Origin of the sequence: Actinacidiphila bryophytorum (genome assembly GCF_016916835.1) — a bacterium.
Lineage (GTDB): Bacteria > Actinomycetota > Actinomycetes > Streptomycetales > Streptomycetaceae > Actinacidiphila > Actinacidiphila bryophytorum.
This window is the reverse complement of sequence record NZ_JAFFIX010000002.1, coordinates 342286-399956: the sequence shown is the minus strand read 5'-3', so window position 1 is coordinate 399956 and position 57671 is coordinate 342286. Positions and strand designations below refer to the sequence as shown.

The 57671-nt window shown below is 69.0% G+C and carries 49 protein-coding genes and 1 pseudogene (2 of these 50 only partly in view); 28 read left to right on the top strand and 22 right to left on the bottom strand.

The window, feature by feature from the left end:
• The 3 genes from JT723_RS04945 to JT723_RS04935 form a co-directional block, all read right to left on the bottom strand.
• On the bottom strand, window positions 1-618 hold the 5' portion of the coding sequence (locus JT723_RS04945; protein WP_205043120.1) for a maltokinase N-terminal cap-like domain-containing protein. It extends 39 nt beyond the left edge of the window; the window shows 618 of its 657 coding nt (coding positions 1-618); it begins with the start codon at window positions 616-618; the stop codon falls past the left edge of the window.
• A gap of 390 nt (window positions 619-1008) precedes the next feature.
• Window positions 1009-1407, bottom strand: a complete 399-nt coding sequence (locus JT723_RS04940) for a PIN domain-containing protein (protein WP_205043119.1) — start codon at window positions 1405-1407, stop codon at window positions 1009-1011.
• Window positions 1404-1691 (bottom strand): hypothetical protein, encoded by a 288-nt coding sequence (locus JT723_RS04935; protein WP_205043118.1) that lies wholly within the window; start codon window positions 1689-1691, stop codon window positions 1404-1406. The genes JT723_RS04940 and JT723_RS04935 overlap by 4 nt, the downstream gene beginning before the upstream one ends.
• Window positions 1692-1902: 211 nt before the next feature.
• Here JT723_RS04935 and JT723_RS04930 point away from each other — a divergent pair, with 211 nt between their 5' ends.
• The 3 genes from JT723_RS04930 to JT723_RS04920 all read left to right on the top strand — a co-directional run bounded on the left by JT723_RS04930 (window position 1903) and on the right by JT723_RS04920 (window position 4226).
• Window positions 1903-2988, top strand: coding sequence for a beta family protein (locus JT723_RS04930; RefSeq protein ID WP_205043117.1), 1086 nt, complete (start codon window positions 1903-1905; stop codon window positions 2986-2988).
• Between the two features lie 87 nt (window positions 2989-3075).
• Window positions 3076-3630 carry a hypothetical protein gene (locus tag JT723_RS04925; RefSeq protein WP_205043116.1) on the top strand — a complete coding sequence of 185 codons (555 nt, stop codon included), beginning with the start codon at window positions 3076-3078 and terminating at the stop codon, window positions 3628-3630.
• Window positions 3631-3689: 59 nt separating this feature from the next.
• The gene (locus JT723_RS04920) at window positions 3690-4226 is read left to right on the top strand and encodes a hypothetical protein (protein WP_205043115.1); all 537 of its coding nucleotides are present in this window, start codon (window positions 3690-3692) and stop codon (window positions 4224-4226) included.
• On the opposite strand, the gene JT723_RS04915 is transcribed toward JT723_RS04920, so the two are convergent.
• Window positions 4183-4974, bottom strand: a complete 792-nt coding sequence (locus JT723_RS04915) for an IS5 family transposase (protein WP_240165049.1) — start codon at window positions 4972-4974, stop codon at window positions 4183-4185. The genes JT723_RS04920 and JT723_RS04915 overlap by 44 nt on opposite strands.
• Window positions 4975-5141: 167 nt before the next feature.
• Here JT723_RS04915 and JT723_RS04910 point away from each other — a divergent pair, with 167 nt between their 5' ends.
• From JT723_RS04910 to JT723_RS04900, 3 genes are read left to right on the top strand one after another with little or no spacing between them, the layout of a single operon-like run.
• Window positions 5142-6515, top strand: a complete 1374-nt coding sequence (locus JT723_RS04910; RefSeq protein WP_265749586.1) for an AAA domain-containing protein — start codon at window positions 5142-5144, stop codon at window positions 6513-6515.
• The gene (locus JT723_RS04905; RefSeq protein ID WP_205043112.1) at window positions 6512-7012 is read left to right on the top strand and encodes an AAA domain-containing protein; all 501 of its coding nucleotides are present in this window, start codon (window positions 6512-6514) and stop codon (window positions 7010-7012) included. Before JT723_RS04910 ends, JT723_RS04905 begins: the two co-directional genes overlap by 4 nt.
• Before the next feature lie 21 nt (window positions 7013-7033).
• Complete coding sequence (locus tag JT723_RS04900; RefSeq protein ID WP_205043111.1) at window positions 7034-7591, top strand: DUF5710 domain-containing protein; 558 nt, start codon at window positions 7034-7036, stop codon at window positions 7589-7591.
• Window positions 7592-7644: 53 nt separating this feature from the next.
• Here JT723_RS04900 and JT723_RS04895 read toward each other — a convergent pair whose 3' ends face one another.
• From JT723_RS04895 to JT723_RS04885, 3 genes are all read right to left on the bottom strand, one after another.
• Window positions 7645-8394 carry a hypothetical protein gene (locus JT723_RS04895; protein ID WP_205043110.1) on the bottom strand — a complete coding sequence of 250 codons (750 nt, stop codon included), beginning with the start codon at window positions 8392-8394 and terminating at the stop codon, window positions 7645-7647.
• A 189-nt stretch (window positions 8395-8583) separates the two neighbouring features.
• On the bottom strand, window positions 8584-10353 hold the full coding sequence (locus JT723_RS04890) for a hypothetical protein (RefSeq protein ID WP_205043109.1): 1770 nt from the start codon (window positions 10351-10353) through the stop codon (window positions 8584-8586).
• Window positions 10354-10572: 219 nt separating this feature from the next.
• On the bottom strand, window positions 10573-11055 hold the full coding sequence (locus tag JT723_RS04885) for a hypothetical protein (protein ID WP_251513072.1): 483 nt from the start codon (window positions 11053-11055) through the stop codon (window positions 10573-10575).
• A 192-nt stretch (window positions 11056-11247) separates the two neighbouring features.
• On the opposite strand from JT723_RS04885, the gene JT723_RS04880 reads away from it, so the two are divergent.
• Entirely contained in the window at window positions 11248-14523 is a 3276-nt protein-coding gene (locus JT723_RS04880; RefSeq protein WP_251513070.1) for a type ISP restriction/modification enzyme, read from the top strand.
• A gap of 13 nt (window positions 14524-14536) precedes the next feature.
• Here JT723_RS04880 and JT723_RS34865 read toward each other — a convergent pair whose 3' ends face one another.
• Window positions 14537-14764, bottom strand: a complete 228-nt coding sequence (locus JT723_RS34865; RefSeq protein WP_240165048.1) for a hypothetical protein — start codon at window positions 14762-14764, stop codon at window positions 14537-14539.
• A 446-nt stretch (window positions 14765-15210) separates the two neighbouring features.
• Here JT723_RS34865 and JT723_RS04870 point away from each other — a divergent pair, with 446 nt between their 5' ends.
• Entirely contained in the window at window positions 15211-20835 is a 5625-nt protein-coding gene (locus tag JT723_RS04870; RefSeq protein WP_205043106.1) for a PDDEXK-like endonuclease domain-containing protein, read from the top strand.
• A 159-nt stretch (window positions 20836-20994) separates the two neighbouring features.
• On the opposite strand, the gene JT723_RS04865 is transcribed toward JT723_RS04870, so the two are convergent.
• On the bottom strand, window positions 20995-23703 hold the full coding sequence (locus tag JT723_RS04865) for a phospholipase D-like domain-containing protein (RefSeq protein WP_205043105.1): 2709 nt from the start codon (window positions 23701-23703) through the stop codon (window positions 20995-20997).
• Window positions 23696-25099, bottom strand: coding sequence for a hypothetical protein (locus tag JT723_RS04860; RefSeq protein WP_205043104.1), 1404 nt, complete (start codon window positions 25097-25099; stop codon window positions 23696-23698). Before JT723_RS04860 ends, JT723_RS04865 begins: the two co-directional genes overlap by 8 nt.
• A 485-nt stretch (window positions 25100-25584) precedes the next feature.
• Here JT723_RS04860 and JT723_RS04855 point away from each other — a divergent pair, with 485 nt between their 5' ends.
• The 8 genes from JT723_RS04855 (at window position 25585) to JT723_RS04820 (ending at window position 38211) form a co-directional block, all read left to right on the top strand.
• The gene (locus JT723_RS04855) at window positions 25585-27684 is read left to right on the top strand and encodes a hypothetical protein (protein WP_205043103.1); all 2100 of its coding nucleotides are present in this window, start codon (window positions 25585-25587) and stop codon (window positions 27682-27684) included.
• 41 nt (window positions 27685-27725) lie between these two features.
• On the top strand, window positions 27726-29357 hold the full coding sequence (locus JT723_RS04850) for a class I SAM-dependent DNA methyltransferase (protein WP_205043102.1): 1632 nt from the start codon (window positions 27726-27728) through the stop codon (window positions 29355-29357).
• Between the two features lie 14 nt (window positions 29358-29371).
• Window positions 29372-30544 (top strand): restriction endonuclease subunit S, encoded by a 1173-nt coding sequence (locus JT723_RS04845; RefSeq protein ID WP_240165120.1) that lies wholly within the window; start codon window positions 29372-29374, stop codon window positions 30542-30544.
• Window positions 30541-33858: a type I restriction endonuclease subunit R gene (locus JT723_RS04840; protein ID WP_205043100.1), complete on the top strand. Its 3318-nt coding sequence runs from the start codon at window positions 30541-30543 to the stop codon at window positions 33856-33858. Before JT723_RS04845 ends, JT723_RS04840 begins: the two co-directional genes overlap by 4 nt.
• 123 nt (window positions 33859-33981) lie before the next feature.
• A complete protein-coding gene (locus JT723_RS04835; RefSeq protein WP_240165047.1) occupies window positions 33982-36420 on the top strand; it encodes an AAA family ATPase in 2439 nt (812 codons plus the stop codon).
• Window positions 36417-36773, top strand: a complete 357-nt coding sequence (locus tag JT723_RS04830) for a hypothetical protein (RefSeq protein ID WP_205043098.1) — start codon at window positions 36417-36419, stop codon at window positions 36771-36773. The genes JT723_RS04835 and JT723_RS04830 overlap by 4 nt, the downstream gene beginning before the upstream one ends.
• A 132-nt stretch (window positions 36774-36905) precedes the next feature.
• Window positions 36906-37487, top strand: a complete 582-nt coding sequence (locus JT723_RS04825) for a hypothetical protein (protein ID WP_205043097.1) — start codon at window positions 36906-36908, stop codon at window positions 37485-37487.
• A gap of 211 nt (window positions 37488-37698) precedes the next feature.
• Complete coding sequence (locus JT723_RS04820; protein ID WP_205043096.1) at window positions 37699-38211, top strand: hypothetical protein; 513 nt, start codon at window positions 37699-37701, stop codon at window positions 38209-38211.
• A 93-nt stretch (window positions 38212-38304) separates the two neighbouring features.
• Here the strand turns inward: JT723_RS04820 and JT723_RS04815 are convergent, their stop codons facing one another.
• The gene (locus JT723_RS04815) at window positions 38305-38619 is read right to left on the bottom strand and encodes an NUDIX domain-containing protein (protein ID WP_240165046.1); all 315 of its coding nucleotides are present in this window, start codon (window positions 38617-38619) and stop codon (window positions 38305-38307) included.
• A gap of 104 nt (window positions 38620-38723) precedes the next feature.
• Here JT723_RS04815 and JT723_RS04810 point away from each other — a divergent pair, with 104 nt between their 5' ends.
• Both JT723_RS04810 and JT723_RS04805 read left to right on the top strand, forming a co-directional pair.
• Entirely contained in the window at window positions 38724-39398 is a 675-nt protein-coding gene (locus JT723_RS04810) for an HAD family hydrolase (protein WP_205043095.1), read from the top strand.
• Complete coding sequence (locus JT723_RS04805; RefSeq protein WP_205043094.1) at window positions 39395-40246, top strand: NAD(P)-dependent oxidoreductase; 852 nt, start codon at window positions 39395-39397, stop codon at window positions 40244-40246. The genes JT723_RS04810 and JT723_RS04805 overlap by 4 nt, the downstream gene beginning before the upstream one ends.
• Window positions 40247-40269: 23 nt before the next feature.
• Here JT723_RS04805 and JT723_RS04800 read toward each other — a convergent pair whose 3' ends face one another.
• Window positions 40270-40830 carry a DEAD/DEAH box helicase family protein gene (locus JT723_RS04800; RefSeq protein ID WP_205043093.1) on the bottom strand — a complete coding sequence of 187 codons (561 nt, stop codon included), beginning with the start codon at window positions 40828-40830 and terminating at the stop codon, window positions 40270-40272.
• A gap of 28 nt (window positions 40831-40858) precedes the next feature.
• A complete protein-coding gene (locus JT723_RS04795; protein WP_205043092.1) occupies window positions 40859-41326 on the bottom strand; it encodes an NUDIX domain-containing protein in 468 nt (155 codons plus the stop codon).
• 110 nt (window positions 41327-41436) lie between these two features.
• Between JT723_RS04795 and JT723_RS04790 the strand changes: the two are divergent.
• Together JT723_RS04790 and JT723_RS04785 are read left to right on the top strand one after the other, a co-directional pair.
• Window positions 41437-42096, top strand: a pseudogene (locus JT723_RS04790) (HAD family hydrolase).
• 103 nt (window positions 42097-42199) lie between these two features.
• Window positions 42200-43060 (top strand): phosphotransferase, encoded by an 861-nt coding sequence (locus JT723_RS04785; protein ID WP_205043091.1) that lies wholly within the window; start codon window positions 42200-42202, stop codon window positions 43058-43060.
• 23 nt (window positions 43061-43083) lie between these two features.
• On the opposite strand, the gene JT723_RS04780 is transcribed toward JT723_RS04785, so the two are convergent.
• Genes JT723_RS04780 through JT723_RS04745 form a run of 8 tightly spaced genes read right to left on the bottom strand, consistent with a single transcriptional unit; the run spans window position 43084 to window position 50238 of the window.
• Window positions 43084-43647 (bottom strand): histidine phosphatase family protein, encoded by a 564-nt coding sequence (locus JT723_RS04780; protein WP_205043090.1) that lies wholly within the window; start codon window positions 43645-43647, stop codon window positions 43084-43086.
• Window positions 43640-44401 carry an SDR family NAD(P)-dependent oxidoreductase gene (locus JT723_RS04775; protein ID WP_205043089.1) on the bottom strand — a complete coding sequence of 254 codons (762 nt, stop codon included), beginning with the start codon at window positions 44399-44401 and terminating at the stop codon, window positions 43640-43642. The genes JT723_RS04780 and JT723_RS04775 overlap by 8 nt, the downstream gene beginning before the upstream one ends.
• Complete coding sequence (locus JT723_RS04770; RefSeq protein WP_205043088.1) at window positions 44386-45522, bottom strand: hypothetical protein; 1137 nt, start codon at window positions 45520-45522, stop codon at window positions 44386-44388. The genes JT723_RS04775 and JT723_RS04770 overlap by 16 nt, the downstream gene beginning before the upstream one ends.
• Window positions 45519-46679 carry a glycosyltransferase family 9 protein gene (locus JT723_RS36065; protein WP_205043087.1) on the bottom strand — a complete coding sequence of 387 codons (1161 nt, stop codon included), beginning with the start codon at window positions 46677-46679 and terminating at the stop codon, window positions 45519-45521. Before JT723_RS36065 ends, JT723_RS04770 begins: the two co-directional genes overlap by 4 nt.
• The gene (locus tag JT723_RS04760) at window positions 46676-47251 is read right to left on the bottom strand and encodes a phosphoribosyltransferase (RefSeq protein WP_205043086.1); all 576 of its coding nucleotides are present in this window, start codon (window positions 47249-47251) and stop codon (window positions 46676-46678) included. The genes JT723_RS36065 and JT723_RS04760 overlap by 4 nt, the downstream gene beginning before the upstream one ends.
• Before the next feature lie 45 nt (window positions 47252-47296).
• Window positions 47297-49105, bottom strand: a complete 1809-nt coding sequence (locus JT723_RS04755) for a DUF4254 domain-containing protein (RefSeq protein WP_205043085.1) — start codon at window positions 49103-49105, stop codon at window positions 47297-47299.
• A 17-nt stretch (window positions 49106-49122) separates the two neighbouring features.
• Window positions 49123-49764: a hypothetical protein gene (locus JT723_RS04750; protein WP_205043084.1), complete on the bottom strand. Its 642-nt coding sequence runs from the start codon at window positions 49762-49764 to the stop codon at window positions 49123-49125.
• A 6-nt stretch (window positions 49765-49770) separates the two neighbouring features.
• Window positions 49771-50238 carry an NUDIX hydrolase gene (locus tag JT723_RS04745; RefSeq protein ID WP_205043083.1) on the bottom strand — a complete coding sequence of 156 codons (468 nt, stop codon included), beginning with the start codon at window positions 50236-50238 and terminating at the stop codon, window positions 49771-49773.
• A 177-nt stretch (window positions 50239-50415) separates the two neighbouring features.
• On the opposite strand from JT723_RS04745, the gene JT723_RS04740 reads away from it, so the two are divergent.
• The 6 genes from JT723_RS04740 to JT723_RS04715 all read left to right on the top strand — a co-directional run bounded on the left by JT723_RS04740 (window position 50416) and on the right by JT723_RS04715 (window position 55536).
• Window positions 50416-51555 (top strand): helix-turn-helix domain-containing protein, encoded by a 1140-nt coding sequence (locus JT723_RS04740; protein WP_240165045.1) that lies wholly within the window; start codon window positions 50416-50418, stop codon window positions 51553-51555.
• An 18-nt stretch (window positions 51556-51573) separates the two neighbouring features.
• A complete protein-coding gene (locus JT723_RS04735; protein WP_240165044.1) occupies window positions 51574-52164 on the top strand; it encodes a cysteine hydrolase family protein in 591 nt (196 codons plus the stop codon).
• A gap of 4 nt (window positions 52165-52168) precedes the next feature.
• Complete coding sequence (locus JT723_RS04730) at window positions 52169-52822, top strand: FAD-dependent oxidoreductase (RefSeq protein WP_307863872.1); 654 nt, start codon at window positions 52169-52171, stop codon at window positions 52820-52822.
• Between the two features lie 443 nt (window positions 52823-53265).
• Entirely contained in the window at window positions 53266-53853 is a 588-nt protein-coding gene (locus tag JT723_RS04725) for a class IV adenylate cyclase (RefSeq protein WP_205043082.1), read from the top strand.
• Window positions 53854-53919: 66 nt separating this feature from the next.
• A complete protein-coding gene (locus JT723_RS04720) occupies window positions 53920-54873 on the top strand; it encodes an FAD-dependent oxidoreductase (protein WP_205043081.1) in 954 nt (317 codons plus the stop codon).
• 108 nt (window positions 54874-54981) lie between these two features.
• Window positions 54982-55536 (top strand): flavoprotein, encoded by a 555-nt coding sequence (locus JT723_RS04715; RefSeq protein WP_205043080.1) that lies wholly within the window; start codon window positions 54982-54984, stop codon window positions 55534-55536.
• Between the two features lie 174 nt (window positions 55537-55710).
• Here the strand turns inward: JT723_RS04715 and JT723_RS04710 are convergent, their stop codons facing one another.
• Window positions 55711-56415 carry a nucleotidyltransferase domain-containing protein gene (locus JT723_RS04710; protein ID WP_205043079.1) on the bottom strand — a complete coding sequence of 235 codons (705 nt, stop codon included), beginning with the start codon at window positions 56413-56415 and terminating at the stop codon, window positions 55711-55713.
• A gap of 232 nt (window positions 56416-56647) precedes the next feature.
• On the opposite strand from JT723_RS04710, the gene JT723_RS04705 reads away from it, so the two are divergent.
• Both JT723_RS04705 and JT723_RS04700 read left to right on the top strand, forming a co-directional pair.
• On the top strand, window positions 56648-57142 hold the full coding sequence (locus JT723_RS04705) for a hypothetical protein (RefSeq protein WP_205043078.1): 495 nt from the start codon (window positions 56648-56650) through the stop codon (window positions 57140-57142).
• 100 nt (window positions 57143-57242) lie between these two features.
• A protein-coding gene (locus tag JT723_RS04700; RefSeq protein WP_205043077.1) for a hypothetical protein crosses the window boundary here: on the top strand, window positions 57243-57671 show its 5' portion. Its footprint extends 78 nt past the window's final position; only the first 429 of its 507 coding nucleotides appear in the window; its start codon is at window positions 57243-57245; its stop codon lies beyond the right edge, outside the window.

Here is a 57671-nt window from a genome sequence, read left to right as displayed (position 1 = left end):
TGTGCCGTCCGGTCCCTGCCAACCGGTCGCTACGTGGCCGAGGGCTCCCTGGCGCGGGAGCGGCGGATGCTCGGCGACGGATTCGAGGACCCGGTGGATGTGCAGGACCGTACCGCCGGGGGTGGGGAGGTGGGTCCCGTCCTGGTCGTCGGTGGGACGGGGCGTGAAGCCGTCCAGGTCGAACGGGGAGCCGGTGTGGGAGCGGGTCACTTCGTGGTCGCGGGCGTCGGTGATGCTCTGCGCCATGGCCGGCGCGATGCCCCCGATCAGCCCGAGCAACTCGGCGACGAGCACGGGGTCGTGGCAGCCGTCGTACGCCCACCGCTTGCCCAGCACGCCGTGCTGCATCGTCCCGACGAGAGCGTCTTCCGCGCCCTCCAACGGCGCCCCACGGTAGGTGAGCGGTACCAGGTAGACCCCCGGCTCGGGGCTGCCCGTGTCGGTGACGACCATGAACTCGATGCCCACCTCCCCGGCCGGGTCGTCCAGCCGGAAACCCCCCGACTTCTCCAGTACGGGCGTGCCCCGTCCACCCTGGTACCAGGGGCGGGTGGGCAGCCACCCGGCGAGCAGCTCGACCTTGCTGGGCGTGACGGTGGTGTGGTGGATCAGGGCCATGCCGCTGGTCACCCTTCTGTGGCGGGGATCCTCTCAGCCTTCCATACCGGTGCTTCCGGCAACTTCCGCCGAGCCGATTCCGGTCCCGGCGTCCCAGGCCGCCCCTGGAACGGGTCAGGGCCTTAACCCTCGTGAGGATCAAGGCCCTGACCCGCTGCTTTGGAGCCGGGGCGGCGGGATGTGAACCTACGACCTCTTCGTCCCGAAGGCAGTTGAGGCCCTGGTCTGACCTGCGGGATTCGGGAAACCGCAGGTCAGGGGGTTGGCGGGGGTTGGTCTGAGCGGGTCCGGGGAGGCGGCTCTTCCATGATCGTCTCCCAATTTTCTCCCAGGGAATCCGCACCCTGACCAGCTCGGTCGCGCCGCCCGCGCGCGTGGGGAGGCGGGGCGTCAGAGCTTCACCACCGCCACGCGGTCTCCGCAGAGTTTGCGCATGTCGTCCTCGTCGGAGGTGAAGATCGTGACGCGTCCCGGCTGACGAAGGGCCACGGCCGCCAGGGCGGCGTCGATGGCGTACTTGTGGCCGTGGAGGCCTGCGTCCTGGAGGAGGTCGATGGCGGCATCGGCGACCTGCTCGGTCACGGGCTCCACGCGCAGCCGCGACGGGGCCCAGCGCCAGGCCGGCCGGTGGAGCTTGGCGTGGTAGGCCTCGACGAGGGTCATCGACGTCGTTACCACGGGGATGTCCGCCCGGTCGGCGTCCTTGATCCGCGCACCCATCCGCCGGTCCCCGCGCACCCACTGGGACAGGCCCTCACTGTCGAGCAGGTAGACCTGCCCGTCGCTCACGCGGCAGCCCCGGGCGAATCGGCAGCCTGCCGGGCACGCGCCCCCCGCTCGGCGTGAGCCCGCTCGATCTCCCTGCGCTCGGCCTCCGCCTCGGCGAGCTCCTCCGCGCTGATGTCCCCGTACTCGCCCTCCCACCAGCCGACGGCCTCGTGCAGCCGCTCCCGCTCACGCTGCCGCTCCACGGCCTGCGTGACATACCGGCTGAAGCCCCCGGGGCCGACCTCGGAACGGATCTCCTCGGCCAGCTCCTCGGGCAGCGTCACGGTGTACTTCTTCGTTGCCATACCATCGACCATACCGCCCGCCTGGCGGGTCCACCACCACGAGGGCTCGCGCCCAGGAAGAGGAAAATCCTTTCGGTTCCCGAGGAATGCGGCGTAAGCACCTCGTGGCCTGAAAGGCCCTCTATCGCCTACCGGCGTCTGCCGGTCACCCTTGTGTCGAGGGTGGTCCGTTCACACGGCGACGCAGCGGGTCGACGGGGGAACTGTGGTGGTGGATCCGGTCTACGTACCTTTCCTACCCGCGAGGCGGGACGCCTGGCAGGCTTACGAGCGCCTGGACGCCCGCGTCCGCAGGCGCATCACTCCCTTGTGGACGGTCGTGCCACGCACCGGCCCCGAACGCCCGCGCGGAGATCGTTCCGCTGCCGATACCGACGAGGACCCCAGGACCTTCGGCCCCTGGCTCACCCGGCGCATCGACGCCGTTCTCGACGCGTCCTCCAGCTCCGTCGGCTGGGCGGACGCCACGCACCTCGAAGGACTCGTCCAGGCGGCCGCAAGCGGCCTGTGGCGGCTGGCGACCCAAAGCCGTCTGCGGCTGGTCACCGGCCCCGAGCGGAACCACCGCCTGCAGCGGTACACCGCGGACCTCGCCCTGCTCAGTGGACGCGGACTGGGTATCCGGGTCCTGCTGGATGAACCGCCGGAGGGATCACGCTCGGCCGAACTTCTCGAACTCGTCGACCGGGTACGGCTCCCTCCGTCGCAACTCGACCTTCTCCTCGACCTGGGTCCCGTGACGGACACGGCCGACGCCGGAAAGATCGCGCTGGCAGCCCTCGACCTCCTCGCAGGACTCCTGCCCTGGCGCACAGTTGTCCTCGCCGCAGGGGCCTTCCCGCGTACGATTCAGCCCCTCGCCAGCGGTTTGTCGCTTGTCGTTCCCCGCCACGACTGGCTGGTGCACCACCTGGTCCGCTCTTCGCGCCCAGAGTTCCGGAGCCCCCTGCTCTACGGCGATTACTCAGCCGAACACGCCCTGAGCGCCAACATCCCATCTGTCCGGCGGCCCGGGCCGCCGTGGGGCCTGATGCGTTATACCGCTCCCGACGCCTTCCTCGTCGCCCCGGCCCTTACCCGGGGGCCGTACCGTGCCGAGCGGGTCCGGGCTGTGGCCCGCGGGATCGCAGAGGCGGAGGTCTTTCGCCCAGGCAGGAGCGAGGGCGAACGCTGGCTCCACGCCTGCGCGTACGGCAGCGGCTCGGACGGCACAGGCAACGCAGAAACGTGGATTCGGGTCGGCCACATCCAGCACATGAGCTTTGCCGTGGCACAACTGACCGGCGGGGAGGCATGACACCGGCGTGGCCGGATTGCGGTGCCTGGTCGCGCGCGGCACGTAGAGTCGTGCGACCCGTCGCGGACGTCTTGGGGGAGCACGCGTATGGCGCAGGCCGAGCAGCCGTTTCCGGTGCCTCAATTGCTGGCGGCGGTTCGGTCGGAGATCGCCGCAGAGCGGCGGAGCGACGGCAAGGACGCGGAAAAGGTCTCGCTCGGCTCGGGTCGCCTGGTCGGCACGGGCGAAGGACGAAGCGAGCACGTCTTCACGTGCTGCAGGTGGAATTCTGCGCTGGACGGGGCCAAGGTTCTGATCCGCCCGTCACAGGCCCGCGGCCCGTGGACACCGGCCGAGGCCTCCCGCATGCCCGACGGCAAGATTCGGGTCCTGGTTTCGGGCCCCGAGTGGGGACGGTCGGTGACCAACGCCCAACTGCGCCGTGACGACGCCGAGAACTGGGCCGTCATGGCACGGAGCCTCGAAGCAGTCGGTACGGCGAACAGCGTCGTGCGGCTGGAAAGCGCGGGCTGGATCCTCGGGCAGGGCAGTCCCCGTAGCGCCCGGGATCCCGATCCCGCTCGCTGGGTCGCCGGCTGGTCCGGGCTCAGTCGCTGTTGTCGTTCCGAACTTGAAGGCGGCGTTTGTGCTGGTCAGGCGTAGGGCTGGTGATTCGGTGGGAGGTGTGGCCTGTCGGGTTGTCGTTCGCCGGGGAGGCCGGGATGCCGTCGGTTGTCGGGCTGCTGGAACAGCACGAGCTTGCTGCTCGTCGTCGTGTCGACGGGCTGCGGGAGGAGGCCGACCGTATCCAGGCCGAGCTGTCCGCGGCCGAGCAGGAGTGGCAGGAATGGGTGGTCGCCCGCAGGCGCGTCGATGCGGTCCTGACGGCGGAGACTGCCGGCACCGTCGGCATGAAGAGCGTCGCAGGTCCGCGGAAGGCGGATGCGTCGTCGGCGGCCGGGGAGTCGGTGAAGCCGAGGTCGCAGGTCCTCGTGTGGCGTGAAGGCCTTGCCCTGTCCGCGTTGTCGGTGGACTACCAGCGGATCGTGCAGCTGCTCGTGGACCGTGCGCGGCTTGGTCAAGGACCGCTGACTTGCCAGGAGATGGCCGCGGCATTCGGCATGGACGTGGTGCCGGCACGGGTGGAGGCCTTGCGGAGCAAGGCCAAGCGCCTGGTCGCGCGGGGCTGGCTGGCCGAGCCCGGAGCGGGTCGGTTCACGCCGGCTGCGGGTGTGGCCGGGTCAGGCGGCGGGTCATGAGGGCGGTCATCGACCAGGTGACCATGGCCTCGGCGCTGGTGGGACGGCGTTCGTAGTCGCGGGCCAGGCGGCGGGTGCGCATCAGCCAGGCGTTGGTACGCTCCACGATCCACCGCTTGGGCAGCACCACGAACCCGCGCTGGTCGTCGCTGCGTTTGACGATCTGCAGGACCAGCTCGAGTGCGTCCAGGCAGTGCCCGACGAGGCTGCCGGTGTAGCCGCCGTCGGCCCAGACCAGCCCCAGCCGGTGGTGGGCATCGGCCACCCGCGCCAGCAGGACCCGTCCGGCGGTGCGGTCACCGACATCGGCGGCGGTGACCATCACGCCCAGCAGCAGACCAAGGGTGTCGACCACGACGTGCCGCTTGCGTCCGTTGATCAGTTTCCCGCCGTCGAAACCGCGGCTGTCCGAACCCACGACAGCGTCCGCCTTCACCGACTGCGAATCGATCACTCCGGCGGTCGGCTCCGCGTCCCGGCCCGCACGGGTGCGGACCTGTCCGCGCAGCCGGTCGTGGAACTCGGTGACCAGGCAGTCGTCGCGCCACCGGCGGAAGAACGCGTAGACGCGGTCCCACGGTGGGAAGTCGGCCGGCATCGCCCGCCACTTGCTGCCATTGTCGACCAGGTAGCGGACAGCATCGAGTATCGCGCGGTGGCAGTACGCCTCCGGCTGTCCACCGCGGCCCCGCATCCAGCCCGGCACCGGCAGCAGCGGCCGAACCACACCCCACTCCGCGTCCGTCATGTCCGACGGATACCGCGGCCGGCGCATGCCGTGGTCGGCAGCGTTTCCGAACCGGTGTGCCAGGCAGTCGCACCCCGGAGTGACCGAACTAGACCGGCCGACCACTGACACGGAACACTCCAACACCGGGGCCTCCTGGTACTGCTTGCTGATTCGACACCAACGAGCTGTTCAAGAGGCCCCACCTCTATGCCCCGACGCCTCCGCGACCACCCGATCGGGAACCCCGGTTCGAACCCCACCCCACACGGCCGGAACGACAACAGCGACTCAGCCTCAACGCACGCCAGCGCCAAGCCGTGCAGCAGGCCCTTGCGAGCGAGGTCCTGTTCCTCTGGGGACCGCCTGGTACGGGCAAGACCGACGTGGTGGGCCACATCATCGAGGGCAGCGTCCGGCAAGGCCTCAACGTCCTGTTCGTCGCCCCGACGAAGGTGGCTGTCGACCAGGCGCTGGAACGCGTCTGCGACCTCATGCGCGCCGAACCCGGTTTCACCGACGGTCTGGTGCAGCGTGCGGGCGACATCGAACTGGCGTCGCTGGACGAGCGCTACGGCGAGCAGGTCGATCCGGCCCGGATCACGGTTCGACTGTCGGCCCAGTTGGATGCCGCGCTGACCGAGGCTGCACAAGCTCTGTCCGAAACGCGCGACGTCATCGCCCTTCATGACGAGGCCGCGTCGATCGAGGAAGAGCTCGCCGGAGCCCGTGCCACACGTTCCGCAGACGCGCAGGACGCGAAGGCCGCCGAGGCGGAGCAACTGGGGGCGGAGGCCCAAGCCGCTCAGCTCCGCTTGAGAATTCATCAGGTAGGCGTGCCGAAGGGGATGTTCGCCAGGCGCAAGGAGCTCCAGCTGGCCGAACTCCACGAGCACGTCAGCCAGGCCGACGCCACCGCAGCCGCGGCACGGCGACGTGCCGCCGACAGCACGCTTCGTGCACGCCGGGCCGCCGTCGTCATCGAGGACCTGCAGGGCCGGGCAGCCACCGCCCGCGGGCGGCTCACAGGGGCGCTGCCCCGGCCTGCGCTTGCCCAGCAGGCCCTGCGGCTCCAGGAGCGGATCGACGGTCTCGACAAACAGCGCAGGAAGATTCAGGACACCCTGCCTGCCAAGTGCCGTGTCATGGGTGCGACCGTCGCCAAGGCCATCCAGTCCCGCAAGCTTCTCGACCGAGTCGATGTCGTCGTCATGGACGAGGCCGGCATGGTGAGTCTGCCCGCCGCCTGGTTGGCCGCCGGGCTGGCCGGCAAGCGCCTGGTCGTCGCGGGGGACTTCCGCCAACTGCCTGCGGTGACCAAGGGCGACAGCGACCCCAAGGCGACGGAGGCGGAGCGTGTGCACTCGCGGCACTGGACAGCCCGGGACCCCTTCCACGCGGCCGGTCTGGTCGAGCCCGGAGGCAGGGTGCGGCCGGACTCCCGTCTCGTGGCCCTCGACACCCAGTACCGCATGCGGGCACCGAGGGAGTGCTCCCCGGCCGCAAGTGGGACCGGGACGAGATCGTACGAGGCGAGCGCGCCACCGACCGCCTCGGAGTGATCGCCCCCTACCGCGCCCAGGTCCGTGCCCTGCAGGGGAGCCTGAAGTACCGCTTCGGCCAGGAGTACGAAGGCCTGGTCGACACGATTCACCGTTTCCAAGGCAGCCAGCGCCCGGTCGTCGACATGGACACCGTCGCGGGCGCCGGGAAGGGCCCGGGCTACTTCTACCAGGGCACCGGCCTCGACTCGCAGACCTGCCGCCTGCTCAACGTCGCGCTGAGTCGAGCCCAGGACCACCTTGTCGTCGTCGCCGACGTCGACCACCTGAGACGGCACCTGGCCCCCCACAGCGAGGCCATGCGCATGCTCGATCACCTCGGGTCACATGCCCAGCTGCTGTCTGCCGACCAGCTCATACCCACCCGCGACGCCGCGCAGCTGGGCGAGTTGTCCGAGGAGGAACTCGCCCGCCCTGCCTTCTTCCCGGCGGACGAGGTCTACCGCGCCGTCGAGTGGGACATCGCCCACGCCAAGAACCGGATCGAGATCTACTGAGCCTTCCTGGACCCGAGGCCTGTGGCCAAGTGGTCGGCGCAGCTCGCCGTACGCGTCGCCGCGGGAGTACGCGTCGTCGTCCATACCCGCCCGGCTGAGGAACAGCGCGATGCCGCCGCCGTGATCCGTCACGGGCAGCGGATCGACGAACTACGCCTGGCCGGCTGCGAGGTGGACTTTCGTGAGCGCATGCACGAGAAGGTCCTCATCATCGACGACACCGTCCTGTGGCACGGGTCGCTCAACCTCCTGGCGAACACCGGCCCGACGGACCTGATGATGAGGCTCACCGACCCGACATCCTGCGCACGCGTCGGCCGCGTCGTCGACCGCGCCCGTAAGGATCGGACGGCCTGGAACCCCCGCGCGGCCGCCCCTGCCGCCCCGTCTGCGGACACGAGTGCCGAGGGTGTCCGCCCGGGTGCGGTCGTCGCAGGACGCCTCTACCTGAACGTCCCTTTCGCGGAGAAGGACGAGGCCAAGCGAGCCCTCGGTGCCCGGTGGGACGGCAAGAACCGCCTGTGGCACGTGGACGCCGAACGCGTCTCCCGCGAGCAGGCCGCCCGCTGGCTGCCGTGACCCGGACAGCGACGCCTGTCTTCTTTCAGACCCATGACGGCTGAACGGGTCGGTCATGCCGGTTCGGCGTCCAGTGCCACGCACTGCCCCACGAGATCCTGGAGTTCGAATGCGGCCTCGGTGACCCGCTGTGCCACGTCGTCCTCGTACAGCGCGATATTTCCTTCGGTCGCTGAAAAAATGTCCACCAGGATGTTCGCCCCCAGTTTCGGAATGGCATCCTGTGACGCCCACGCGTCGGCACATGCTTGGAGGGCGGACGTGAGAGCCGTATAGGCGTCCTCGTCGAATCCCTTCCGCATTCGGAGTGGGGTGTCGAACTTCTGCCAGGCGTCGGCCAAGGCAGCCGAAGCGTGGTCTTGCATCAAGGGCCTCCTCTGATCCAGCTGATTGCGTCGGGTGGGAGCGCCAATTGGTGCCGTCCGGGTCCTGACACGGGTAATCCGGTCCTCGGCGTCCCAGGTGAAGTGCCATGTGTCGGGCTTGCGTGACAGCCGAGTCCACTGTCGCAGGGCCATCCGTCCCTGGCCGTCGTACTCGTACCGGGTCGCGCCCGCACGCGAGATCCCGGAGCCCTCGTAGGTCCGGGCTCCCGCCACAGTGGGGTCGGCAGGAGCGCCGGACCATTCCGCCGCGATCTGGTCGCCCTGGGCGTCGTAGGCGTACTTCTCGGTCCAACCCTCGGCGCGTACGCGGGTGACGTGCCCGCCAGTGTCGAGCGCGAAGGCCCATGGCCCACTTGCGCTGTCGTCGAGCGCCAGCAGGTGCCCGTCGGCCCGGTGGTGGAAGCTCCGGTCCAGCACGATGCCATTGCCGTCGTGAAGGGTAATCAGCGACTGGGTGGAATGAGGCCGTGATCCCTCCCTGACTTGCGGGATTCTAGAAATCGCATGTCAGGGGGTGTGCGGGGGTTGGTCTGAGTGGGTTTGGGGAGGCGGTTTTTCCGTGATCGTCTCCCAGTTCCTCCTACAGAATTCGACCCCTTGCTCGGCCTATCCGGCGTCGCTGACGGGAGACTCGGACCCGGGCGGTTCCACCGCCATCGAACTGGCGCTCCCGCCCGTCGTGCCCGCCCTGAGTGAGGTGTGGCGGGGCTGCCGGAGCTGGGCGCGTTCTTCGTCCGGGATGTTCATCGACTCGGCCAGTACGGCGGCGAGCGCGGCCACCTGAACGTCGTCGACGTCCGAGTCGAACTGCCACCGGATGTTGTCCTCGGCCGTGATGAGGTCGATTACCGAGCGCCCGCTTCCGTCCCGTGCGGCCGGCGCTCGGACGTATCGCACCCGGTCGACCGGGATGTTCTGGCCGATCTCGCCTTGCCCGAGGAAGGCATTCGTCCGGGCCGTGATGATGCGGCGGTCCGTGACGGCGACCATGTTCCTTGCCGCCGCCTTGTCCATCGCCGGTGCCACCTTCTCCTTCGCTCCGTCGAGAAGCGCACCGATGCGGGCGGGGGCGTCCAGCCCGAACGCTCGCAGCGTCTCGCCGTCCTCCAGGAACCATCGCAGGATGCGCAGATACCGGTCCGGATCCAACGCCTTGGGTGCGCAGAGGACACCGGGAACGTCGAGCGGCGGGGTCGGCGGACGAAGGGCGTCGGCGAGAGGCTGGATCGCCTCCAGAAGCTGGGCGCTGGTGAACCGGGCCTTCTTCGCGTCCTTCCGCTTCCCCAGCAATGGCACCGTTGAGCGTCCGGGCAGTTCGGCGATGATCCGAAGCTCCCGCGTGAGCGATTCGACGAGACCCGTCGTCTCGGCCAGGGCGGAGCTGACCTCCTCGCCGGTCTCGCGCTCGATGATCTCGACGAGCCGTGCCTCGTCGGCTTCTTCACGTCCGGCGGCTCTCGCACGCGCGGCGTGGAGCGTCTGGTAACCGGCCCATGCCTTGAGCGAGGACAGGAGGGCGTAGGCGTCGAAGACGATCGCCGTGGCGTTCGTCTCGAGATACTGACGTCGGCCGGCTGTGTCGAGCCGGCCGAGCTGCTGGACGTGTTCGCCGACTTTCAGCCGGTACGTGTCGCGCTGCTTGCGCAGAGCGTCGTCTTTGGCCGCGACCTTTTCCCACTCCGTCGTCGTGACCGTCCCGAGCTCCCGCGCGCGGCTGACCGTGCCATCGACGGTGTCGACGAGGGCCGTCAGCTCGGCCCACTGGCTGTGACGCATCGTCGTGAGGACCTCGCTCGTGAGCGCGATGTTGGTCCTGACGAGGCCCGTGACCTGGCTCAGCATCATCTGGAGCGCGACCATTGCCAGCGCAGGCCCGATCCCGACTGCGAAGTCCGCCGCGCTCACTGCGGTCACAGGAGTCCAACGAACCTGGTGAGCTATTCGGCCGCCGACGAAGACCCCTCCGAGGTTCGCGCCGTCCTTGACGGCGAGTGTTCCGCCAGCGCTCAGCAGCGCCCGCGCGGTGTCGCCCATCCGGTAGACGCCCTCCAGGCTGGCGAACGCGTTCGCGAGGTTGCCGCCCACGGTCGCCGTGTTGCCGATCGATGCGAGCGCTGCCGAGATCCGCGTGCGGTCGTCGCTGGACAGGAGCCCCACATCGACCGGATCGAGCTTGAGTTCAGCAACGAGCTCTGCGGGGACTTCCCCGAAGGCGACGGCAACCCCAGGCCGCACCCCCACCAGCACCGTCGACGCCGCCGCCGGTTCGTTACCCGGGCGGGGTGCCGCAGAGTCCCCTGTACGAGAGCCGGCAGAATCACTCCGGCCGTCTCCCTCAGGCTCAGCGGCCTCCATCGATTCCGACGGGTCCTGCATGCGGTCTCCTCCCCCAGAGGGCGTGCGACGGCCTGACGTCGCTGGCGTCCAGTGCCGAAGGGTACGGCAGGCCGCCCTGCGGCGAGGGACGTTCTCGCTGGAGATCGCTTCCGGATTCCGTTGCGGAAGACGCTGGCGCGGCGACGGTCATCGATGCGGCCGGCGAAGTTCATTCCGCCGACGAAGCGGCAGCCATGATTTTTCGATGGGGCCAGGTCGTTAGTGCCTGAGATTGGCGAAAGGCAGAGCGTAGTGCAGCGTCTCGAACTCGGCCAACATGGCGTTCTCCTCGCCACGGGGGTCAGGTGCCGGCTTCCACGCGACCAGCAAGGCAGCGGCGTCTTGCAGCTGCCAGATGAGCCGCCCGCCGTGGTGGCTGGTTCCGCCGAGACCGTGGCGGGCGTACTGCCTGAGCCGACCGCGAAGTCCGTGGCCGGCAGCTGTGCCCGAGTCTGCCTTGCCGATATAGAGGACTTCAGCTTCGTCGATCCACTTCGCTGCCAACTGCTCCATGCTCACTGCCGGGTTGACCCCCTTGCGCCACCCCGCCGTGCTTGCGGCCAGGAAGGTCGGCGCGGCGTCGGAAGCCCTGATCACTACGTAGATCCCGCCGTCGAGGGGGAGCCGCTGGGTCGCCAGAAGGGAGAAGGGTACGAATCCTCGGAATCCGCGCTCCTCAAGGACTTGGCGTGTGAGGGTCACGAGCCGATTATGGCGCTGGAGCGGCGCGGCCATGCTGATCGGGGCGTATGCGCCCCCACAATGCTCCGGCGGTTCGATCGCATGTTGACCATCTGTCTTCCCCTGATGACCGTACGTAGATAGCATCAGCGCCCTGACTCGATCCTTGGGGGGAAGATGTCAGGGGGGTTAGACGGCTGGCTGCTCGCTGCCGTGTCAGAGTTCGGACGTGCCTGCAAGGTCAAACTGTCGGGCGGCGGCAGCCCCGAAGCCTCCATACGCGCGCCCCTGGAGGCGCTGCTCCAGGCCGTCGGCGAGCACCACGAGCAGCACGAGGTCTCCTGGCACGACGAGTTCCGCGTCCCCGATCTCGGCGTCCGACCCGACTACGCCATCCGCGCGAGCGGTGAGCTGACCGGCTACATCGAACTCAAGAAGCCGGGGTTGTCGGTCGACCCCGACACCTTCGGCAAGAGCAACCGCGAGCAATGGGAAAAGCTCCGGAACCTGCCCAACCTGCTGTACTCCAACGGCACCGAGTGGCGACTGTTCCGCGACGGGCGGCAGCTCGGCGAGACGGTCTACTTCACGGGATCGCTCCGCTCTGCGGGCGAGAATCTGGCGCCGGTGGACCCGGGCGCGCTGGATGCGCTGCTGAAGCAATTCCTTGTGTGGAAGCCTCCGCCCATCAAGCGCGTCGCGCGGCTCGTGCAGCACGTCGCCCCGCTCTGCCGGTTGCTGCGCGCTGCCGTCCTGGAGCAGTTGTCAGCCGAGGCCCGATCGTCCAAGCGGGACGACGACGTCCGCGCCCGGCCGTTCACGGGGCTCAAGAACGACTGGCGGCGGATGCTGTTCCCGTCCGCAGACGACGCGACCTTCGCCGACGGCTATGCCCAGGCAGTCACCTTCGCCCTGCTGCTCGCCCGTTCCGAAGACGTGCTTGAAGAGGGAATCGGCCTCCACGACATCGGTCGCCGCCTGGACGCCGACCACGCCCTCATGGGGAAGGCTCTCCAACTCCTCACCGACAACGTCAACGAGCGGTTCACCGTCACGTTGGAACTGCTGCGCAGAACCATCGTCCAGGTGGACTGGCCGGCCATCCGCACCGGCAACCGTGACGCCTACCTCCACCTCTACGAGCACTTCCTCACGATCTACGACCCGGTGCTGCGCCAGCGGAGCGGCTCCTACTACACCCCGCACGAGGTCGTTCAGGAGATGGTGCGTCTCACCGAGGACGTGCTGCGCACGCGGCTCGGCCAGTCCGACGGGTTCCGCGGCGACGGCGTTCGGATCGTCGATCCCTCCATGGGCACGGGGACCTTCCTCCATACAATCATCGAGCGGGTCGCCGCGCAGGCCGCCGAAGACTCCGGACCTGCGATGTCCGCCGATGCCATCTCGCGCCTCGCCCCGCGGCTGTACGGGTTCGAGATGCAGATGGGGCCGTTCGCCGTCGCGGAGTTGCGGGCCTCCGAGCTGCTCAAGCGCTACGAGGCCCCGCTACCTGAGGGAGGGCTCAACCTCTTCGTCACCGACACGCTGGACAACCCGTTCGTCGAGGACGAATACCTGGCCTCTACGTACGACGCCCTGTCCGAGTCCCGCCGGCGGGCGAACAACGTCAAGGCCAACGTTCCCGTGACCGTCGTGATCGCCAACCCGCCCTACGACGACAAGGCCGAAGACCGCGGCGGCTGGGTGGAGAAGCGCACCGACCGCGCTGAGGTGCCGTTGCTCGACGCTTTCCGCTACCCAGGCAACGGGCGTTACGAGCACGTACTCAAGAACATGTACGTGTACTTCTGGCGTTGGGCCACCTGGAAGGTCTTCGACGCGGACGACGGCGAACGCCACGGCGTGGTCTGCTTCATCACGCCCTCGGGCTGGGCCACCGGTCCTGGCGGCCGCGGCATGCGGGAGTACCTGCGCCGCACCTGCGACGAGGGTTGGATCATCAACCTGTCGCCGGAGGGACACCGCTCCGACGTGGCCACCCGCCCCTTCCCGGGCGTTGCGCAGCCACTGGCGATCTCCATATTCCTCCGCAAGGCGGGTGCCGAGCGGGGCGAGGGCCACCGTGCGAGGGTGCACTACCGAGCTCTCGCCGGACACCGGGCGGACAAGTTCGACCAGTTACATGCGGTGCAGATCGATGACGACGGCTGGCGTGACGCACACTCCCGCAGCCTGCGGCCGTTCACGCCCCTTACCCAGTCGGGTTGGGAGGACTTCCCGGCGCTGAACGACCTGTTCCCGTGGGGCAGCCCCGGTGCGAAGTCCAACCGCTCGTGGGTGAGCGACCCATCGGACGACGTACTTCGTCGACGGTGGACCACGCTGATTCGAGGGGGCGACCCTGCCCTCAGGGTCAAGCAGTTCAAGGAGACGCAGGATCGCGATCTGAACGCCAGAAGGGAGCCGTTACCGGGCCAGCCTGCCCACCTCCGTTCGCTGGCGCAGGAGACCGACGTCCGACCGAACCTGATACGTACCTCGCTCCGGAGCTTCGACCGCCAATGGCTGATCGCAGACAACCGCGTGCTCGACCGTCCACGGCCTGACCTGTGGGCATCCCTCCAGGACGGGCAGATATTCCTCAACCAGCAGTCGTCCCATGAGATCGACTCCGGCCCGGCGGTCGTGGCCACCTGCCTCATCCCGGACACGCACCACTTCAACGGCCGCGGAGGCCGGATCCTGCCGCTCCTGCACCCGGACGGGTCGCCGAACTTGGCCCCTGGGCTGCTCGCCTACCTGGCGCGTGCAACGAACCAGGACCGAGCCACGGCCACTGACCTCGCCGCTTATGTCGTGGCCGTGGCCGGCCACGACGCCTTCACCCAGAGATTCGCCGAAGAACTGCTAACGCCGGGCGTACGAATACCCCTGACCCGGGATGCAGCGTTGTGGGCACGCGCCGTCGGACTCGGTCGGGAGATCCTGTGGGCCTCGACCTACGGCGACCGGTGCGCCGACCCCGCGCTCGGACGGCGCACTGGCCAGGTGCAGTTCACGTCGGGAGACGAGCGGCAGGTGCGCTACCTGACGCAGATCGGCAGCCGCATCCCTGATCGGCTGGAGTACGACGCAGCGACACGAACGCTCCACGTCGGGGAGGGATCATTCGCTCCCGTTCCCGACGTCGTGTGGGCGTACGACGTCGGCGGCATGAAGATCGTCAGCAAGTGGTTCGGATACCGGAAGGCCGTGCCGACCAGCAAGCGGACGAGCCCCCTGGACGACATACACGCGGAGCGCTGGCCGCACGAATGGACGATGGAACTCATCGACCTGCTCTCGGTACTCCGCCGACTCACCGATCTCGAACCGACCCAAAGCGAGCTGTTGGAGGAGATCCTGGCCGGTCCGGTGGTCACGGAGGGGGAGCTGATCACGGACGGGGTGCTTCCTGTACCGGCGACTGCGCGAAAGGCGCGCTATGCCGCGGTCGATGTCCTCTTCGAGGGGCACGAGGTGCCGTGAACCCCACCGAATGTCACTGGGTTTCGTCCATACCCGCCAGCGCCTCGGGCAGCGAGCAGGAGCCATCAGCCAGACTTCGTACCGCCCGTGCGAAGTGCGGGGCCGTTGCCTCGCGCATGTCGGCCAGGCGGGCAATCCCGGCCAGCCGCTCCTGCGAGGACTCGTACAACGCCCGGAAGTGCACTGCAGTGCCCAGATCCGTGAGCCCCAGCGAGCCGTCGTCCAGGTCGACCAACTTCATCCAACGGAGCGTCGGCAAGTCCTCCCGGGCCAGATCCGCATCCAGCCCGTCCAAGGCCAGCGCGTGGACAAAGGCAGGCCGATCGCTCGGATCGGGGACCGATCCTTCGGCCAGTCGTGCAAGGAGTCGCCACTGCGCTTCTGTGAGATCCAGATGAGGCAGGGGTGCGGCAGAGGGCATGGAGCCATACCTAGCACGCCGCATGGACAGCAGCAGCGTCCCCACTCCGCCAGGCGGGCGGTCGGAAGTCCCGAGGGGCGGTGCGCGGGACGGGCGCCTCACTGCGGCGGCAGTGCTTGCCGGGGTCAGGCGCACCTCCCAAACCCATCAGTGCGCACAACCGGTTGGACATCAGACAATCGCGGACGCATGCGGCCATGCGCCGCTATGCTCCGTTCACCGAATCTCCACAATTGCCCTACTCCCAGTGCGAGGAGCTCCGCCGTATGGCTGTCCGACCCCCGATGGCACCGGCAGATCGGAAGCGGTTGGAAAAGCTGCTGGGTTCCTGGCGCGACTCGCTCATCGATCTCAGCTTCCGCAACCGGCTGCTCAACTACCAGCGCCGGTCGACGTCCGTAGGGATGGACATCGCCGCGCCCGGTCTGCTCTCCGTCATCGAAGCGCTCGGCCGTGGCTGCGGTTTCGCCGAGGTGCGGGAGCCCCAGACGGACGGCGTCGAGACGGTGCCCGGTCCCGGGACGACGCTGGCCAAGACCAACTCGGGCACGCTGCCCGCAGACAGCCGACCCATTGACACCCCTGCCTCCCGCCAGGGGATAGGTGGTCGTCGGCCGGCCGTGAGCCTGACCACGTCCAAGACCTCCCAGGCCGAGCAGGACCGCCACCTCAAGCGCCTCGCGACGGTGACCCGGGAGAAATACAACGACTACGGTCTGTGGGTGCTGAACCTCGGCGTGGGCTTCCTCGACTGGAAGCCGGCACCTTCGGCCGAGAAGGGCCTCAGCTCGCCCTTGGTCATGGTCCCCGTGCTGCTGGAGAGGCGCGGCGCTTCGTACGTCCTCAAGCTCAACGCGGACGAGGAGCCGGTGCTCAACCCGGCTCTCGGCATCAAGATGAGCGAACTCAGCGTCGACTGGCCGCGTCCTGACCAGGTGGAGCTCGGTGGCATCCCGGAACTGATCGACAGCGTGCGGAGAGCGGTGACCAGGCACCGCGAGTGGAAGGTGACGGCGCGGATCGTGCTCGACACCTTCAACTCCAGCAAAGAGGTCATGTACCGGGACCTGCTGGAAAACGCGGACCGGGTCATGGGGAGCAGCCTGGTCCGTGCGCTCGGGCTCGGTGCCGACTCCGGCCTTCCGGCCGCGACCTTCGACTTCGAACCTGCTGACATCGAGCACATTGACGCGCTCCAGCCGCCCGAGAAGGCTCCGATGGTGCTGGACGCCGACTCGTCACAGCGCCAGTGCGTCGCCGCAGCGCTCGACGGTCGCAGCTTCGTCATGGACGGACCGCCGGGAACAGGTAAGAGCCAGACGATCACCAACATGATCGCCGGATTACTCGAGCAGGGCCGCACCGTGCTCTTCGTGAGCGAGAAGGCTGCCGCCCTCGACGTCGTCCGCAATCGCTTGAGCGACGTCGGCCTCGGAGACTACGTGCTGGCGCTGCACAGCAACACCGCCGGACGAAAGCAGGTGGCGCAGGAACTCGGCAGGGCGCTGGCGGCTTCGCGCCGCACCCTGTCGGGCGGCAGCCAGGTGGAACTCGGACGCGTAAGGAAACTGCGCGAGGAACTTTCCGCATACGCCTCGGCGATGAATGACATCAGGCCAGGACTCGGCATGTCCCTGCACGACGCGTTGGGACGAATAGCGCTTCTGGACACAGCCGATCCACTGCCGGCGAGCGACACATTCGACGCGGGCGCCCTGTCGGAGCAGCGCCTCAGCGACGCGGAGAACGCCGCGCTCCAGGTAGCCGCGTCCTGGCGCCCGGCGCTGGAAGGCACCGGCTTCTCCTGGTACGGCTTGAAGGACACCGGGAATCCCCTTCTGGCGCTGGATATGGCCTCCGAGGCGCTCAGCCGACTCGACTCGGCCCTCGCCGGCCATGCCGACCTGCTCAGTGAGTTGGGCTGGGAGGGCGCTCGGGCCGCCCCCCGGTTGGCAGCCGTGTTGCAGACGGCGGGCAGGCGTCCAGACGTGCCCCGTGAGTGGCTTACGGCCGATCCGGAGTCGCTGCGTACCGACGTGCGGGCCTTTCTGGAGCGCATGAATCAGGTGACTGCGGCGGAACGCCCTGCCGAGCAGGAACTTGGCTCTGCATGGGGCCGGTTGCCCCTCGGGGTGGATTCCGAGCCGAGCGCAGCCGAGACGGCCCTCTCCTCACTGGTTCCACCGCCTGTGGACCTGGCTTCACTCACCGCCGATGACGTCCGCCATCTTGCGCAGCGGCTGGACAGCGACGCTGACGGGTTGGAGCAGGCGGGCCGATCGCTCGCAGCGGTCTCTCGGATGTATGGGCTGCCGGAGCCGGAAACCTGTGACGAGGCTCTCCGCCTGGGTCGCCTGGCGGAGTTGGCCGCACTGCCGGACGAAGCCAAGCCGCAGCCGTCCTGGCTCACGGCTGAGGGACTCACTGACGCCCGCAGGGCTGCTCAGGCTCTACGCGAGTCGGTGCACGCGCTGGTCGCGGCCCGGCAACGGGCAGAGGCGATTTTCACCGAGCAGGTGCTGGGCGAGGAATCTCTGGATGAGGTCGCTGAGCGCTTCGCCACCGTGCACCGGTCCTTCACCGGGGCTTTGTCGTCAGCTCGCCGCGCCGACAGCCGGCTCGTCAGGTCGTGGCTCGTCGGAGGCGGCAAAGTCACGAAGGCGGTGGTCGGCGCGCTGCCGGCTGCCGTGGCGTGGCAGCGGGCTGCGCGGGGGTTCGGAGCTGAGACGGCCACTCACGCTTCGGCACTGGGCACGCTGTGGCAGGGCGAGGACACGGACTTCGCCATGGTGGACGTTCTTGTCGCCCGGGCTGATGAGATCACGGCGCTGGCTCCCCGGGTGCTGGATCGGGGGTTGTTGACCCGTGAGCTGGCCGCAGGCGGCGCACCACATCCCGCGGCGAAACGGAGTGCAGATGAGGCGGTTGCGCGGCTGACCGAGTGGCGGAACTCGTTGGTGCTTCCACCGGCAGCGGGGCCTTCCTACGAGCTGGAGAACGGCAGCCTGCTCGCGGCCGCTGCCTGGAGCCGAGCCCACGTCGCACCGCTGTGGGCGGCGGAACCGCTCATCCGCGTCGTCGAGGAAACCGCGGCCGCGGGCGGTGGCGGGCACCTCGCCCCAGGGAGGTGGACACTCTCGGCATCCCGTACCGCGATCCGGAAGGTGCGTGACGCGCGATCGGCGTCCGCTGCCTTCGAGTCCGCAGCGGACACCGATCGCAAGCTGCTCGGCGACCTCTACGAGGGACGTGCAACCAGCGCGACAGCCCTCACGGTGGCCGGTGAATGGGTCGCCGAACTCCGCGCTGCTTGTGGCATGGACGTGAGTAGCGCGATGGGGACAGCGCTCGCCGGGATCCTCTACGAAGCCGACGCCGATCCCGAGCTGGAAGCATCCGGCCGAAGGTGGTCGCAGGCATCTGAGGGGCTGGTCGAACTCTTCCGTACGGAACGGGCAGCCCCTCTCCGTACCGCGTTGCAGCTGAGCTCCGATGCCGCGCGGCAGGCTCTCGATGTTCTCGGCACTGATCGAGGCGGTCCTGACGAGTGGCGTGCCTACGACGAGGGGCGCGGCGTTCTCGACGAGCTGGGCTTGGGCGACCTGGTCGACCGCGCAGTACGCCGCAGCGTCGAACCCGACGACTTTCCCCGCGTAGTGGAGCGGGCGGTATTGCGGGCCTGGGCGGATGCGCAATTGAGCGCTGACAAGCGGCTGGCGACCACCCGCTCCGTCGACCGCGACGGACTGGTGAAGCGGTTCCAGCAGCTGGACACCAAGCTCACCGATTACGCCCGTGCGCGGGTCATCCACGCTTGCGACGCACGTCGGCCCAGGACGGTGATCGACCCTGGAGCAGTGCTGATCCGCCGAGAGGGAGAGAAGAAGTCCCGCCATAAGCCGGTACGGGTACTGCTCGACACGGCTCGCGACACGGTTCGACTGATCAAGCCGTGTTTCATGATGAGCCCGCTGACCGTCAGCCGCTTCCTGCCTTCGGACATCCACTTCGACGTTGTGATCTTCGACGAGGCGTCGCAGGTCCTCCCGCAGGACGCTGTGAACTGCGTCTACCGCGGACGCTCGCTCATCGTCGCAGGCGACCAGAAGCAGCTGCCTCCGACATCGTTCTTCTCCTCCACCGGCGACGATGAGGCAGAAGCCGAAGACGAAGAGCTGCCAGAGCGGTTCGATTCCGTGCTCGACATGTGCAAGGCGAGCGGCCTGCTCCCCAGCCTGTCCCTGCGGTGGCACTACCGCAGCCGCCACGAAGCGCTGATCGCCTTCAGCAACCACGAGTTCTACAAGGAGTCGATGACCACCTTCCCCGGCGCACACGCCGAGGGAGAGGACGTCGGTGTCGCGTTCTTCCACGCTCCGGAGGGCGTCTACCGGTCCGGTAGCGCGGCACGGGACAACCCCGGCGAGGCCGCCGAGGTCGCTAGGCGGGTGATCCACCACTTCACCACCCGCAAAGGCAAGTCTCTGGGTGTGGTGGCACTGTCACAGCCGCAGGCGGTGGCGATCCAGGACGCGGTGGACGCAGCCCGACGTACCAGGCCCGACCTCGATGACAGCTTCTCCGAGGGCCGACTGGACGGCTTCTTCGTGAAGAATCTGGAGAGCGTGCAGGGCGACGAACGCGATGTGATGATCATGTCCGTCGGGTACGGGGCGGACGCGAACGGCAAGTTCTCCATGAACTTCGGCCCGATGAACAAGCCCGACGGGTGGCGTCGCCTCAATGTCGCAGCCACTCGGGCTCGTTACCGCATGGAGGTCGTCGCCTCCTTCGACCCGGCAGAGCTGCGGGAGACCGCCAGCGAGAGCTTCCGGTACTTCCAGCGCTACCTCCGGTACGCCCAGAGCGGCCTGGCGGCCCTGGCCCCATCGCCAGTAGACGGAGACGCCCAACCGGAGAGCCCGTTCGAGGAGTCGGTACTCGCCGTTCTGCAGAAGCTGGGATACGACGTACAGCCACAGGTCGGAGTTGCCGGCTACCGCATCGATCTCGGCATCCGCCATCCCAGGCTTCCAGGACGTTTCGTGCTCGGCGTGGAGTGCGACGGCGCCATGTACCACTCGTCGAAGGCGGCACGAGACCGAGACAGGCTCCGGGAGGGTGTGCTGCGTGGCCTCGGCTGGGAGCTCCACCGCATATGGGGCACCGACTGGTACCGCGACCGTGCCGGAGCCGAGTCTCGGCTACGCACAGCGGTCGAAAGTGCGATAGCGCATGCTGCCGTGCCGAATGCCTCGGTCACCCGGCCCATCGAACACACCACGACGCCGACCCCTCAGGGTTCCGTACTGCCGGAAGTCTCCGTGCCGGCCGCGCGATCCAACCGGCAACCTGCGAGCGGATCGACTCAGCGACGTTCCCCCCGCCGTGAGCCAGTTGCTAGCTCTGACCGCGGCCCAGCCACCTCGGTACCGCGGGAAAGTTTCCCCATTTCCGCTCTCGCGAGCACATCGCGGCAACGCCTCACCCACGAACTGACCCAGATCCGCGCTGCTCTGGCAGAACCACAGCTCCGCGTACCGCGTGAAACGGACGACAGCTGGCGCAAGAGGGAGAAGCGCCGGGAACAGCTCGAAGAGCGGGCCGTCTACCTGCAGCGGATTCTCCGGTCGGTGCCCGCGGCACAGCGGACCTCCGGCGGCCCGGTGGTGGCCCCCGGCCGGTTGGTGGGGTTGATCTTCGACGGCACTGATGCCGTCGAGGAGTACGAGATCACCTCGCAGCGACCGATCATTGACGACATCCAGGTCCTGAGCCCGTTCACCGAGCTCGGTGCCGCGCTGCTGTGGCGCGAGGCTGGGACCCGGGTCGAGTACACCGACGGCCGCGGCGGCCGCAGCCATGTCCGCATCCGCCATGTACGGGACTGAGCGGGTGTGGGGAGGCGGCTCTTCCGTGATCGTCTTTCAATTCTTCTGCGGAATCCGCACCCTGACCTGCTCGATCGCGCTGTCCGCGCCCTTCCGCTTCCGCGCGTACTGGACTACGAGGGACCAAGAGCCGGGCTTCCGATCCGATCAGCCCCCGAGTTATGACTCACACCGCGGTGGGAGGGGTTCGGTCAGACCAAGCTCCAGCAGGACTTGCTGGGCCAGTTCGAAGGGCCGGTTGCGGGGGCCGTGGAAGACGGAGGGGGCCGAGCCGGGATTCGGCTGTGAAGCGAGTGCCCTGGGGCCGACCAAGCCGGTGAGGCGGTGGTGCTTCCAGAGGGGAGCGGTCCCCTTGGCATCGACCACGATGAGGTCGGGCCGCCGCCAGACGACCAGAGCCCAAGCGCTGCCGCCGGAGCCTGCCCAGGCTGCGACCAGCGGTGCGTCTTCGGCAGCGCCGACTGCCTGGAGTGCGACCAGCGCGAGGTTTGTGAAGCTGCCGGGGACGTGAAGCAGAAGCGGCCCGTCACGGTGCACCTCGCGGCCCTTCTCGGTGAGGGACCACATCGCATCGGCGAGCGGATCGTTCTGGAGGACGTCCGACGCGACGTCGAGTACGGCCGCCTCATGGACGGACGGGCCGGAGCCTCTGTCGAGCAGCCTCGTGTATTCCGCGACGTACGCGGCATCCATTGCGGGCAGCAGATGGCGTACGGCCCGCGAGGCCTCGTTGAAGGCTGCGGTCTCGGGTGTGGTCTCGTAGCGGGGGGCATGGCTCCTGAGCACGGCGAGGGCGACCGCTGCGAGGCTGCCGACCTGGGGTTCGAACTTCTCCGGGACACGGGCCTGATGATCAGACGGGGCCAGCGCAAGGACAGCGCGGGAGAGCAGGGGGACCCAGCCCGTGTGCCGGGGAGGCCAGGCGCCCGCCGCGATGATCCACAGTGTCAACCGGACGACGAGCAGGCTGTCCACCGGGCCCCGTCTGGGGCCGGGGGTTACGGTGCGTTCCTTCTCACGGCTCCATTGGGGAGCGGGAGGCACCATGCGTTCCACTACGCGCCGGTACCTGCGGCGTACCTCCTCGTCGGCCTTCCGGAGATCGGGCAGCGTGCTGGCGGTCACCTCGGCGTCGGCCATCACCGGGTCGTGATCCGCTGCCACGCTCTCCGCGTCGTCTCCTTCGAGGGCGGCTTCGACGTCGTTCGTGGCCTCATCGTCCCAGGAGACGGACAGGAGGTCCTGGAGGGGAGCGCCCGCATCCGTGGGCAGTCCTATGGCGAAGCGCAGGAGCGCGTTCCCGACGCGTCCAGCGCATTCGTCCAGGTATCGCTCCCAGCCGTCCCCGTCGCTGCTCAGCGACGATGTCACAACCGCGCCACTACGGCTGCTCGTCGAGGCTGCCGCCGGGCCCGGCCCCAGCACCGCACGGAGCGCTTCCAGATCATTGAGGAACCGCTCAGCGAGCAGCGGGTCCGTGAACAGCTCCATGGGTTGAGTTGTGGGGGCGTGCGGCCGCCCGGAGGCCACTCGGTGCAGCACTGCTTCGGGGTCGACGACGAACACGATGTTGCCGTACGTCGGAACGCCCTCGCCCTCGCCGTCGACGACGACCAGGCGCACACGACTGCCCGCGTCCGCCGAAGTGGTCACCGTCAGCGTGTCCTGGCCTGGTGGAATGTCGGCGATGCGCTCCCACGTCTCGGGCGGTGCGGCCGCCGCGGAAACCTCCAGGCGTGCGGCGTCGGTGAGGGGACGGGCCAGGCTGATCTCCAGGCCGTCCGGTACGCGCAGGGCACCCAGCAGCAGCGGCACGGTACGGACCGGGGGACGGGGGAGCCGCTCGGCCGAGCGCAGCCGGGAGACGGGCTCGTCGGTGCCGTCCGGGAGGAGCGTGGTGGGGACCGGGCTGATGATGCCGAGCTCGCAGTTGCCGCCCTCGGTCTGGGAGAGCAGCAGGGCGGCGGCGGAGATGTTCGGGCTGCCGGTCAGGGCCCACCGCTGCCCCCCGGAGGTCCACTCGACGAGTTTTCCGTGCCGGTACCGCTCGCCGTTGTCGCTGATGACGCGGCCGTCGTACTCCTTCACCAGGCCGGCGATCGACGGACCGTCGAGATCGGTGAGTCCGGGCTGGTAGGCAAGGGTGAACCGGCCGGGGCGAAAGCGCTCCAGCAACATCCGGAGGGCCTTCGAACGCCGGTCGTGGAAAGGTGCGAAGACGGCCAGTTCGTCGACGGGCCCGTGCGGCAGTTGATCGATGATGGGTGTGCGAAGGCTGCTGACCAGGCGGACCTCTGGTTCAGCAGGTGCCCTGTCGCGATGGAGCCGGTCCAACAGTGCTGCCACCCGCCCCAGCGCCTCCGGTACGCAGGCGGCGAACCCCACCCTCTCCGGTAGGCCGCGAAGCCAAGCCGCCAGGTCCGGCACCGCTGCGGGGCTCTGTTCGCTGTCGACCCGCAGAACGGTCCACAGCTCGGAGTTGGCCTGCCAGCCGGCCAGCGTGGTGTTGCCCGAGCCGAGTGCGATGGTGGCGTGTTCCGGTCCGGCGAGGACCATGAGCTTGGGGTGGAAGGCGGCGCCGTGAGCGTATGCCTGACCGGGGAGGTAGCTGCGGCCGGCCCGCCGGACGGACCGCGCGTCCGCGCGGGCCGTGAAGACGTCCCCCACCACCGTCACGAGCGCGCCGGTGGCCTGGGTGACGCCGAGGGCGACATCCTCGAAGAAGCCGAGATCGGCTGTGAAACTCAGGAAGAGGGCTTCTCGCAGGCGCTGTCCGCCCTTCCGCTCCTCCTCAAGGATGAGGGTCAGCGGCGAGGCGAAGGCGGTTGGTCCCCTCACCGATTTCGGTGCTGGGATGTCCTCAGCCAAGGAGAGCCCTCCCTCTGCCGGTCACCGACCAGCTCCCGCCGTCGTAGCGCAGCACGCCGCAGGTGGCCAGAACGGTTCCGAGCTGGTCCAGCCGCAGGCCGACGTCGCCGCGCCCCTCCTGGCTCGTCCGGTACAGCAGCCCGCCGCGCTCGTGCAAGCGGGTCGGTAGCCACAAGGTGCCGTCAGGGCGCCGGCGGGCTTTGGCCCGCGCGATCCGCTGCGACCGCGCCACCAGGTCATGGGTGATCTGGCGCGCAAAGTCACGCAGTTTCGTGGGTCGGGCTTCGTCAAGCCTCCGCTGCGTCCACTCCGGTCCGAGCTCGACCCCGCGCCGACCGAGGAACGCGTCACGCACCCTGCCGGAGAGTTCGTCGACCCGGCGGGCACCGGCGGCGAGCACCCGCAGTTCGGTGAGGGGCAAGGGACTGTCTATCACGTTCCGCAGGTCGTACTCGGCGGGCAGCGGGGCACCGGTCGTGCTCTGAGTTGCGGGGAGTGCGGACAGGAAGGCGTCCACGGTGGTGTCCGGCAGCTCCACGGCGAAGCGGTCGGCCACTTCCTCGATCGGCAGCAGTCCGTCGACCTGCGCGACGAGCCAGGACCACAGGCGGCGCCACGCGCCGACCGAGTAGTTGCGCAGCACCACTCCTCGCCAGACGGCGGCCGTGTCGATGCCGCTCGTAACGGAATCCGAAGTGAGGAAGTCGCCGAAGGCGAGCACAGGGCCGATGTCACGAGTGAAGCGCCGGATCTGCTCGGGATGTTCGGTGACCACTCGAGCCAGAAGCTGGATCGTCTGCCGTCGCGTCGCCGAGCGGGAGCCCGTTTCAGCCGGGTCAGCGGGCTCGCACATCACCTTCGCGAGCCACTCACCGTCAGCACGCTCACCGCCCGCGCATACGCACAGCTGGTCGCCGAAGGACTTCAGGCTGTCCACCGACAGCGTCTCCGCGCGGGCTAACTCCAGCAGGCCGTCCAGCCCGGCACGTACCGCGGCCGCTTCCAGCCGGGGTCCGGGAGCCGGCATGTGCCCGGGAGCGAGGATGCCGAGTGCGATCTCGGAGCCGTTGTACGGTCCCCAGAACCCCCACCGGCTACCGACGTAACCGTCCTTGCCCGGGGCCTCGGCCTCGGACATGGTGAGCGTCCCGGTGTGCAGCCGCCGGGCCAGGGCGTCCGTCCCGTGAGCCCGCGGCAGCCATTCCAGAGCCTGCGGATGGTGCGCGAACGATACGGCGGCCAATGCCACTTCGGCGCGGCGCAGCAACGACTGGGCCTCGGGGATCGTGAGGTCCTCGGCCTCGGCTTGTGCCGCGATCAGTCCGTGCACCGCGTAGTAGCGCCCGTGCGGCGTCACCGTGGTCACCCCGGGGACCAGGTGGTCGGCCATGGCCATTACGTGCCGCTCCACCGAGAGCGGATACCGGCCAGCGGCTACGTCCAGCCCGGGAAGGCTCCACCCCGGTCCGTCGACCAGCCCCGGGGCCTGGCCGTCCCCGATGACCGAGACCGTGCCTTCAACCATTTACGCTGCCACCCCGCCCAATGCCATCTCCGGGTCACCAGGCCGTCATTCTGGTCCATCTGCACGGGGAGTCGGGTGGTTTCGGACACGATTCATGCAGCCGAGAGGAGTTGGCGGAGGTCGCTGGAAGTGTGGTAACCACCCTTATCAAGCGACGGGCATGCCCCGCACTGGAGACCGGAGTATCGTCTTGCGGGTCGGCGGGGACTGCTGAAGGCGGGCTGCGTGCGGCAAGGGTAGGGCGACTGTCGTCGACGCCTGAGGTGAAGAGATTGAACGAAGGAGGGCGCGCCGTGGTCACTGGGCTGTCGGACCCGTCGCTCCGGCCCCCGCCGCCTCTGCCCCTCTTGGTCTCGATGTCCGACATCGCCGCTTTCGCCCGAGTGAAGCGCCCGGTCGTGTCCACCTGGCGCCGACGCCACCCGGACTTCCCCGCAGCCGTGTCCGAGACCTCGGGGAGGCCGCTGTTCGACGGCGCCCAAGTGGCCGAGTGGCTGGCCGCCTCCGGCCTGGGCAACACCGCTCCGGCGGAGCTCCGATCGGAGTTGGCGCTCTTCGGCCTCATCGCGCTGCGCGAGCGCTTCACGCCCTGGCAGCTCGTCGAGACGGTCGGCAGCCTGCTGTGCCTGCGCCGCCTCGACGGCCGGTCGCTCGTCGACCCTGAGGCGGAAGCGGGCGACGAGGCACTGTGGGCCGGCATCCTCCGCCGGGCCGAACGGATCGACGTCGAGGACGAGTACGTCCTGCGCGAACTTCGGGCCATTGACGCCTCGGCCGCTCACGCCGACGCCGCCCCGCTCGCCCGCCTCGCCGAGGAGCTGGTCGAGGCCGCGTACAGCGAGCACGGCGCGTACGAGTGGCTGCTCGCCGCCCGCTCCCGGCTCGGGCTCGACACCCTCACCGCCGACGCGGTCACCCCGGAGCTGCGGAGCCTGCTCGGCCAGCTCACCGACCTGCCCGCCCGCCTCGGGGAGGGCCGGCCCGTCACCCTCGCCGACCCGTACGCCCGCGCAGGCGACCTGCTCGCAGCCGTCCTCGCCGACGCCGAGGAACGCGACCTCCTCACCGTCCTCGCCGCCGACCCCGACGACCGGCTCACCCGCATCACCCGCCGCCGCCTCCTGCTGGCCGGCGTCGAAGAACTCGACCTCGACGTGCAGACCGGCACCGACCTGGAGGAACGCTTCGCCGACCCGGACCTCGTTCTCACCCAGCTCCCGTACCGCCCGGGCGAGGACCGCTCGGTCGTCGCCGCCCTGACCGAGCTCGAACGCGTCGCGTACCTCTTGCGCCCCGGCTGCACCGCCGTCGTCCTCGGGCCGGCCGACGCGCTCGTCGACGAGCTGAAGGGCACCGAGGCCGCCCAACTGCGCGCCGCCCTGCTGCGCGAGAACATCGTCGAGTCGGTCATCGCGCTCCCCGGCGGCGTCCTGCCCTTCCGTCCTGGCTACCGCCCTGCCCTGTGGACGCTCACCCGCGGCCCCGTCCCCGAGGCGTCCGGCAAGGTTTTACTGGCCGACATCAGCGCCGAGCCGCTCACCCCGCACGTCAGCGCGCGCCTCGCCGAGGACGTACTCCTCTGGCGTGCCGAGGGCCTTCGCCGTGACGGCCACGACCCGCGGTACGGCCGCGTCGTCCCCGTCGCCGACCTGGACCGGGCCTTCCGCGGCTCGCTCACCCCACCCGCGCCGCCGCTGTCCGTCTTCTGGTCCACCGAGGTCGCCGAGCGCCCCGCCCTCATCGCTGAGGCCGAGGCCCGTCTGGAGCGCGCGAGGGCCGAGGCCAGCGTGTACGAGCAGGAGCGCGGCCCCTACCGCGGCCACGTCCTGCGCAGGGTCGGCGCTCTTCCGCCGCGCACCACCCTTGGCAAGCTCGTTGCCGCCCGCAGGGTGACCCGGCTTTCCGGTCACCGCGTCGACGCCGTGCACCTCGCCCCCGACGGCCACCACACCGTCCTCGGCTCCGAGGAGGTCATCGGCGAGCGACCCGTCGGGGGGCGCCGCATCGACCGCCTGGTGCTGGCCACGGAGTACGAGCGGGCGGCACTCACCGAGCCGGGCGACATCGTCTACACCCTCGCCCCTCGCCTCGGGGTGTACGTCGACCATGCCGGCTTCTCCATCGTCACCTTTCCCGCCCGCATCCTTCGCGTCAACCGCGACGCTGCCCGCCCGCTCACCCCCCGGGTGCTGGCCGCCTTGCTTGCCGCGGCCCGCGGCACCGCCCGCAGCCCCGGCGCCGTACGTCCCGCGCGACGCATCGAGGACTACCAGCTCCCCGACCTCGACCCGGACGAAGTGCTGCGCTTCGACGCGCTGCTGGCCGAGGCCGAGCGCCGGGAGCGGTTGCTGCGCGCTCAGGCCGACGCGCTTGCGGAGGCCCGTCGGCTGACCGTGGCGGGCCTGGCCGACGGCACGTTGACCGTCGGTTCCGCACCTACCCACTTGACTACGTAACCCGTCTACGGACCCGCACCCCGAACTCGGAAGAAGGAACGATGCCCCCGCGCAAGCGAGCCGCCGCCGGACAGGGCGAACTGCCCGGCGTCTCCAGCACCAAGGAGATCCAGGACATCCTGTGGAAGGCCGCGGACAAGCTCCGCGGCTCGATGGACGCCGCCCAGTACAAGGAGTTCGTCCTCGGCCTGGTCTTCCTGAAGTACGTCTCGGACGCCTTCACCGAGCGGCGGGAGGAGTTGGCCGCCGACCCTGAGCTGGCCCAGATCCCCGAGCACCGCCGGGCTGCCTTCCTTGAGGACAAGGACGAGTACACCGAGAAGAACGTCTTCTGGGTGCCCGCGACGGCCCGTTGGGACCACATCGCCGACAACGCGGCCAGCGCGGAAGGCGGCGTCGGCAGCCTCCTGGACACGGCCATGGACGAGGTCATGAAGGCCAACAAGGCCCTCACCGGCGTCCTCCCGAAGATCTTCAACCGCGACAACGTCGACCAGCAGCGACTCAAGGAACTGGTTGACCTCATCAGCGACGCCCGCTTCACCGGCCACGGTGACCGCCCGGCCCAGGACGTGCTGGGCGAGGTCTACGAGTACTTCCTGGAGCGCTTCGCCCGCGCCGAGGGCAAGCGCGCCGGCGAGTTCTACACCCCGGCGAGCGTCGTCCGCCTCATCGTGGAGGTCCTGGAACCGTACGAGGGCCGCGTGTACGACCCGGCGTGCGGCTCGGGCGGCATGTTCGTCCAGAGCGGCAAGTTCGTCGCCCGCCGCCGAGGCCAGGACCACACGCACGACCTTGCGATCTACGGCCAGGAGGCCAACGAACGCACCTGGCGGCTGGCGAAGATGAACCTGGCCATCCACGGGATGGACCCCAAGGGCGTCGGCGACCGGTGGGCGGACACCTTTGCGGACGACAAGCTGCCTGACCTGCAGGCCGACTTCGTGATGGCCAACCCGCCGTTCAACATGTCGGACTGGGCGAGGAAGTCCGACGACCGGCGGTGGAGGTACGGGGCCCCGCCGCAGTCCAACGCGAACTACGCGTGGCTCCAGCACATCGTGAGCAAGCTGGGTGACCGGGGCAGCGCGGGCGTCGTGCTCTCGAACGGCTCGATGTCCTCGAAGCAGAGTGGTGAGGGCGAGATCCGGGCAGCGATGGTCGAGGCGGACCTGGTGGCGTGCATGATCGCGCTGCCGGGGAACCTCTTCCGGACGACGGCGATCCCGGCGTGCCTGTGGTTCCTGACCAAGGACAAGTCCCCGCAGGGCGCGAAGGCGCTGGAGGACCGGCGCAGCCGGGTGCTCTTCATCGACGCGCGGGCGATGGGCACGATGGTGGACCGCACGGAGCGGGTCCTGACGGAGGAGGACCTGGCTAGGGTCGCCGACACGTATCACGCGTGGCGGGGCACGAAGTCGGCGCGAGAGAAGGGGCTCACGTACGAGGACGTGCCCGGCTTCTGCTACAGCGCGACGCTGGAGGAGATCGCGAAGCACGACTTCGTCCTGACCCCGGGCCGGTACGTGGGCGCGGCCGAGGTCGAGGAGGACCCGGACGCGGAGCCGGTGGGGGAACGGATCGCCCGGCTCACGAAGGAGCTCTTCGCCCACCTGGACGAGTCCGCCCGGCTGGACGGGGTCGTGCGCGAGCAGTTGGGGAGGGTGTCGTGAGCGACCGGCGAACCATGAGGATCGGAAGTCTAGGCCAGGTAGTCACCGGGGCAACGCCACGGACGGGTGACGATGCTGCGTGGGGAAACGAGGTCGACTTCGTCACCCCTACGGAGATGAGTTACACAGAGCGCGGACTCAGCGAGTGTCGGAAACTCTCCCAACGGGGCTTCGATTCTTTGCAGCGAAGGCTAGTACCAGCAGGGTCGATCTCCTTCGCTTGCATCGGCTTTTCCACCGGGAAGGTCGCTCAGCTTCCGTGTCCTGCTGTGACGAATCAACAGGTCAACACGCTGATCCCTGACCCCGCAATAGTGAACTCGGATTTTGCTTACTACCTCCTGCGGTTCCGGGCCGCAGATATTCGTTACATCGCTAGCGGGTCCACGACGCCAATTGTCAATAAGTCCACGTTTGAAGCGTTCGAGGTCTCCGTACCTGATTTGTCAGTACAGGAGGCCATCGCAAGCGTGCTCGGGGCGCTGGACGACAAGATCGCGGTCAACGAGCGCAGCGGTGGCACCTCACTACGCCTGGCGGATGCCCTCTTCTCTTCCGCCTGCCAGGGGCTCGGCTTCGGACCAGCCACGTTCGGCTCGGTGGCCACCGTCGCAGGCGGTGGAACGCCCAGGACGAAGGTAGATGAGTACTGGGGAGGCGACATTGCCTGGACCACGCCCACGGACGTGACTGGCCTTCCATCGCCCTACCTTTTCGAGACCAGTCGGACGATCACCGCGGAGGGCTTGGAGAACTGCGCCTCGCAACTGTACCCAGCGCACTCCGTCTTCATGACCTCCCGTGCGACCATCGGTGCTTTTGCTCTCCCGCAGATGCCCGCGGCCGTAAACCAGGGCTTTATCGTCGTCCTGCCTCCCACCGACGAGTTGCGCTGGTGGCTCCTCCACGAGATGCGGTCTCGCGTGGAGGAGATGATCGGCCTCGCCAACGGATCGGTGTTTCTGGAGCTCAGCCGGAAAAACTTCAAGGCAATGCCAATCCGCCTGCCAGCTGACAGTGACGTGGCGGCGTTCGCGACCGCCGTATCGCCACTGCATGAGCGGGCTGCGCAGGCAGCAGCCGAATCCCGCACCCTCGCCGCCCTCCGCGACACCCTCCTCCCGCAACTCATGTCCGGCAAGCTCCGCGTCCGGGACGCCGAGCGCATCGTGGAGGACGCCGTATGACGACCAGCCCGCCCGGCCAGGGCAACGGCAACGCCCCCCGAGCCGACCGTCAGGCCAACACGCCGCCCACCCCCAAGGCGGATGCCAAGCTCACGGAGGCCGTCTGGGAGGGATACGCCCTCGAAGACCTCGCGGAGCTCGCCTGGGACACTGTCCCCGGCAAGGACATCGCCCCCGGCGCGGAGCGCCACGGCCACCGCAACGCCTGGGACGACCTCGTCCTCCACGACGAGCTCGCCACAGCCATCGCCCGCCTCAACCCCGGTCTGACGCCCTCCGCCATAGACGAGGCCCTGCGGATCGCCACCGACCCCGCGTCCAGCGAGGCCTACCCGGAGAACCGCCAGGCGCACGCGCACCTCACCACCGGCATCCGGCTCGCGTACACCGACGAGTTCGGCGCCGAGCAGACGCCCACCGTGCGGCTCGTCGACTTCAACGACCCGGGCGCCAACACCTACCTCGCCGCCAACCAGGTCACCCTCAGGGACAGCGAGGGCCGGCACCGCCGGTTCGACCTCGTCGTGTACGTGAACGGACTGCCCCTCGCCGTCGCGGAGTTGAAGAGCGCCGCTGACGAGAAGGCGACCCTCAAGGACGCGCACGCCCAACTCCAGACCTACCTAGCCGAGTTCCCGCTGGCCTTCCGCTACAACGTCCTTTGCCTACTCTCGGACGGGGTCACCGCCAAGTACGGCACGGTCTTCACGCCGTACGAGCACTACGCGCCGTGGAATGTCGACGACGATGGAGTCCGCGTCGACACCGGCGCACCCGAGTACGACGGCCTCGAAGCCCTGAGCATCGCCGTGCACGGGCTCTTCAACCAGGCCCGCTTCCTCTCCCTCACCCGCAACTTCGTCAACTTCACCCCACCCAAGTCCGGCGAACCGCTCTCCGGCAAGCGCATCGCCAAGCCGCACCAGTACTTCGCCGTCACCAAGGCCGTCGAGAAGATCGTCGAGGCCTCCCGCAGCAACGGGCAGGCCGGTGTGGTCTGGCACACCCAGGGCGCGGGCAAGTCCGAGGAGATGGTGGAGACTTCGTCCCTGGTCTCGCGCCACCCCGCCCTGAACAATCCCACCATCGTGGTCGTCACCGACCGCAACGACCTGGACGACCAGCTCTACGACACCTTCCGGGACAGCCGCACCCTCCTCGGCCAGGACCCGCTCCAGGTCACCACCCGCGAGCAGCTCCGCGGCGAGTTGAGCGCGCGCACCGTCGGCGGGATCATCTTCACCACGCTCCAGAAGTTCGGCCTCAGCCCCGAGGAGAAGCAGGCCGGGACGGTGCACCCGCTGCTGTCCGACCGCCGCAACATCCTGGTCATCGTCGACGAGGCGCACCGCTCGCACTACGACAGCCTCGACGGCTACGCCCGCCACCTGCGCGACGCGCTCCCGTACGCCACGCTCATCGCCTTCACTGGCACCCCGATCTCCCGAGCGGACGCCGACACCCGCGCGGTGTTCGGCGAGTACATCGACATCTACGACCTGAAGCGGGCCGTGGACGACGAGGCGACCGTCCGCGTCTTCCACGAGCCGCGCGTCATCGACGTGTCGCTGCCCCCGGGCGTGGACCCGGACACGATCGACCAGCAGGCCAATGCGCTCACCGAGGGCATGGACGACGCCGAGCGCCGCCGGGCGGTGCGGTACGCGGCCACCATGAACACTGTCTATGGCGCCCCCGACCGGATAGCGACACTCGCGGACGACCTGATCGACCACTGGGAGCAGCGCCGCGCGCTGATGGAGCCGGACATCGGCTGCCACGGCAAGGCGATGGTCGTGTGCGCCACGCGGGAGATCTGCGTCAAGGTCTTCGACGCGCTGGCCGAGCGGCGCCCCGATTGGGCGAGCGACAAGGTCGACGAGGGCGTCATGAAGATCGTCTTCCACGGCGACCGCACCGACCCCGAGCACCTGCGCAAGCACGTCCTGCGCAAGTCCGAGCAGAGGACGGTCCAAGGGCGGGCGAAGGACCCCGACGACCCGCTTGAACTGCTCATCGTGCACTCGATGCTGCTCACCGGCTACGACGCCCCGCCCATCCACACCCTGTACATGGACCGCCCCATGCAGGGCGCCAACCTGATGCAGGCCCTCGCCCGCGTCAACCGCCGCTTCCGCGCCAAGCAGGACGGCCTGCTTGTGGGGTACGCGCCCCTCACGGACAACCTCAAGAAGGCGCTGCACGACTACTCCGACCAGGACCGGGAGGACAAGACCCTCGGTGCCGACATCGACCGGGCGATCACCGAGGTCAAGAACGAGCTCGCCGCCCTGCGCGGCATGCTGGCCGGCGTCCAGTGGCGGGAAGCGCTCGCGGACACCTCGCACCCCCGTCCCCGCGTACGCGCTCTCGGCCTCGCGGTCGAATACCTGCGCAGCCCGAACACCCCCGGCAACAAGGTCGAGCCCGGCGAAGTCCCGCTGTCCACCCGCTTCAAGGACAGCGCCGCCCGCCTCGACCGCTTCTACCGGGTCTGCGCGATGAGCAAGGAGATCGCCGAGCGCTGCGAGGACCTGGAGGGCTGGCGGGCCGACGTCGCCTTCTTCAGCGAGACGCGCGCCTGGATGGTCAAGAAGGACGCCGCCGACCGCGAAGCGGCCGGCCAGCCGCTGACGGCGGAGGTCCGCCGCTACCTCGAAGCGCTCGCCGCCTCCGTCGTCGATGCCGAGGACATCACCGACCTCTACGAAGAGGCCGGCATCGGCCGGTTGGACATCACCCGGCTCAACGACGCCGCCCTGCGCAGGCTGGAGAACTCCGAGACCCCGCACCTCGTCGCGGAGGCGCTGCGCCGGCTGATCGAGCAGAAGATGCGCGAGGTGACCAAGCACAACGTCGTCCGCCACGAGAGCTTCTCCGAGCGCCTCGACGCCCTGATGAAGCGCTACATGCTCCAGCAGCTCACCAGCGCCCAGGTCATCGCCGAACTCGCCGCGATGGCACGGGAGGTATCCGAGGAGGCCCGCCGCGGTGAGCGCTTCGACCCGCCACTGAACCACGCGGAGCTGGCCTTCTACGACGCGGTCGCCCACCGCGACATGGCCGAGCTGATGGCGGGCGGCGACGAGACGCTGGCCGCGATCGCCCGCGCGCTGGTCGCCGACATCCGGAAGAACCTGTCGGTGGACTGGCTCTCCCGCGAACCCGTCCGGGCCAAGCTCCGGACCCGTATCCGGCGGGTGCTCGCGATGTTCGACTACCCGCCGGATGAGGAGCGCGAGGCTGTCGACTTGGTCCTCAAGCAGATGGAGACGTTCGCGGCCCAGTGGGCGCCGAGCGCAAAGGGGGCCTGAGCAGGCCGTACGACCGTGGCGGATGACCGGTCGTACGGCTCCTTTTTGCTCTGAGTTCTTGATAACGGTGGTTATCGCCCACTAGAAGGGGTACTTGGGCGGCTTCTCCCTATGGTTCCCGCCATGACGAAGAACCCCGAAGCTCCCGAGCCCCCCGCCCCCGACGACCCGCCGACGCTCTCTCGCCTCGTCCGGGACCGCCTGGCCGCGTCCACCCTCACCGAGCCGGTGAAGACGTTGCTGCTCGACGTCCTCGGCACTCCGGAAGCTCCCGAGGGTGCCCCAGCTGAGCGTGTATACCTCGAATCCGTCGCCGTCACCGGCTTTCGCGGCATCGGCGGCAGGGCGAGGCTCCCCCTCGCGCCCAAGCCGGGGGTGACGCTCGTCGTCGGGCGCAACGGCTCGGGCAAGTCCAGCTTCGCCGACGGGATCGAGACCGCACTCACCGGGACGAGCGCCCGGTGGGACGGCCGCAGCGCCGTATGGCGCGACAACTGGCGCAACCTGCACCACGACGGCGACCCGCGCGTCGAGGTCAGGGTGTGCGTGGCCGGCGACCCCCGGCCGAGCACCATCGCCTGCACCTGGCCCTCGGACGACCTGGCGAAGCCCGAGACCACGTTCAAGCGCCCCGGCCACGGCACCGGCGGCCTCTCTGCTGCCGGTTGGGAGCGCCCGCTGGCCGACTACCGGCCCTTCCTGCCGTACTCCGACCTTGACCGGGTAATCAGCGGCAAGCCCAGCGAGATGTACGACGCCGTCGCCCGCATCCTCGGCCTCGGCACACTCACCGCCGCCGCCGAACACCTCAAGGCGCAGGAGAAGGAACTGGCCACCCCCGGCAAAGCCGCTGCCGACGAACTCCCCGCCCTGGCCGCCGCGTTGGCCGACTCCCACGACCCGCGTGCGGCCACCGCGCTCACCGCCCTCACCGGGCACGGCGCCCCAGACCTGGAGACGCTGACCGCGCTCGTGGAGGGCCTTCCCGCCGCTGACGACGCCCACCTGCGCCGGCTCCGTACCGCCGCCGCGCTCACCGGCCCCGACCTGGTGCAAGTCGGCACCGCGGTGGACCGCCTCCGCGAGGCGTTGGCCGTACTGGAGGACGTACGCGCGTCCGGCGCCGAAGACGCCCACCAGCAGGCGGAGCTGCTGGCAAAGGCGCTGGAGCACGCCCGCCGCCACCGCGACGAGCCGACCTGCCCCGTCTGCGGGTCCGACCGGCCGCTCGACGACAACTGGGCCGAGCGGGCCGCCGCCCGGATCGATGCCCTCCGGCACGAGGCCTCCGCTGCCGAGGAGGCGCGGCAGGGCCTGCGGGACGCCGAGCACGCCGTACGCGACCTCGTGGTGCTCGCCCCCGAGCAGCTGCCGGTCGCGCTGGCCGGCCCGTGGGCGCGGTGGGCGGCATGCCGCCGTATCGCCGATGCCGAACAGCTCGCGGCCGAGGCCGAAGACGCCGCCGTCGTCCTCGCGGATGCCTGCGACGCCGTACGGAGGGAGGCGGCACGCGAACTGGCGGAGCTGGACGAGGCATGGCGCGGCTGCGTCGCCCGCCTCACCGGCTGGCTCGGCCACGCCCGGAGTGCTGCCGCCGCCAAGACACCGCTGGGGCACGTCAGGGCCGCGATCAAGTGGCTCAAAGCGGCCACGGGTGAGCTGCGGCAGGACCGGCTGCGGCCCTTCGCCGACCACTCCCAGTGGATCTGGGAGGAGCTGCGACAGCAGAGCGGCGTCGAGTGGGGCGACGTACGCCTCACCGGCACGGACAAGGCAGCGGTGCGGAAGCTCGTCATGGACGTCACCGTCGACGGCGAACCGGCGTCCGCGCTCGGCGTGATGAGCCAGGGCGAGCTGCACTCCCTCGCCCTGGCCCTGTTCCTGCCGCGGGCGGCCGCCGCCGAGAGCCCGTTCGGCTTCATCGTCATCGACGACCCGGTGCAGTCCATGGACCCGTCGAAGGTCCACGGGCTCGCCAAGGTCCTCCACGGCCTCGGCAGCACCCGGCAGGTGGTGGTCTTCACGCACGACACCCGGCTCCAGCAGGCCTTCACCGACCAGGAGCTCCCGGTGACCGTCCTTGCGGTCGAGCGGGCCGAGCGGTCCGCCGTACGAGTCGACCCGGTGACCGACCCGATCGGCCAGGCGCTGAACGACGCACGGGCACTGGCCTGCACGCCCGACCTGCCGCCGGCCGCCATGACCCACGTGCTCCCTGGCATCTGTCGCACCGTGCTGGAGCGGGCGTTCACCGAGGCCGCCTGGGTGCGCCTGCACCGGGTCGGGACCTCGGAGCACGAGGCCGAGCAGGCTGTACGCGGCGCCACCGGGTTGAAGGCCATCGCTGCGCTGGGCCTGTTCGGCGACGCGTCCCGTATCGATGACGTCTACGCGGAGGTGCGGCGGCGCTGCAAGGACGGGAACGCCGTGGATGTCCTCCGCAAGTGCCAGGAGGGCTCCCACCCCGGCGGCACGACCATGCACGACCCGAGGGGCTTCATCAGGGCCGTCGAGGCGGTTGCCCAGGTCGTACGCACGCCGGGGGAGGGGACGCAGCGGTGAACGCCACCGTCGCCCAACTTCTCGCCACCGCCGACGAGCTTCTCATCGCTGGGCCGCCCACCACGGCGTCCTGCCGCCACCGCGGCGCCGCCTTCGCGCTGCGCGCGGCCCTGGAGAGCGCCGTTGACACCGCCCTGAAGGCCACGCCCTCCGCCCCCGCCCCGCACACCTCCACCCGCGCCAAGCTCCTGTGCCTGCGCGGATCCACGGATGCTGAGACCGCTCGCCGCGCCAGGGCGGTGTGGGTGCTGCTCTGCCTCGGATGCCACTACCACCAGTACGACCTGGGGCCGACCCGCGAGGAAGTGCTGGCCTGGCGGGCCGAAGTCTTTGCCGTCGTTGGCCTGTTGTGAGGGCCACCCGCAGGTAGTCGATAACCCCGTCTGCCAGTTCCGCGTTCACCTTGCAGGCCCGACTCGAGCCACTCTTCCCCTCGTCACCACACCGCCGGCACGCCCGGCACCCCAAGACCCGGAGGCCCAGCCATGACCGGCACACGTATCCGCAACCTCGTCCTCGCCGTCACCACGCTGTCCGCGGCCTGCGCCCTGAGCGCCTGCGACACCCACGACGGCACCCCCGGTGCCAAGGGCGCCCCCGCCACCCCGCCGGCCGGCACCGTCAGGGCGTCGAAGGACACCGGCCCCACCCAGGACGACTCCGACAGCAGCACCCTCACCGTCGCGCTGGACAAGACCGCCACGTGGAAGAACGGCGTCACGGCCCGGCTGAGCGGCTTCAGCCGCGGCACGACCAGTGAGTTCGCGTCCCCCTCCCACAAGGCCTACCTGGCCTTCTCCGTCACCGTGAAGAACGGCTCCACGTCCCCGCTCGACCTGAGCCTCTTCAACCTGTCCTGCCCCGGCGGCGCGGACGAGGTGTTCGACGAGGACGCGGGCTTCGGCGGCGCACCGGACGCCCACCTGCTGGCGGGCAAGTCGCAGACCTGGAAGGAGGCGTGCGTGTTCGCCAAGACCGCCAAAAGCGTCCAGATCGAGTTGACCCCGGTGGACACCTCCGACGACGGCTGGTACCGCACGGCTATCTTCACCGGCACCGTGCGGTAGCCCACACACCGCGACGTAGCGGGATGGGTCAGGGTCAACCGGCCTTCCGTGAATCCCCCGCAGTCGCGGCGGCGCGCCGTATCACAAGCTGACGAATTGTCCGGCCACGGCAGCGCAGTGGGCGGCCCGTCCGGCACACTGGCACAGCGCGCGAAGGCGGGGGTGCAGAACTACTGGAGCAGGTACGAGCCGCGAAAGACGAGGTCAGGGCATGGGAAAAAAGAACGAAGATGAGATCAAGCGGGCGCTTGGTATACCCTCCTGGAGAAACCTCTCCAAGGACAAGGTGATCAAATTCGCTGCCATGATGCCTGATATGGCAACCGAGGTACGAATGAAGATTGTGGAGCAGTTCCCCAACTTCAAGGACCTTGCCAAGAATTCCGTGGATGCGGTACGCGCGGCGCACGAATCCACACTTTCGGCCAACGAGAAAAGTGAAGACAATTTCCATCGGGCCTCCCAGCAGCAGAGGGATGTGCTGGAGAAGGATCTCAATAGAGATGACCTCAGTTGGGAAGAGCGGAAATTCTTTCACGAGACTTTCCGGGAGAATGTTAGTCAGGAGTCCCAAAAGGACAGCGAGAATAAACATTTCCTGGAGAGGGAACACCGGGTGGTGGCAGCCGTTGCCGGTGCGGCGATGGTCCTAGGTGCAGTCTTCGTCGGCGCCAGGGTGATGGGTGAAGGCAAGGATGACTCCGACGGTCCGGCGGAAGTCTAGCGCGTCCTTCGTGGTCCTGGCGGCACCCGAGGACGCAGCCAGCGACCCCGGAGCCTGGGGGGCTCGGCAGGCCAGTCGGCGTTCAGTTCAGCATCAACTGCTTTCACCGTTGCGGACCGTGCTCCTGCGTCGGTGATGGAGCCGCCGTCGAAGACGAAGAGGAGTTGGCGCCCTCCTCTGGGTGGGGTGCCCAGTCGGCGACGAGGAGGCGGCCGATGGGAGTGGTGAGGCCCAGAGTTCGCGGGCGGCGCCTTCTCTCGGGGTCTCTCCGGGGCGGAGGTAGCCACCGGGGATCTCCGAGCCGGGCTCGTAGGCCGGGTTAACCAGGAGAACGAGGTCGGCCTCGTCGAAGATGAGCCCGCCCGCAGCGGTGCGGGGCTGGGCTACCGGTTCTTGGGGCTGGCTCATGGCGACGACTCTATTCGCCCGGGCTGTCTGTCAGCCGGGATGCGGTGCTCTCCGGGATCCCGCCCGGGCTATGAGCGGTAAAGGCCGTTCGTTAGGGTGCGGATGTGCGTCGGCCCTTCGTTCTCTTCGACCTCGACAACACTCTTGTGGACCGGCGGGGAACGCTCCCTGACTGGGCTGCTGAGTTCACCGCCCGGCATGGTCTGAGGGACGAGGAGCGGGCTTACGTGCTGGGGCTGCTGGCCGAGCGAGCGTATCCATCCACCTTCGAGGCGATCCGTACCCGCTACCGGCTGCGCGAGCCGGCGGAGGACTTGTGGGGGGCCTACTGCGCTGACATCGCGGCCATGGTGTCGTGCCCGGCGGAGGTCCTTGACGGGCTCGACGAGCTACGTTCGGCCGGCTGGCGGGTGGGGGTGGCGACCAATGGGGCGGCGGACATTCAGTGGGCCAAATTGAGGGCTACCGGGATCGCCGGCCACGTGGACGGGGCGTTTGTCTCGGAGGAGGGCGATGCGCGCAAGCCCGCGGTTCGGCATTTCGCCCTGGCCGCGGAGCGGTGCGGAGCCGTGTTGAGCGACGGCGGTTGGATGGTGGGGGACAATCCCGTCAACGACGTCGGGGGCGGGCACTCGGCGGGGCTGCGCACGATCTGGGTCGCCAACGGCCGGTCTTGGGCGGCGCACGCACCGGCCCCTGAGCACACCGTTTCCGATGCTCGCAGCGCCATCGACCTCCTGCTTCGGCTGGTGGCAGATCACGTAGGGACCGCTTCATGACCGTGACCGTTGGGCTGCTGCATCCGGGCAGCATGGGGGCCGCCTTCGGCGCGCAGCTGGGCGCTCGCGGTCACACGGTCCTGTGGTGCCCTGACGGTCGCAGCGACGCGACCCGACTCCGGGCGGAAGACGCCGGCCTACAGCCCGTCACACTGGCGGAACTCGTTGCTCGCTCCGAGGTGCTGCTGGCCCTGTGCCCGCCTGCCGTCGCCGAGGAGGTTGCGGCGGCGGTGGCGGCCGTCCGGGCCACGAGCGCGGACGCGATCTACGTCGAAGCCAATGCGGTGGCGCCGTCGCGCGTGCAGCGTGTCGCTGAGCTGCTCGCACCTATGCCGGTGGTCGACGCTGCGGTCGTCGGATCGCCCCCGGCGGGGGGCAAGACGCCGACCTTCTACCTCGCTGGTACTGAGGAGCAGACCGATCGGATCGTGCAGCTCTTCGCGGGGACGGATATCCGGACGCATGTCCTCGGGGACAGCCTCGGCGCGGCCTCTGCGCTGAAGCTCGCCTACACCAGCTACCAGAAGGTGTCCCGCGTGCTGGCCGCCGTCGCGTACGGAGCGGCCGATGCGTACGGCGTCGGGGACGCGCTGCTGGCGATCGCGGCCAAGCGCACCCGCAGTTACCTCGTCGAGACCGACTACATCCCGAAGACGGCTGCCCGGGCCTGGCGCTGGGGCCCGGAGATCGAGGATGCCGCCGGCCTCCTTGCAGACGCAGGGCTGCCGGACTCCCTCATGCACGCGGCTGCCGCGACGCTCGCCCGGTGGGACGGCAGCAAAGACCAGCAGCTCACCATCGCCGAGGCGCTGGAAGAGCTGCATGGGAGGCCGGACGATCCGACGTAAGCCCACCGGCGGCCTTGCTGTGGTCAGGGCTGCGGTGCGGCGCTGCGGACGAAGGCGTCGATCTGCTGGGCCGCCTCCTGCGGCGTGACCGCGCCCGTGTCCACCTGCACTTCCCACCCGGCCTGGGGGTACGAGGCGAGGTCCTCCCGGGTGGCGTCCCACGCTGCCAGCCGCGCCGTCGTGTCCGTATCGCCCCGACGCCGTGACCGCTCGGCGGTAGATGTCCGGGAACACCACAGCAATACGCACACCCAGCGGACCCCGGAGAGGGCTGCCACCTGCTCCACCCCTGCCACCTGGCCGAGATGGACGACCGGCACCATCCCGCTCTCGAAGGCCTTGTCGAGGCCGGGCCGGTCGACGACGTAGACGTTCCCGTACCGCTCGTTGCGGTAGATGACGTCGCCGCTCACCTCCAGGTCGGCCAACTGCGCGGCCGTCCCCATGCGGTAGCCCGCCGACTTCCCGCTGCCGACCTTGAGCCGCCGGAAGGGGACGTACCGCGCGTCGAGTGCGGCCAGAGCCGTAGTGACCGTGTCCTTGCCCGCCGCCGGCGGCCCGTACAGCAGGATGCCCGACCTCATGGGGAACAGTCTGCGCCGTCGAAAGCCGTTACATACCGACTATGCCGTGTTCCAGGTACTGCGTCTTGCCGCTTGCGCGTGCTGCAAGCGCTGCGTGGATGCGACGGGCGAGGCGAGGAATCAGCACCTTGTCGAGCTCGTCCTGGGCGTGGAAGGCGTAGGCGTCGATCTCCACGCCGTCCGGGCGGATCTCTGCCTGGCCATCCTCCCCGAGGATGCCGCCGTCGAAGACGAAGAGGAGCTTGTCGCCCTCGGACGGGTGGGGCGCCCAGTCGGCGACGAGGAGGTGTCCGATGGGAGTGGCGAGGTGCAGCTCTTCCTTCAACTCGCGGGCAGCGCCTTCCCTTGGCGTTTCCCCGGGGTGGAGGTAGCCGCCGGGGATTTCCCAGCCCGGTTTGTAGGTGGGATGGACGAGGAGCACGCGGCCCGCCTCGTCGAAGAGCAGCACGCCTGCTGCGGAACGGGGCTGGGCCACCGCTTCTTGGGGCTCGCTCATGCGGACGACTGTAGCGGCCGAGCTGAAGGCGCCCGATGTACTCGATGGGGCCACATGGCCCGCACTTGGTGCACGGGCGCTGGACGACCACGACGGTTGCGCTCCCGCGCATGATTCGCGCGGTGGTGTTCGATGCCGGTGAGTGCCTGGACGACGAGGGAGTACGGCTCGCGGGCGGATTGGCTGAGGGTCCCCCGGCATACGTTCGCGGCGGTGTTCGGTGCGCTCATCGCGCAGGGGCGGGACTACCGCGAGACTTTCCAGGTCTTCCTGCCCGGCTTCGACCTGGCGGAGGAGAGGGAGCGACGGGTGGAGTCGGAGAAGCCCGAGTGGCTCGGAGAGGACGACCTGTATCCGGATGTGCGACCGACGCTGTCAGCTCTGCGTGAAGCCGGGCTGTGGGTTGGCATCGCCGGCAATCAGGCGGTCTGTGCCGCTGGGCGCCCTGCGGGCGCTCGATCTGCCCGCGGATCTCATTGCGACGAGTGACGACTGGGGAGCGTCGAAGCCGGACGTCGCCCTCTTCGAGCCCGTAATCAAGGCCGCACCCGCAGCTCCCGGCGAGATCCTCTACGTCGGTAACGGGCTGGACAACGACATCGTGCCGGCGGCGCAAACGGGAATGCTGACTGCGCTCATCCGCCGGGGGCCACGGGGAGTCATCCAGCAGCACGACCCGGCCGCGGAGACGGTTGCGACGATGCGGCGTCGACTCTCTTGCCGAGCTGCCGGAGCTCGTCGTGCGGTTCAACGCGACGGCCGGGAGCTGAGGCTCAGCAGTTGGTCGTCGGAGAGCGTGACTGGCTCGCGCTTTCTCAGATGGAAGCCGAAGGAGGTGTCTGCGGTCGGGGCAGCAGCGCTACGTTCGCAGCTATGACTCCTTTGGCATCCTCGACTCGTGCGGTCGACTTGCGTCAGGAACCCGTCGACGTGGTCATGGAGCGGGTCGAGCACGCGCTGCAGACCCCTTTGGATCGGGATGGCGTGGTGCGCAAGCGGCGGACCATCGGGGCGCGGTCGGACCGTGGTACGTGGGTGCGGGTCGAGCGGCGGCCGTTCGCTCGGATCGGGGTACAGGGGTGGAACGGCGCGGAGTGCGCTGCGCTCCTGGCGGGCGTCGCTCAGCCGACGTGGCGGGCAGCGGTGTCCTGGCGGGATGACGTTGACGGTGTCATGTGGCGTGCGGACGAGATGGAGCTCTTGCCCGGCACACCCGTGATGTCGGGTGGCGTGCTGGCCGAGGCCCCTGAGCTGCCGGATGAGTGGTGGGAGACGCTGAACTCATCTCTGGATGCCTTGGCGCGCGCGGACACCACGAGGGTGGCCACCCCGGACACCGTCGTGATCACTCAGGCTCACGTCAGCGAGGTCATCCGGGCGGCCTTTCCGGGTGCGCCTTCCCCGGCGGTGGAGGAATGGCGCCCCGCTCACGGGGATCTGAACTGGGCAAACGTCACGGGCACGCGGTTCTGCCTGTTCGACTGGGAGGACTGGGGTATGGCTCCCCGCGGTCTGGATTCGGCGTCGCTGTGGGCGCAGTCTCTCGCCGTACCGGAGCTGGCCGACCGCGTACGGAGGGAGCGTCGGCGCGATCTGGAAAGCAGGGACGGCAAGGTGATGGCGCTGTTCACGTGCGCGAAGATCGCCGGGCCATACGGCCACCCCGAGGACCCTCGCCTGCTGCCTGCTCGACTTGCGGCCGAGCAGCTGATGGAGGAGCTGCAACGCGACTGATGTCCAGCTGCTCTCCGCGTGGTTCACGGTCTGCTAGCGGCGTTGACCACGCGCGCGAACAGCCAATCCTGCCGGAAGACGGCCTCGGGGTTCTGCGGGCGGCTGTCAAGACAGGTCAGCGCGCTCAGAAGCACGCTGTGTGAGACGGCCAGAACGCCGCCGTTCTGACCTCGACGCACATCGGCGAGGTACTCGGCGCAGCGGCTGGCCCGGTCGTACAGCTCGGCGAGGCTTTCGCCGTCCCCGCAGGCGAGTGACGGGTTGGTGGCACGTTGCGCGCGCCAGGTGCGGTACTCCTGCGGGTACGTGTCGGGGGTGTGGCCGATCACCATGCTGGGGGCGCGCCACTCCGCCAGGAGCGGGGTCGTGGCGATGACGGGGATGCCGGTGAGCTGCGAGAGAAGGCGGCCGGTCTGGCTGGCGCGCGGGAGGGGGCTGGTGACGATTGCGGTGATCCGTGAGGGGAGGGGGAGCGCGCGGTGAACCTGGGCGCGGCCCTCGGCGGAGAGGGGTGCCTCGGGCGGGGCGTGGTGGCCGGGGCGGTGGCCTTCGTAGGCGGCATGGCGCATGAGCCAGAGGTCAGCCAAGGATCCAGCCTCCGTCGACGCGCAGGGTCTGGCCACTGATGAAGCCGGCGTCGGGGGTGGCGAGGAAGGCCACGGCGGCGGCCACGTCGGACGGTCGGCCGCGGCGCTGGACGCACTGGCGGGCGAGCTGGCGGGTGGTCATGGCTTCGGGGTCGGGGACGACCGCGGCTTCAGCGGGAACGGCGATAGAGCCGGGCGCCACGCAGTTGACGGTGATGTCGGCGGGGCCGAGTTCGCGGGCGAGGGCGCGGGTGAGTCCTTCGAGGCCGGCCTTGGCGCTGATGTAGACGGACAGGTCATGGCGGCCGGCGGTGGCGAGGACAGAGCCGATGGTGATGATGCGGCCCCAGCCGCGGGTGGCCATGCCGGGGGTCAGTTCGTGGGCCAGGAGGTAATGGCTGGTGAGGTTGGTGGCCAGCATTTCCTCCCAGACGGCGGGCGTGGTGTCGGCCCAGCTGGTGCGAGGGTAGGCGCCGGCATTGCTGACGAGTATGTCGACAGGACTTGGCCGGGCGTGGGCTTGCTGGCAGAGAAGGCGGACCGCGTCGGGGTCGCGCAGGTCGGCCTCTACCGGCCGGGCGGTGCCGCCGTCGGCGGCGATCTCCTCGGCGAGGGCTGTGGCGGCGTCCCAGTCGTCGAGGTGGGCGAGGACGACGGCGGCTCCGTCGGCGGCCAGGCGGCGGGCTATGGCTGTGCCGAGGCCGCCGGTGGCTCCGGTGACGAGCGCAGTGCGACCTTTCAGGGGGCTGGGCATCGTGCCTCCTCGATGGAGAAGAAGGTGATGGGGTCGAAGGACTGGCTCACGGCTTCGGCGAGTCGGGCCAGGACGAGCAGCCGGTCAGTAGGCGCGAGGTCGGCCAGGTTGTAGACGGCGAGGATGCGCATGGCCAGGTAGGGGCGCAGGAGTTCGCCGAGGTCGGATTCCGGCCAGAGCTTGTCGGCGACGGGCCGTACGAGGCGGTGCCAGTACGCGGACGCAGCCGCTTGCCTGGGCGCGGAGAGGAGGGGCGTGTAGTCGACCTGGATGGTGCGGGCGGCGTGGTTGACCCGCGCCCGCTCCAGGCGAGGCCGGTTGGCGTCCACCCGATGGAATGTCGCCGGGTGGTCGGCGAAGGCTGCCGGGTTGTACGTAGGGACGAGCCAGCCGCCGAGCGCCGTGACGTACCAAAGGAAGTTCGCGAACTCGCCGAGGATGCTGTTGAGCCCCGCGGTGTCGTAGTCGAACCATGCCGGTGGATGAGCGAGGTTGACGTCTGTGGGGTCGCCCTGGGTAAGCGCGGCCCAGACCGGCTCGTCGCCCTGGAAGTGGCTGCGCAGCTTCCGCAACGCAGATGCCCAGCCGAGCGCAAGGGGTCGGCCGTTGACCACGATGACGTACTCGGCGAGGCGGCTGACCGGAAGGTCGATGATCCCTTCCGCGACGGGGATGTCGCCGTCGGCGTAGTACCTGTCGAGGCGTCCGTCGGGTGCGGCACGGTCCCAGTACAGCTTCCGGACGACACGCGAGGGCGGCACTTCCTGAGCCGTCTCCAGGATGACTTCGCGATAAGCGCCGGTGAGTTCGTCCATGTACCGCATGAGTTCTGGACCGGCCACCTGCTCATTGAGCAGGTCGAGCAGGAGCCCGCGATCGGTGCCGCCGGGCAGCCGCTCGTACGCCAGCAGGTAACCGCCGGGGACACGCACGTGGGCGTGAAGGGCGGGCACGCGGTAGTGGCCGAGAAGACGGGCGTGACCCTGGATCTCCTGCCGGGCCTCGTCACGATTCCGGGTGTACTTGATCAGCAGCGGACGGCCGGACCAGTCGATCGGCAGAAGGCGGTTGCGGGTGGCGCGGCGGATGGTCCCGACCCGCCACCGGTTCCGGGCGCTCACTGGCCGGACCCGGTCAGGAGGTCCATGCAGACTTGCGCCAGCGAGGCCGGAGTGATGGCGTCCAAATGGCCGTCCTTGTCCGGCGCGATGCGGTCTCGTACCGGACACAGATCTCCTTGGTGCATGTGCTCGGAGAACGGTGTGGCGACTGCGTGGTGATGGGGCAGGCCGGTTCGCCACTTGCTGTGGGCGTGACGGGCGTAAAGGCCGACGACGGGTGGGCCGCCGCCCTCCCCGTTCCGGGCGAGAGCGGCGAGGTGCGTGAGCCCGGTGTCGTTGCCCACGACAAGGTCGCAGTGCGGAAACACGTCCGCGAGCTCGTCGGCGGATACACCGTCGAGGCGAAGCGCCCTTACCCCACGGGCGGCTTGCGACGCGTCGATTCGCACACAGCCGTCCGCGCTGCCGCCGATCAGCAGGAGGCGCACCTGGGCCGCGCCTCCGTCGGCGATACGAGCGGCGACCTCGACGAATCGTTCTGCGGTGTAGTCCTTGCGCTCTGGCCAGCTCGTCGCGGTGATGCCGGCGACGGTGAGGCCGTCGAACCAGCCTGCCGCCCCGAGCTGCTGGACGAGCCGGTTCGGGGAGGTGGACAGGACCGGGGCAAACGGAGCCTCCGACGGAAGGCGTACTCCCAGCCGGCGTTCAAGCGCGAGGTAGAGGCGAGCAGGCATGTCGGGAAACGCTCGCGCGTCGGAGGCGAAGCAAGGTGGTGCAGCCGGATCGCAAACGATGCTCACGTGGGCGTCGGACTGGCGATGTGCAACGGACGCGAGGTCCCCGATGACGGCGAACCTCCCTCGGGGCGGCCCGGCGGGCGGACCCGTGACCAGGCCGCTTCGCGCGATGAGGGCGGCGTACGGTCCTTCCACGCGGAACGGGGGACAGGCGTGCAATCGTGCCCGAAACCAGTCGCGTACTGCGGCCACGGCGGCGAGCGCCAAAAGCGAGTCCCCGAGCTTTTCCTTGAAGGACACCAGAACTTCGTCGCACTGGGAGAGCCGGTAGACGAGTTCGGCTGAGGCCGGCAGCGGGAGAGGCGCTCCCGCTGAGAGGCGCTGCCGGTCGTAGCCCAGGGGCGCCGAGTGCACCGCGCTCTCGGGAAAAGCCTCGGCTCCCGGGCGGAAGCGCACGCCATCCGTCACGGTGGCGGTCACCGCGCGGGCTCCAGGTCTGCGAGCGCCACCAGCGGCATGCGGAGCCGGGACAGCAGCTCCCGGGCGCCCTGAGTGACGTCCTCTACCAGGCAGGCGGCGGCGAGCGGCCGGGCTCCGGCTTCGCGCAGGCGGACGGTCAGGTCGGCGAGCGTCCGGCCGGTGGTGACCTCGTCGTCCACCAACACGATGCGCTGGCCGGGCGCGATGCCGTACGCGAAGACGTCCGTGCGTACCGCGTGCGGCTCGCTGAAGCGGACGGCGCCGTCGAGGGGCAGTTCCAGCTTCCAGGCGATCTTGTACGGGACGGCGGAGGCCGAGGCGAGCGAGACGGTGGGGAGGATTCCGCCTGCGTCCAGGCCGAGCAGGAAGTCGATATTCCCCATCAGCTCGGGGACTTCTGCCAGGAGGCGGTTCCAGAGCTGGGAGCCGGCCTCGGTGAGCGTATCGGGGTGGACCGGCTCCTCCAGGCCGTCAAGTGAGTGGATGACGCGTTCGGTACGGCTCGTGAGGTCGACGCCGAGGCGTTCGACGACGCGCGCCGAGAACGGGGGAACGGCAACGGTTTCGGGCATGGCGAAGCCTCCGTGGAGAGATCGAAGTTGGTGGAGAGGCGTGGGTCAGGCGGCGAGCTGGGCCGCGTACCAGGCCAGAAGGCCGTCGACCGCCGGCAGGACCTGCGCCAGAGCCTGGGGCCGGGCGCCCTCGCGCCAGGCGGTGGCCGTCTCGGCGAGCGTCGGGAGGGTCAAGGCGGGTAGCCCGGGCAGGTGTGTTGCTGTGGCGAGGATCTGGTCCGGTCCGGTCTCCCAGACACCGTGTTCGCGCAGCAGAAGTCGGCAGGCGAGAACGAGGTGCTTGTAGAGCTGCCGCAGCAGGTCCGGGGCGGCGTCGGCGCGCAGTCTGCGCAGGGTGAGCATGACCTGGGGCAGCTCGTGCACCGCCGCAAGCGCAAGGTCGTCTGAGGTGATGTGCGGCAGTTTCAGGTGCGGGTCCGCGTACAGCACCGGTCGATCGGCCTGGAGCTGGTGCAGGGCGAAGGCGAGGCGCGGGGTGAGTCGGCTGGCGAGCAGTTCATGTGGCGTCGCGAGGGTCAGTCCGACGGAGGCGGCTTCGTCCACCTCCTCCTGGTAGGTGCGCAGCGCCTCGGCGACGGCCGCGGCCGCGGTGTGGTCGGCGACCACGAGGAGGTCGATGTCGGACCAGCCTGCCATCCAGCTTCCCTCCCCGGGGCTCCCGGTGAGGGCGACCAGGCGTACGGCAGGCGCGTGCGAGCGCAGGCTGTCGGCGAGGTCGGATGTGGCTGCTGCCACGGGTCCGGGGAGACCGAGACCGTACGGAGTGCTCGTGCGCGGCCTTACCGGGACGGGCGGTGCGCTGATCCTTCTCAAGTGGGCGCGCAGTTCAATGACGCTCCCTGAGTTGTCGAGGAGGTGGTCCGCGAGAGCCGCGACTTGGTGGGCTCCGCGGCTCATCTTGATCTCGTCCTTGGCCGCGACGACGTGCGCAGCCGTTCCAGACCGGCCCACTCGCACAGCGAAGGGCACGTCCAGGTAGACGATCTGGAGCCGGTCGCCCATGAGCGTCTTCAACTCTGCGATCGACGACTCGTCGTGGACGGACTCGATGGTGATGAGCCGAGAGTCCACGTGGGCGTCGGCGAAGCGGTTCAACTCATCCAGGAGCAGTTCTGCTTGGCGCCGGGCCGAGAGAGCGTACGGGTCGGCCAAGCCATGGCGTGCGGCGGACTGACACAGCAGGTAGCCGATCTTGAAGCGTTGAGCTCCGCAGACGCGGCGGACGAACTCCGCGCTGGTGCTCTTGCCGCATTCGCTGAGCCCGCCGAAAGCGATGACGCGCGTGAGGCGGGGACTCGGGGTGTTCTCCGAGACTACTGCCTCGTCCGCGCCGTACAGCTTGTAGCGAGCGGGGGCTGGAAGCCGCCGGGCACCGGTGATCACGTCGGCGGTGAGCGTGTCGAGCGCTGCGTGCAGATCGTCCCGCTGCCGGTGCAGGGCCGGCACGCGACGCTTGGCCAGGTCGTCCCGGTCCGTGGCCTGCTCGCTGTGCCAGATGCGAAGGGTCAGCACGGACAGTCGGTCGAGAACGGAGGCGAGGGTCTCCGTGTGCAGGGGCGCCTCCGCCGACGCGGTACCGGCAAGTGCACCCAGGACCTCGTCGGCGCGCTCGGCCAAGGCGTTGCGCTCGGCGTTGAGCTGGTCGATTTCCCGCTTGAAGTCTGCGATGCGGTCGGCGGGAAGGCCGGCTGTCCGCACGCGGTCCTCGGTCTGCCACAGGCGGGAGTTGACCGCATGGAGGCGTGTGAGGGCGTCGTCAAGCCGGCGCAGGTTCTTCTGGGGCAGGCCGGCGGCGGCGCGGGCGAAACCCGGCGACAGGAGTAATGGGGGCGGGCCCCCTGTATGGGCGGTCATCGGTCGTCATCACCCTTTCAAAGGTCGTGGGAGGGAAGAGGAAGACCGAGACCCGTGGTGATCCTCCGGTGGACTTCGGCGAGGTCGTGGTGCTCGCAGTCCACGACGAGGTCGTAAACGCCCTCCTCCGCCTGGCGGCGCAGTATCGCGTGCAGGTGCCTCTGGTATGCGGGGTAGATCCCCGTCCACGGACGGTTCTCGCGGTCGCTGGTGATCGCGTAGCTGCGGTGCGGGTCGAGCGACGGCAGGAGCAGGACCGAGGTCTCCGCGGGCGTCGGGAGCGGTGCGGTGATCTCGCGGATCGTCCGGAGAGCCTCGTCCGTGGAGAGGCCGTCCTTGACGACGCTGGTCGCCGCCGCCACGGCGGTGAGCATCGGCAGGCCGCGGTCGAGCAGCCCGGTGTGTTCGGGCCTGCGCGCCGCGGCGCGCCTGACGTGGCCCTTGACCAGCATGGCGGTCAGCTCGACAGTCGTGGACTTCTCGAACCACCAGCTCGCGTAGTCGTCCGAGGCGACACGCTCCCAAGGCTCCGGATCGTGTTCGTGGACGGCACCCAGCATCTGGAACCCGTCCCAGCGTGCCGCGAGCTGCTTCAACTGGGTCGTCTTACCGGCGTTGTCGGGGCCGTTGACGCTGATGAACTCCGGCATGCCTGCCATGTCCGGTCACGCCTTCCGGACAGGCGTTTCGAGGACGGAGACGATCGCCTCGATGTTGGCGGTGACGAAATCGGCCAGCTCGGGAGGCATGAGGTCGAGCTCGCTCACCGTTTCGGCGGTGAAGGGCACGCGGACGACGTCGTACGCGCCGCGCTCGGGCTTGGTGAACTCGGTTCCGGTCCGCACGGACAGGTCCATTCCGGCGAGGCGGGCGGCGAAGATGTGCTGAACGCCGATGCCGCCCTCCAGATGGTCGGTGATCAGGTGGACCAGTTCGGCCTTCTCCAACGTGCCGCCCAGTTCTTCGAAGACCTCGCGGTGCAGGGCGGCCTCGATGCTGTCGTCCTCCTCCTCGACACCGCCGCCGACGGTGACCCAGTACGCGTCCCGGCCGGGCTTGGTTCGCCTGATCAGCACCAGCTCGTCTCCGTCGAGCAGGATGGCGCGGGCGTTGCGCTTGACGATCTCGGGCATAGGGAGAACTCCTCGCTGAAGTGGGTCTTCGAGGCCGGCCGGTGCTGACCGCGGGAACAGCATGCTGCACACCGGTGACCGGAAGTGACGTACGGATGCCGCACAAACGCTGTACCGCTGCCGAACACGACTCGTTACGCTGGGTATTTCGCCATGCGGGAGGGGGATGGGGCCGCCATGGTCACAGTGCAGAGCTGGACTGGACGGGAAGCCCGACTGCTGCGTTCGTCGATGAGGATGAGCATCCGGGACTTCGCCGCGCACCTGGGTGTCAGCGATCGCGTCATCTCCAAGTGGGAGGCCGGCGGGGAGGACTACACGCCGCGCCCTGACTCGCAGGCGGTGCTCGACACGGCCCTGGCACGGTCCTCGGACGAGAGCCGGGCACGCTTCTCCGAGGCGCTGGGCAGACCGGCTGTCGCCGCCCCCAACGCGGCGCACATACGGGTCGAGTCGCACAAGTTCCTGCCGGTCTTCGTCGGTATAGAGCAGGCGCGACGCCTTCGGGAGGGAATGAACGCAGCCCCGGCGGGCCGTTGGCTGGATTCGTCATGGGCTCGTGCGAACCACCCGGACGGGGGCACTGTCTGCACACTGCACGTCTACGCCTGTGGCGTGGTGGTCTTCCACCTCGTCCAGTTACAGACGCCTCAGTCGCTGACGGAGCTGGCCCTCTGGCGGTACCGCTCCTACGCCTCCGACCTACCGTGGGCCGGATCCGTTCTGCGAGATCTGCTGAATGCCGGTCCTGGCGAGCAGCCGGACCCCGAATACGTCCTCTCGCTGTACTGGGTGACGTCGGGGCCGTGGACCGCCGGCCCCGAGTTCGACACCGCTCTGCGGCTGCTGTCCACGCCTTCCGTGCTGGTCGACCGCGGCACGCCCGGTGAGCCCGAGGCGCTTCACTCGTCTGTCGAGGAATCCCTGCTGGCCAGCGGATTCGACCACCCGGACATCGTCTCCTTCGGCGTACGCGGTGTCTCCACGGGTTATGCGGGCTGGTCCGGTGTCGCCTACTGCGCCCACTCACAAGAGCGCAGCCTCACGATTGACGAACTAGTCGGCTGCGAACTCACCGTCCAGGCACTGTGGTGCTTCTCCCGTCAGATCCAGCAGCTCGTGGAGGATGGCCAGGACCCCTCGACCCACGAAGACTTCGGCTGGCGGTTCCTAAGGGCGGCGTCTTCACGTCTCACCTCCGCCCGAGCGCAGGAGACCGCGCAGCACGTCCTCATGAGAGAGGCCATCATGAAGACGAGCGGACTCGCGGAACGGCTGCGTGCCGCGCAGGACGCTCTCCGGGACAGTGTGGGCTGACGACGGGAGAACAAGGCCATGGACGTCACGGATGGCGCAGTGGACATCGACGGCGCGGCCCTGATCGTCGTGGACGTACAGAACGGCTTCACCAACCACCACAGTCGGCATGTCGTTCCTGTGATCTCCAGCCTTGTCTCACGGTGGTCTGCCGCAGGCCGTCCCGTTGTCTTCACCCGCTACCGCAACTATCCCGACAGCCCCTTCGAGCGGTTCTTTCGCTGGAGCCGCCTACAGAGCCCGCCGGATACGGACCTGGTTTCGGAGCTGGCGGATCAGGCTGAGTCCGCGTACGCCGTGCTCGACAAGGTCGGGTACTCCTTCTTCACCGACGAGGCCGTCACCCTGCTCGGCGACGCGGGCTGGACTGATCTCGTCTTCTGCGGCATCGCGACAGAGAGCTGCGTTCTGAAGTCCGCGGCAGACGCATTCGAGTTGGGCTATGCGCCTTGGATCCTCACCGACGCCTCGGCAAGCGACGCGGGTCCAGCTGTTCACGAGGCCGGCCTCACGGTCGCTCGTCGGCTCATCGGCCCACGTCAATTGATCAACGCAGATGGCCTCATGGCCCAACTCGCCCCACGGCTCGAAGTCCCAGTGTTGGAATAGCCCCATGACAGCGATCACGGACCTGGTCATTGTGGGTGGCGGCCCAGCCGGCTGCGCGGCGGCAGTGATGGCTGCCAGCGTCGGCATACGGTCGGTCCTGATCGAGCCGGACGCCCTGTGCGCCAAGCTCCAGCACATCGCCGTCGTCAACAACGTCGTAGGCGGGCACACCAGTGGGCCGGAACTTGCCGCCGCCGTCGCGGAGGACGTGGCCCGCGCAGAGCTCTGCGAGGTCGACCTCGGCGCGCGGGTAATCGAGGTCCGTGCCTACGACGACCACGTGGCGGTAAGGACGGACACCGGCCGAAACGTCAGCGCCCCTTACGCGGTCGTGGCTACCGGTGTCGGCCCGATTCCCGTCTTGGCGGCCCCGTGGCTGACGGTCGCAACAGACTTGGATCTGCCCACTCTCTGGGGCGCCAAGGCCTCAGGCGCGGCGGGGGGTTCCCTCCTCGTACTCGGCGCAGATCGGCCCCTGGGTACTTTCCTCCGCACCCACCCGACACTCGATGCGACGGTGACGGTCGCCTACCCGCAGGAGGACGACTACAAGGTCGACGAGGTGCGCAGCGATGCCCGGGTCACGCTGCTGCCGGTTGCCGGCCTGTCGGTGAGCGATGTCGGTGATTCCGGGTTCACGGCTGCGTGGTTCGACTGAGAAGGCCGTCCCGGCACCGGTACGGCTGATGTCGCGTACGTGAATCTGGGCAGCGCCCCAGCGCCTCCGTCAGGCGCCCTCGTGCCGGACACTTCCGGCTACTGCCCGCCCGACCGCCAGCATCCGCGTGTCATCACCGCCGGGGATCTGCGCTCCGCCCGCTTCCAGCGCATCATGGCTGCGACGGGTTCCGGTGGTGAGGCCGCGCTGCGGGCGTATTACGGCCTGCGAGGCGTGTCGTCGGCGAGGCCAGGAAGTTCTCTGTACTGAGGGGGAAGGCTCGCGGTGGCGCCTGGCAGCGGCTCGGGCGAGGTGTCGGCCCGTCGGCGCAGCCGTAGTTCCATTCGTGACGAGGAGCTTTGTCGGCGAGGGGCAAGCCGTGACAACCCCCGCCTCTTGGCATCAGCTTCTCCACGCTGTGCGATGGAAGGACGTATCGGAAGATGAAACACGAATACGAAGCGAAGTTCCTGGCTGTCGACGTGGCCGGCCTCCAGGCCGACCTCGCCGCCCTGGGAGCAGTCCAAGCGTTTCCCCGTACGTTGCTCACGCGCAAGATCTTCGAGAGCGATGCCCTCGACGGCACGCAGTGGGTGCGGCTGCGCCACGAGGGCACGCGCACGACGCTCACCCTGAAGCAGGTCACTGACGCCGATTCGATCGACGGGACAACGGAGATCGAGACCGAGGTGGGCGACGTGCATGCCATGGCCGAGATCCTGAGCTCTATCGGGCTGCGCGAGGTCCGCTACCAGGAGAACTACCGCGAGGAGTGGCGGCTCGGCGACGTCGCATTCGACTTCGACACGTGGCCCGGCCTGCCCACGTTCCTGGAGATCGAAGGTCCCGACGAGCAGTCTGTCCGAGAGGCCGCCGACCTGCTCGGACTCGACTACACCCAGGCCCGGTTCGGCAGCGTCGACGCGATCTACCAAACTGAACTCGGTCGGGACATCCTTGCTGAGCCCACCCTCCTCTTCGGCCACCGCACTCAGAGCGTGCCCGTTGAGACCGCGGTGCCGTCCCAGTGACCAGGCGGGTGGCTTCATAACGCGGCACACCCGCTGGGGATGCCCCCCGCCGCCTATCGTCGGCGTATGGCCACGGAGGAGCGCATCGTCGTGATCGGAGCCGGAGTCTCCGGGCTCACCACTGCCGTCGTGCTGGCCGAGTCCGGGTTGCTGGTCCACGTCATCGCCGATGAGCTACCCGGGCATACGTCGCTTGCGGCGGGTGCCATGTGGGGGCCTTACCTCGTCGAGCCCAGGGACAAGGTCGCGCAGTGGAGCCAGCGCTCCCTTGAGGTCTTCGGGGAACTGGCTTCCGACTCTGCCACCGGCGTACGGCTGACCAGCGGCATCGAGGCCTCCCGCCACGCCGATGCACCACCGGAATGGGCAACCGCGCTGCCCGGGTTCCGTCCCTGCGAGACCGCCGAACTCCCGCCCGGATTCACCTCCGGCTACCGCTTCACTATTCCTCTCATCGACATGCCGGTCTACCTCGACTACCTCCAGCGGCGGGTGGCGGACGCGGGAGCGAGGGTCGAACAGCGCAGGCTGCGCTCCCTCCCCGAGGCCGGTCCGGCTGCCGCCATCGTCATCTGCACGGGCATGGGTGCCCACAACCTCGTCCCTGACCCGGACCTGCGCCCGATCCTCGGCCAGCACGTCGTCGTCGCCAATCCCGGCCTGACTGATTTCTTCTCCGAGGACACTGGGCTCTCGTCGGATCTGCTGTGCATCTACCCACACGGGGACACCGTCGTACTGGGCGGAACAGCTATCGACGGGTTCGGCGACCTGGACCCCGACGACGCTGCTGCCGACGCCATCCTGGCTCGCTGCACACTCATCGAACCGCGGCTGGCCGACGCGCAGATCGTCGAGCACCGCATCGGAGTCCGACCCACCCGCGACATAGTCCGGGTCGAGAGCGACCGGCTCCTGGACGGCACTCCGGTGGTGCACAACTACGGCCACGGCGGTGCCGGCGTCACTCTGTCCTGGGGATGTGCGGAGAACGTTCTGACCTTGCTCAGTGAGCGGTGACGAGAGGCCGCACACAGATCTGGGGCGCGGTGAACGCCGCCGCCTGTTCACCGCTACGGCCCAAGGAGCGCACACTGTGCTCCACCGTGTCGACCGGGGAGTTGGCCTATGAACGAGCCGTTGGACGAGCGGCCGAAACCCTTTCTGTACGTCGTGGTGTGCGCGGCTGGGGCCGCGGGGGACGTGGGCACGCTGATCACCATGGCGCAGGGCCGGGGCTGGGGCGTGGGGGTGATTGCGACGCCACAGGGGCTTGGCTTCATTGATGCCACGGCCGTTGAGGCACAGACGGGCTACCCGATCAGGTCTGCGTGGCGGTTGCCCGGCGAACCGCGGCCGCTTCCACCTGCGGATGCCATCGCCGTTGCGCCGGCGACGTTCAACACGATCAACAAGTGGGCTGCCGGGGTCTCCGACACGCTGGCGCTGGGGATTCTCTGCGAGGCGTACGGAATGGGCATTCCGACGGTCCTGCTGCCGTACGTGAACTCGGCCATGGCTGCCCACCCCGCCTATCAGGAGAGCTTGGCCCGGCTGCGCGGGATGGGCGTCATGGTCAGTTCTCGCGAGTCGCACCAGCCGAAGGCCGGTGGAGGCGCTGACCGGTTCCGCTGGGAAGAGGCGCTGGAACTGCTCGGCCCGGCCGCGGACGCACGGCGGTGAGCACCATCTCCGGGCGAGTGTTCTCCGTACTCCGGCACGAGCCGGCGTGGTGTCGGTCGGAACGTCGTCCACTCGGCTTGTGGGGCCGACGCCGCGACTTGGCGGGCAGACTGCTGCAACCGTGATCAGCCGGTACGCGAGCGTGCCGGTATCTGCATCCTCTTCGCCGGGACCTCACCGCGTTCCGTTGCGCCGGTACCCGACCCACAGCCGACCTCCGGCCTGGAGCAGTACCTCGTCCACGACTTCGATGAGCATCTCCACGCGACCTCCCAGCGCCTGGTGGACGCCGTCGTGCAGCTGCTTGCTGAGGCCGGGGGCTGTGGCGTCGAGGCGGCGGGTCAGCCACTTGCCGCCGCCGTTCCAGGCGGTGTTCAGGGCCAGGGTGAGTTCGGCGGTTCGGCGGGCGAGTTCGGTGCAGATGAAGAGGCGTTCGCCCGGGTCGGTGCAGCCTGTGAGGTCGTCGAGGAGGTCGGTGAGGGCGTAGCGGCGGTCGTCGATCTCCTCGGCAGAGGTTGGGGGAGGCCCAGCCGCGGCCAGCGACTTGGCGTGGGTGCTGATGCGTGCGCCGACCCCGTCGCGGTCGAGGAGCATGACGCCGTCCGCGCACATCCACATGAGCGGGGAGCTGCGGTTGCGTACCTCGCGTTCGACGAAGGTGTGCCAGGACTCCTCGGTGTGCACGAGCAGTTCCGCTGGCCAGCCGTGTTCGTGGACGTTCAGCCGATAGGGGGCCGGGGCGCCGTGCAGCAGGATCACGATGTCCAGGTCGGAGGTCGCCGTGCGGCGGTCCGTGATGACGCTGCCGCCGAGGAAGGCGGCGCGTGCGTCGGGGTGGTGCTCTTCGACTACGGCGTGTGCGGCGTCGATCGCGTCCATGAGGCAAGTATCTGGGCCTCGTGGGAATGGCGCCGAGAATTTCGGCAGCCCTCGGTCGTTGACGGAGCCTGAGATATTCGGGCCACTTGGAGGGGGGAGCGGCAGGTCTGGATGGTCCTGTGCTGGGAGCAAGCCGCTGACGGGGGCGCGAGTTTCCGGGTGAGAACACGCAGGCCTGGCGCGGCCTGCTGAGGCAGGATGAGGCCTCGACCGAGGCGGGAGGGCCGGAGGGATGAGTTACGAGCTGCAGGCAGTGATCGCGGAGGAGAGGTTGCTGCGTGCTGCCGTACGGGACCTTGCTGGTGCAGGGGCGACGTCCCTTGGCCAGGGGCTTGCGCTGATGGTGATGACGGACCGGCTCTTCGACGCAGTCACGGATGGCAGTCCTGTCGGGGATCTGGGGTTCTGGCTACTGCCCGGGGGCTTCGAACGGACGCTTGCAGGGTGGTCGACCGCGGGGCCGGTCGCCTACGTGGAAGCGGACTTCTTCGGTGGTGTCGGCGAACAACTGGCCGCCGTATGGGCTGATGGGGCCAGAGTGTGGGGACCGCTGCATACGCCGGTGGGCCAGCCGTTCCCAGCGGCCGGCAGTCCGATCTCACAGGCGCTTCGGCGGTTGGGTGCCGTGGCGCATGCGGGCGGCGACGAGTTCTCGGCCGTGGGCCTGGATCGCCATCGGTTCAGCGAGGACTGGACCGATGACGCCGGGTGTCAGGACGTGCGTTGAGCAGTTGGAGACCACGACCGGCGGGACGTCGCCGTGGTCCGTGGTTTCATTCCGCAGCGGCCGATGTTGTAGTGCCGGCCTGGCGAGTTAGCTTGGCCCGGTGACTCAGCTCGTTTTTAATACCCAGGCCTTCGTGAACTTCAGGGATCACAAGTTCGCAGGGCATGGTCGTCGCTGGGTCGACGTGAAGTACTTCCGGATCGCCCCCGAGAGTCTGGACGACGAGCTGCTGGCTCTGCTGGTCGCCGATGAACAGTTCCGCGATGACTACGCGGGAGGTGGCACGGATCCGGCAGGACAGCGGCACGGACCCTACTGGCACTGCCATATCACCATGGACGCGTACAGTGAGGTCGGGAGCGCCGCAGCTGTACGTACGGTTCGCCATTGGGCTGGCCAGCACGGCGCACTTCCGGAAGCGCTGGAAAGGGTGATGATCGAGCAGGTATACGCAGTACTCGCGTCGGCCACCAGATGCTTCGTTCTGTCGGATCTGGGCGCGCCCGCGTTCCACGACTGGGGCGGGGTG

Bases quoted from the DNA above. Each gene is read 5' to 3' on its own strand.
- JT723_RS04840 (WP_205043100.1), top strand. From the start codon at position 30,541: ATGACGACCAGCCCGCCCGGCCAGGGCAACGGCAACGCCCCCCGAGCC.
- JT723_RS04925 (WP_205043116.1), top strand. From the start codon at position 3,076: ATGGCGCAGGCCGAGCAGCCGTTTCCGGTGCCTCAATTGCTGGCGGCG.
- JT723_RS04805 (WP_205043094.1), top strand. From the start codon at position 39,395: ATGACCGTGACCGTTGGGCTGCTGCATCCGGGCAGCATGGGGGCCGCC.
- JT723_RS34865 (WP_240165048.1), bottom strand. From the start codon at position 14,764: ATGAAGTTGGTCGACCTGGACGACGGCTCGCTGGGGCTCACGGATCTG.
- JT723_RS04730 (WP_307863872.1), top strand. From the start codon at position 52,169: ATGACAGCGATCACGGACCTGGTCATTGTGGGTGGCGGCCCAGCCGGC.
- JT723_RS04785 (WP_205043091.1), top strand. From the start codon at position 42,200: ATGACTCCTTTGGCATCCTCGACTCGTGCGGTCGACTTGCGTCAGGAA.
- JT723_RS04775 (WP_205043089.1), bottom strand. From the start codon at position 44,401: ATGCCCAGCCCCCTGAAAGGTCGCACTGCGCTCGTCACCGGAGCCACC.
- JT723_RS04745 (WP_205043083.1), bottom strand. From the start codon at position 50,238: ATGCCCGAGATCGTCAAGCGCAACGCCCGCGCCATCCTGCTCGACGGA.
- JT723_RS04750 (WP_205043084.1), bottom strand. From the start codon at position 49,764: ATGGCAGGCATGCCGGAGTTCATCAGCGTCAACGGCCCCGACAACGCC.
- JT723_RS04735 (WP_240165044.1), top strand. From the start codon at position 51,574: ATGGACGTCACGGATGGCGCAGTGGACATCGACGGCGCGGCCCTGATC.
- JT723_RS04725 (WP_205043082.1), top strand. From the start codon at position 53,266: ATGAAACACGAATACGAAGCGAAGTTCCTGGCTGTCGACGTGGCCGGC.
- JT723_RS04860 (WP_205043104.1), bottom strand. From the start codon at position 25,099: ATGGCCATGGCCGACCACCTGGTCCCCGGGGTGACCACGGTGACGCCG.
- JT723_RS04920 (WP_205043115.1), top strand. From the start codon at position 3,690: ATGCCGTCGGTTGTCGGGCTGCTGGAACAGCACGAGCTTGCTGCTCGT.
- JT723_RS04795 (WP_205043092.1), bottom strand. From the start codon at position 41,326: ATGAGCGAGCCCCAAGAAGCGGTGGCCCAGCCCCGTTCCGCAGCAGGC.
- JT723_RS04705 (WP_205043078.1), top strand. From the start codon at position 56,648: ATGAGTTACGAGCTGCAGGCAGTGATCGCGGAGGAGAGGTTGCTGCGT.
- JT723_RS04740 (WP_240165045.1), top strand. From the start codon at position 50,416: ATGGTCACAGTGCAGAGCTGGACTGGACGGGAAGCCCGACTGCTGCGT.
- JT723_RS04850 (WP_205043102.1), top strand. From the start codon at position 27,726: ATGCCCCCGCGCAAGCGAGCCGCCGCCGGACAGGGCGAACTGCCCGGC.
- JT723_RS04825 (WP_205043097.1), top strand. From the start codon at position 36,906: ATGACCGGCACACGTATCCGCAACCTCGTCCTCGCCGTCACCACGCTG.
- JT723_RS04855 (WP_205043103.1), top strand. From the start codon at position 25,585: ATGTCCGACATCGCCGCTTTCGCCCGAGTGAAGCGCCCGGTCGTGTCC.
- JT723_RS04800 (WP_205043093.1), bottom strand. From the start codon at position 40,830: ATGAGGTCGGGCATCCTGCTGTACGGGCCGCCGGCGGCGGGCAAGGAC.
- JT723_RS04755 (WP_205043085.1), bottom strand. From the start codon at position 49,105: ATGACCGCCCATACAGGGGGCCCGCCCCCATTACTCCTGTCGCCGGGT.
- JT723_RS04935 (WP_205043118.1), bottom strand. From the start codon at position 1,691: ATGGCAACGAAGAAGTACACCGTGACGCTGCCCGAGGAGCTGGCCGAG.
- JT723_RS04715 (WP_205043080.1), top strand. From the start codon at position 54,982: ATGAACGAGCCGTTGGACGAGCGGCCGAAACCCTTTCTGTACGTCGTG.
- JT723_RS04760 (WP_205043086.1), bottom strand. From the start codon at position 47,251: ATGCCCGAAACCGTTGCCGTTCCCCCGTTCTCGGCGCGCGTCGTCGAA.
- JT723_RS04845 (WP_240165120.1), top strand. From the start codon at position 29,372: ATGAGGATCGGAAGTCTAGGCCAGGTAGTCACCGGGGCAACGCCACGG.
- JT723_RS04720 (WP_205043081.1), top strand. From the start codon at position 53,920: ATGGCCACGGAGGAGCGCATCGTCGTGATCGGAGCCGGAGTCTCCGGG.
- JT723_RS04815 (WP_240165046.1), bottom strand. From the start codon at position 38,619: ATGAGCCAGCCCCAAGAACCGGTAGCCCAGCCCCGCACCGCTGCGGGC.
- JT723_RS04835 (WP_240165047.1), top strand. From the start codon at position 33,982: ATGACGAAGAACCCCGAAGCTCCCGAGCCCCCCGCCCCCGACGACCCG.
- JT723_RS04915 (WP_240165049.1), bottom strand. From the start codon at position 4,974: ATGACGGACGCGGAGTGGGGTGTGGTTCGGCCGCTGCTGCCGGTGCCG.
- JT723_RS04820 (WP_205043096.1), top strand. From the start codon at position 37,699: ATGGGAAAAAAGAACGAAGATGAGATCAAGCGGGCGCTTGGTATACCC.
- JT723_RS04870 (WP_205043106.1), top strand. From the start codon at position 15,211: ATGGCTGTCCGACCCCCGATGGCACCGGCAGATCGGAAGCGGTTGGAA.
- JT723_RS04890 (WP_205043109.1), bottom strand. From the start codon at position 10,353: ATGCAGGACCCGTCGGAATCGATGGAGGCCGCTGAGCCTGAGGGAGAC.
- JT723_RS04710 (WP_205043079.1), bottom strand. From the start codon at position 56,415: ATGGACGCGATCGACGCCGCACACGCCGTAGTCGAAGAGCACCACCCC.